This is a genomic window from Roseateles sp., from assembly GCF_039595295.1.
GTDB lineage: Bacteria > Pseudomonadota > Gammaproteobacteria > Burkholderiales > Burkholderiaceae_C > Roseateles.
Genome location: NZ_JBCNLU010000037.1, coordinates 1 through 45,264 on the forward strand (window position 1 = coordinate 1; position 45,264 = coordinate 45,264).

Below are 45,264 nucleotides of genomic sequence, written 5' to 3' on the forward strand. Positions count from 1 at the left end.
CGATTGTCGCTGCTCGCGGCGGCGGGCGCCGTCCCCGACGGCAGCGCCACGGATTCGATCAGCCGCTGGCGCATCCAGCGCTGGGCGCTGCGGTCCTCGTTGCGCAGGTGCCAGAGCACGTCCACATGCACCGGCGAGAGCTGCATCGGCAGCGGCCGGTAGATGAGCGATTCCTGGTAGCCGGTCGCGGTGATGAAGGACTGCGGCAGCACCGTCAGCAGGTCGGTGTGGGCGACCACGCGCCCGGCGGTGAAGAACTGGTTGACCGTCAGCGCGATCCGGCGGCTGCGCTTGAGCGCCGCCAGCGCCTCGTCGACGAAGCCGTAAGGACGGCCGGAGAAGCTCACCAGCAGGTGATGCGCCTGGCAGAAGGCGTCCAGCGTGAGCTCCTGATCCGCCAGCGGATGGCCGCGGCGCATGACGCAGACGTAATAGGAGTCGTACAGCCGCTGCTGATGGATGGAGGCCATGTCGCCCTGCCCCTTCAGCGCGGCGACGGCGGTCGGGAAATAGCCGAGCGCGAAATCCGCCTCCCCCTGCTCCAGCAGCGCGCGCGGATCGCGGGTGGTCAGCGGGAGCACATGCACGTTGGCCAGCGCTCGCATTCTTTCCAACTGCTGCATCAGCGGCGGCAGGATAAGCGCCGCGGTCGCGTCGGCCATGGCCAGGCGGAAGGTGTATTCCTCCGAGGTCGGCAGATAGTCGCCCGGGTCCAGCGCCACCCGCAGCCGCGTCAGCGCCGAGCGCACTTCCGGCCACAGGCCCTCGGCCCGCGAGGTCGGCTTCATCCCGAAGGCTTGGCGTACGAAGAGGTCCTCGCCCAGCGCCTCGCGCAGCCGCTTCAGCGCGTGGCTCACCGCCGGCTGCGTCATCGACAGCCGCTCTGCGGCGCGGGTCATGGAGCGCTCGGCCATGACGGCGTCGAACACCTTGAGCAGGTTCAGATCGAGGTTGCGGAAGCTCATGGCGGGGATTCCGGCTGGCAGTTTTTCACGCGAAAGCGTCGGATCGACATCCGGGAGAGCGCAGCGCCCACTCTCCCGAACACGCTGAATCGACGTCCAAATGCAACAAGGGCGACGATTCACGCGGATCCGGGCTCGCTCACGTGATTCGGATCACGTTCTGGCCGGAATCCGCCCAGAGATATGCACGGCGTTTATACATTGGATGCCCATCTTTCATTGGCGACATGCCTAGGGGAAACCCTATAGTTCGTTCCGTCGGCTCCAGAAGGGCCGCGCAACAAGCCAATCAAAGGAAATCGCCATGAGCGTCGCTACCCAAACCTTCGGTCTTCCCCTGAGCCGCACGGTGCGTCGCGGCGGCACGTTCGCCACGATCGGTGCCCGCGTGTGGGCCCGCACGATCACGAACGTCAAGGCCCGCATCGAGACCGCCAAGATGGCCCGCGCCGAGCGCGAGCTGCTGGCTCTCGCCGCCCAGTACGAAGAGAGCATGCCCTCCTTCGCCGCCGAGCTGCGCGCCGCCAACGCCCGTCGCAACGGCTGAGCCAGCCACTCCCCGCCGGGTGCCGTCTGGCCCGGCAAAAGCAAAGGCCCGCTTTCAGCGGGCTTTGTCTTTTCCGGCTCCCGCGGGAGCCGGCGCCGATCAGGGCATCAGGCCTGGGCCAGTCGGCCTTCGATCTTGGCCTTGGTCGCCGGCAGCTCGGCCGGCAGCTTGTGGGCCAGCTGGACGAAGAGCTCGTCATGCAGCTTCAGCTCGGTCGCCCAGTCCTCGCGAGAGATGTGGGTGACGGTCTGGAACTGCTCCGGCGTGAAAGCCAGGCCTTGCCAGTTCAGGTCCTCATAGCGCGGGCTGGTGCCGAAGGCGTGCTCCGTGCCCTGACCCTGGCCGTCCACGCGCTCCAGCATCCACTTCAGCACGCGCATGTTCTCGCCGTAGCCCGGCCAGACGAACTTGCCGTCGGCGCCCTTGCGGAACCAGTTGACGCAGAAGATCTTGGGCAGCGTGGCGCCGGACTGGCCCAGCTTGGCGCCCAGCGACAGCCAGTGCTGGAAGTACTCCGCCATGTTGTAGCCCATGAAGGGCAGCATCGCGAACGGGTCGCGGCGCACCACGCCCTGCTGGCCGGCGGCGGCGGCGGTGGTCTCGGAGCCCATGGTCGCGGCCATGTAGACACCCTCGACCCAGTCGCGGGCCTCGGTCACCAGCGGCACCGTCGTCGAGCGGCGGCCGCCGAAGATGAAGGCGTCGATCGCCACGCCGGCCGGGTTGTCCCATTCAGCGTCCAGCGCCGGATTGTTGGTCGCGGCGACGGTGAAGCGGGCGTTCGGATGCGCGGCCTTGGCGCCGGTTTCCTTGGCGATGGCCGGCGTCCAGTCCTTGCCTTGCCAGTCGATCAGGTGATCCGGGGCGGCGTCGGTCATGCCTTCCCACCAGACGTCGCCGTCGTCGGTCAGCGCGACGTTGGTGAAGATGACGTCCTTGTCCAGGCTGGCCATGCAGTTCGGGTTGGTCTTGACGTTCGTGCCGGGGGCCACGCCGAAGTAGCCCGCTTCCGGGTTGATCGCGTACAGGCGGCCGTCCTTGCCGGGCTTGATCCAGGCGATGTCGTCGCCGATGGTCGTGACCTTCCAGCCCTCGAAGCCCGCCGGCGGGATCAGCATCGCGAAGTTGGTCTTGCCGCAGGCACTGGGGAAGGCGGCCGCGACGTGGTGCTTCTTGCCTTCGGGCGAGGTCACACCCAGAACCAGCATGTGCTCGGCCAGCCAGCCCTGGTCGCGGCCCATGGTGGAGGCAATGCGCAGCGCGAAGCACTTCTTGCCCAGCAGCGCGTTGCCGCCGTAGCCGGACCCGTAGGACCAGATCTCGCGGGTCTCGGGGTAATGGACGATGTACTTGGTCTTGTTGCAAGGCCACTTGACGTCGGCCTGACCGGCTTCCAGCGGCGCGCCGACGGTGTGGACGCAGGGGACGAACTCGCCATTGTCGCCCAGCGTGTCCAGGACCGCGCGACCCATGCGGGTCATGATGCGCATGTTCACCGCGACGTAGGGGCTGTCGGACAGTTCGACGCCGATGTGCGCGATCGGTGACCCGATCGGGCCCATCGAGAACGGCACCACATACAGCGTGCGGCCGCGCATGGCGCCGCGGAACAGCGCCTTGTCGCCGGTCTGCAGCAGGGCGCGCATCTCGGCGGGCTCCATCCAGTTGTTGGTCGGGCCGGCGTCCGCCTTGTCCTTGCTGCAGATGAAGGTGCGGTCTTCCACGCGGGCGACGTCGCTGGGGTCGCTCCAGGCGAGGTAGCTGCCGGGGCGCTTGGCCGGGTTCAGCTTCTGGAAGGTGCCGGCGTCGACCAGTTGCTGGCAGAGGCGGTCGTACTCGGCCTGGCTGCCGTCGCACCAGTAGACGTCGCGCGCCTCGGTGAGGGCGGCGATCTCGGCGACCCAGGCGACGAGTCGCTGGTGCTTGACGTAGGCGGGCACGTTCAGGCGCAAGCCTTCCATTACGGGCTGGTTCATGGCGAAGTCCAATCTGAGGATATGAAAAGCGGAATTGGGTCAGCTCCGATCCGGAGGCTCCCGCCCTGTGTTTTCAGAGAGGAGTCCGCGGAGCTGACCCAATGCCGCGCGCCATACGGGGTGCCGGGCACCCTCGGTTGTCCAATGTAATCACGCCGTAACTCGTGTGCTCGCCGGGGTTATGCGTTTCTGGAATGGTTTGATGCCTTGCTCCGGCTCCTGTCGAGGCACCCGATGGGCGGCTGGAGTTGCCAGTCCGCACGGGTTGCGAAACGCCTACAAGCGCCACCCTTCCAAGGGCAGACCACCGACGCTGAATCAGCGCGAGTGCGATAATCGCCAGCTGCTTGCTCCCACCCAAGCACCCACCCCTCATGACCAACCGGCATCGACTGATCAACGCGGTTCTGTTCTTCGCGAAGAACACGAAGTACTGCGGCAAGATCAAGCTCTTCAAGCTGCTCTATCTGCTCGACTTTGAGCATTTTCGGCAGACCGGAAAGAGCGTGACCGGCTACGACTATCAAGCTTGGAAGTTCGGCCCCGTGCCCGTCGAGTTGATGGAAGAGTGGGAGCAACTTGATCCTGATCTTGCGCAGGTCGTCCACATCGTGCCGGAACCGGTCATCGACTTCGTGAGGCAGACCGTCAAAGCGAACGAGGGAAGCGAGTTCGACGACACCGAGTTCACCGCGCGCCAGTTGCGCATCATGAATGAGCTGTCCGCCCGATATCGGGACACGAAGTCCGACAAGATGATTGACGTCACCCACGCGCAGAACGGCGCTTGGGACAAGGTCTGGGAAGGCGGCAAGGGCGCTCACAAGCAGATCCCTTACGCACTGGGGATCCCCGACGACGCACCCGACAAGGCGATCCTTCTGGAAGTCGCCAAAGAGCAGGCCATGCGTGACGCGTCACGCGCCTCCGAGCAGTCTTCCTAAGACTCGCCCACCTGATGGCGTTCTTCAAGGCCAACACCTTGTGGTGCGATTCGCGCTACTACCTTGACGACGAGACCGGCGAGTTCAAGCCGAAGTACGTATTGATCCTCGCTGTCGGACTGGGGGCCGAGGATGCGATCTCAGCGGTGCTCACTTCAAGGTCGAACGGACTTCGCGAAGCGCCAGCGTGCGATCCTGGACCGCCGCGTGCGGGCTACTACCTCGGTGTACCTGGCGCCGGACTCGGAAAACCGACCTGGGTGGACTTCAGCAGCGTTTCTGATGAAGACGCCTTCGACTTCAAGAGGAAGATGGCCAGCGGACGCATCACGCAAGAACAGCTCGTATTGCCCACCCAGACGTTCTGTGGCGTCTTGCGGTGCTTAAGCAGATCCGAGGACATCAACAAGCGACAGCACAAGTGGCTTGCAGAGACGCTTGCGACATTGGGGTGTCCGCCCTGATCGCAACGATTGGCAACCCAACGAGATCTCCTCAAGCCGCCATCCGCCACCCATACACCGGCCGCTGCCGGTCATCCAGGATCGCCTGCATCGCGTCCAGATCCCCCTTCGGGGCTAGCCAGGCATCGAGGTGCTCCGGCTTCAGGGGGATGACGCAGCGGTCGTGCCCCGCCGCGGCGATCTCGGGCGGCGGTTCGTCGGTGATGACGGCGAAGGACAGCATCGGCGCCTCGCCCGGCGCTTCCCAGCGCGACCACAGGCAGGCGATCAGCATCTCGTCCATCCCTTCGGGCGAGAACTCCAGCACCGCGTTGGACCCATCCTCCCGGCGCACGTTCTCGAAGAAGGATGAGGCCACCAGCACCCCGTGGCTGACGCCGAACTGCCCTTTCCAGAACCCGCCCAGCGCGTCCCGCCTCGCGTTGTAGGTGCCCGGGTACTTGAGGTCATACGAGGCCGGCTTGCCCGCAGGCCGGCATTGGTAGCGCATGGGCTTGAGGAGCTTCTCCCCCTGCTCCCTCACGATCACCGGCACCTGCCAGCCCGGATAGATGCGCGAGTCCCGCGACTCCGGCTCGGTCCGGCGCAGGTCGGCCAGCCAGGCCAGGCGCTGCGAGGTCTTGTCCTGCGCGATGCGGCGGCTGTCGGCGGCCGTCTTGGTCGGCTTGGCGGCCAGCTTGCGATCCGCCTCCGCGATGCGCTGACGCAGCGTGAAGAGTTCCTGCTCGATCTCCCCGGATCGCTGGGCCTTGTACTCGGCGATGGCCTCGCGGCCGCTGCGCACGAGGTCAGCGCCAGCATCGCCGGCAGCGGCGAGCTCGCCCGCCGCATCGACGCCGTCGAAGAGCGCCTCCAGCGACTTGGGCAGCAACACCCGCTCCCCGCGCGTGCGGGACCAGTAGAGATCGACGTACTCGCTCAGCGGAATGCGCACGCCCAGGCGGCTGCAGAAGGTCTTCCACTCGCGACGGATCTGGGCGCTGTAGCACATCGGGCGATGGTAGGCCCCTCACCTGCTCGCTTCCACCCCCGCACACAAGCGCTTGAGCGCCGGCACCCACAGCTCCTTCGGCGCCGGCTTGGGCAGCATCGCAAGGCCGGCATCGGTCGGCCACTCGCTCGAAGGCACGGACGCGCACATCAGCGTGCGCAGCCGCGGCCAACGCGCCCGCCATGCGTGCCAGTCGTCGATGGACGACAGCGACTCCGGCGAGGTCACGAGCAGCACGCCCGCGCCCAAGTCCAAGCGCTGAGCCGGATCCGCCGCCGTGCTGGAACGCGGCGACGCCCGCCCGACGTCCGTCGCCTTCGTCACGTTCGCCGCCTCCTCCAGCAAGCCCCCCACCTCCTCGACCCGCTCCGCCTCGCTCGCATCGAAGCCGCTCTGCAGCAGGCGCTCCAGCATCACCTCGCGCACCGCTGGGCAGCGGTCCCAGACCACCGCCGACCAGCCCTCGCCCAGCCGTTCCAGGCCGGGTTGCGGCAGCAGCGGCGGCCATTGCACCTCGGCCTCGCCGGCAGCGACCAGCGGCAGCTCCGCGGTGAACCGGCTGCCCCGGCCCGGCACGCTGTGGGCGCCGAGCTCCCCGCCCATCGCCCGCACCGTCTGCCGCGCGATCGCCAAACCCAGTCCCAGCCCCGGCACGCCGCGCCCGGCATGCCCGCGCGTGAACGGATCGAAGATCCGCGCCAGCTCCTCGGCCTCCATGCCCGGCCCCTGGTCGGTCACCGACAGCGCCAGCCAGCCCTCGATCGCGCGCGCGCTGAGTTGGATCTCGCCGGATCGGCTGTACTTCGCCGCGTTGGACAGCAGGTTGAGCAGCACCTGCCGCACCCGGCGCGCATCCAGCTCCACCACCGCCGGCAGCGCCGGATCGACCGTCAGCACCAGGCGATTCGCGCTCGCCAGCATCAGCGCCTGCGACTGCAGCGCCAGCTCGTCCAGCAGCCCGTAGAGATAGACCGGCGCGTTCAGCACCTCGATATCCGCCTCGGCATCGGGCTGACGCGCAAAGCGCTGCAGCTCGTCGATGGTGTCCAGCAGCATCACGCCGCCGTGCTCCAGCGCCAGGCGCGTGGATTCGAATTCCGCCCCCGGCGTCATGCGACGCGTCAGCTGCACCATCGACGCCAGCGGCGCCCGCAGGTCATGCCCGATGTGCCCCAACAACCGCCCCTTGGCCGCGTCGCTGGCCTGCGCGTGCGCGCTGGCCCGGGCCAGTTCGGCGGTGCGCTCCAGCACCGCGGCCTCCAGCGCCTGCGCGTGCTGCAGGCGCTCGCGCTGCAGCATCAGCAGCATGGCCACCAGCACCGCCGCCGCGCCCGCCGTGCCCACCATGGACGGCGCCAGATCCACCCAATCCGCATAGGGCAGGAAGCCCATCAGGCTCAAGTAGCGCGGTGCCATGCCCAGCATCACGCCGACCAGCGCGCACAGCCACACGCCACCCACCGGATCGCCGCGCCGCAGCGCCCGCACGCTGGCGATCAGGCCGATCAGGCTCAGCGACAGATTGGTCGGCCCCGCCATGCGCGTGCCGGTCTGGTAGTCGCCGAAGATGCAGGCCGCCACCGCGACGAAGCTCAGCGCGACCACCACGCCCAGCACGCGATGCAGCACCGGCTGCGTTGAGCGCAGCCGCAGCACCGCCGCCATGGCCAGCAGCTGGAACACCGTCGTCAAGGCGCCCGTCGTGCCCAGCGCGCGCTGCGCCCAGTCGGTCGCGTCCGGCCACAGGCGCTGGAAGGCGGTGCCGCGCATCGCCATCTCGTAGAGCATCGCGCTCGACAGGAAGGCCGCGATCCAGGCGTAGCCGCGGTCCCGCAGCGTCAGCGCCAGGCCGGCCGCCAGCGCAGCCAGCGTCAGCCCGACCGCGGACAGCATGCCGTCGCGCCACACCCGCCACTGCTGCTCCTCGATCAGCGCCTCGGCCACCCACAGCGAGGGCTCCACCGCCAGCGAACTGCGGCTGGCCACGCGCAGACGCAGCTCCCAGACCTCGCCCGGATCGATGCGCATCGGGAAGGCGCTCTCGCGCAGCGCCAGCGCGCGCTGGCCGAAGGGCAGGTCGGTGCCGGCGCGCTCGGCCGTCCAGGGCGTGGCGCTGCCGTCGGGCAGCAGGCGGCGGCGGTAGAGCGCCACCGACTCCGTCCGCGCCGGGTCGACCATCAGGATGTAGCGCGCCGCCGGACCGTCCTGGCGCAGGGTCCAGCGCAGCCAGTAGGCATCGCGGGTGTAGCCCGGCGTCAGCGACGGCCGGTCGGCCGGACGCCAGCCCGGGATCTCGTCCTCGGACGGCGCCGCGCGATCTATCCACAGCTGGCCCTTGTCGACCATCTCGATGCGATTGGTCGACGCGCCATGCAGCGCGATCACCGGGCGCGTCGGCGTGTCGGCCACGACGGCCGGCATGGCGGCGGGGAAGGACAGCGCGGGTGGCTCGCCCGGCGCCGCGTCCGCATCCAAGGCGCAGACCAGCAGGAAGGCCGCCCCGGCCGCCAGCAAGGCGGCCCATCGGCGCAAGCGCGCCATCAGGCGCCCTCGGCGCCGGAGGCCCCGCTGTCCGCGCCTTGGGCGCCCTCCTCGCCCGACTCCTTGTCCCGCGTGCGCGTCGCCGACCGGTAGGCCTGCGGGCTCAGCCCGTGGCGCTCGCGGAAGGCGGTGGCAAAGTTGCCGGCATTGGAATAGCCCACGTGATAGGCCACGTCCGTCACGCTCATGTCGGTGTCGGCCAGCAGTCGTTGACCGGTCCGCACCCGCTCGTCGCTGATGTAACCGGACACCGTCTGCCCCAGCTCCTCGCGGAACAGCGCCAGCAGCCGACGCCCGGTCAGCCCGACCTGCCGACCGATCTGGTTCACCGTCAGCGGCTCGCCCAGGTGGTCACCGATGTAGCGGCGCGCGGCGGCCAGCAGGCGTTGATCTGGGGTGCCGGTGTCCTCGATCGGCTCGGCGGCGCCCTCGTCGTTGGACGCCGCGACCGCGCGCGGCGCGGCCAGCCGCAGGTGCACCCGCACGCGGGCCAGGACTTCCTCCGGATGAAACGGCTTGCTGATGAAGTCCACCGCGCCCTGAGACAGGCCCTCGATCCGCGCGCCGACGTCGCTGTGGGCGCTCAGGAAAAGCAGCGGCATGTCGCGGGTCGCCGGGTCCGACTTGAGCAGCCGGCACAGCGCGAAGCCGTCCATGTCGGGCAGGCCCACGTCCAGCAGGGCCAGGTCAGGTGCCAGGCCTTGCGCCTTCTGCAGGGCCACCCGCCCGCTCTCGGCGAAGGCCAGCCGATACAGCGGATGCAGCAAGGCGGTCAACCAGCGCAGCTCTTCCGGCTGATCGTCCACCAGCAGCAGCAAGGGACGGTGATTCGCAGGGGCGGACGCGGCTCGGGACATGGGCCGGAATTGTCCTTGCCCACCCGCCCGAAGTGGTGCGCGAGCTCAAGTCCGGTGGGCGGGCAGCGTGCAAACCGCCTATCTGAGGGGGAGGATCCCGGGCGGAAAAACTACCGGAATCGGCGATCGGTCCCGGTCCATGTCGCCCGGGTAACGAATCGTCAGAAGTCGGCGGCGATTTGAAAGAACTCCGGATCGCGAGCCCACGGGATAACCGCGGCCTTGCGAAACACAACCGGAGATTGGGAATGAAGTACAGCACGCGGCACACCGCGGCCGGCCTGGGTCTGAGTCTGATGAGCCTGTCGGTGAGCCTGGCCTGGGCGGCCGCGCCCGACGCGGGCCAGCTGCTGAACGAGCAGCGCCGCCTGGCCCCGCCCGCGCAGCGCAGTGACCTGGACGGCCGCCCCGCCGCCAACGCCCCGCTGGCCGACGACGGCCAAGCCGGCCTGCGCGCCCGCATCGACCGCATCCGCTTCACCGGCGCGACCGAGCTGATGCCCGAGGCCGAACTGCAGGCGCTGGTCGCCGACGCCAAGGGCCGCCAGCTCTCCCACAACCAGCTGCAGACCCTGGCCGCCCGCGTCACCGCCGCGCTGCAGAAGCGCGGCTACGTCCTGGCCCGCGCTTACCTGCCCCGGCAAGACCTGACCCTGGGCGAGCTGGAGATCGCCCTGCTCTCCGGCCGTCTGCAGTCGGGTGCCCACCGCGTCACCGTGACCGGCGCCGACGAGCGCCTGGCGCCGCGCCTGAGCGCGATCGCCGACGCCGCCCTGGGCCAGAGCGCCGTGCGCTATGAGCAGCTCGAGCGCGCGCTGCTGCTGATCAACGACGTGCCCGGCGTGCAAGCCCGCGCGACGCTGGAACGCGGCGACCAGCCCGGCACCAGCCGACTGGACGTGCGCACCGACACCGGCCGCGCCTGGGGCCTGGACGCCTCGGCGGACAACTTCAACAACCGCTACACCGGCCAATGGCGCGTGGGCGCGGCGGCCTCGCTGGTCCGCCCGCTCAACCGCGAGGACCTGCTGCAGGCCAGCGTGTCCCGCACCGACGGCAGCCGCCAGGCCGCCCTCGCCTACGGCTTCGGCGTGCATCCCTCGGGCCTGCGCGCGCAGCTCGCGACGACCTGGATGGACTACCGCGTCGGCGAGGACCTCAAGCCGCTGGACCTGCGCGGCAGCGCCCGCACCGTGTCGGCCGGCCTGAGCTATCCGCTGCTGCGCGGCCGCGAGCGCAACCTGTGGGTCTCCACCGAGGCCGAGCAGCGCACCCTGGTCGACGAGGCGCTGGGCCAGACCCTGCGCGATCGCCGCATCAACCGCCTGACGGTCAACGTCTACGGCAACCTGTGGGACTCGACGCTGGGCGGCGCGCAGAACGACTTCGGCCTGTCGGCGACGAACGGCACCGTCACGCTGCGCGAGACCGCGGACCGCATCGCCGACTCGGTGACCGCCCGCACCGCCGGCAGCTACGACAAGCTGACCTGGCGCGTGTCGCGCCTGCAGACCGCCAACGCCCTGCCGGGCTGGGGCCTGTACGTCGGCGGCTACGGCCAGCTGAGCGCACGCAACCTGGACTCGTCCGAGAAGTTCCTGCTGGGCGGCCCCTCGGGCGTGCGCGCCTATCCGGTCGGCGAGGCCGGCGGCGACAACGGCTGGGTCGGCACCGCCGAGCTGCGCCGTGAGCTGCGCATCGGCAACGGCATCGCCGCGCAGCTGATCGGCTTCGTCGATTACGGCCGCGTCGAGCAGCACGAGCGCCTGTGGACCGGCGCGCTGGGCGGCCAGCCGAATTCGTACTCGCTGGGCGGCGCCGGTGTCGGCGCCAACCTGGCCGGCGAGCGCTGGACCCTGCGCGCCAGCTGGGCCCACGCGATCGGCCACAACGACGGCCGCAGCGCCGCGGGCCGCGATGCCGACGGCCGCTCGGACCGTCAGCGCTTCTGGCTGCAGGCCGCTTACCACTATTGATCGGCTCGCGACCGGAGACCTGGCGCGACGCGCCGTCCCGGTCCCTTCTGCCCCTCACCTCAGAGAGAACACATCATGGGATCGTTGAACCACAGCTATCGACTCGTCTGGAACGAGATCTGCGGCGCCTTCGTGGCGGTGCCTGAATTCGCCCGCGGCCGCGGCAAGCGCACCGGCGGCACCGTCCGCCGCGCGATGGCGGCTTCCATCGTCGGCGCCGCCGCGGCGGCCCTGGCCGGCCCGGCCTTCGCGCTGGACCCCGGGGCCTTGCCGACAGGCGCGCAGGTGACAGCCGGTCAGGCGGCGATGTCGCAGCAGGGCTCCCAGCTGCGCATCGACCAGACCACCAACAAGCTGATCGTCAACTGGAACAGCTTCGACATCGGCAGCAATGCCTCGGTGCGCTTCAACCAGACCGGCGCCGACGCCGTGGCGCTGAACCGCGTCACCGGCGGCGCGCCCAGCCAGATCTTCGGCGACCTGTCCGCCAACGGTCAGGTCTGGCTGGTCAACAACAGCGGCGTGGTCTTCGGCAAGGGCGCGACGGTCAACGTCAGCGGCCTGGTGGCCAGCACGCTCAACGTCAGCGACGCCGACTTCCTGGCCGGCCGCGCGCGTTTCACCGGCACCAGCGCGGCACAGGTCCGCAATGAGGGCGCTATCCGCGCCGACGGCGTGGTCGCGCTGCTGGGCGCCTCGGTGGTGAACACCGGCAGCATCAGCGCCGGTCAGGTGGCAATGGCCGCGGGTCAGTCGGTCTCGCTGGACTTCTCCGGCGACGGCCTGTTGCAGGTCCAGGTCGACCAGGCGGCCCTGGATGCCGAGCTGTCGCAGCAAGGCCTGATCCAGGGCGACAAGGTCGTGCTGAGCGCCCCCAGCGCGAGCGCGCTGCGCGCCAGCGTCATCAACATGGACGGCGTGATCGAGGCCAAGGGCCTGAGCGCCCAAGGCGGCCGCATCGTTCTGGACGGCGGCGAGCAGGGCCAGGTCAACATCACCGGCCGGCTGGACGCCACGTCCGCGCAAGGTCAGGGCGGCGACATCCGCGTCACCGGCGGCGACATCACGCTGCGCGGCGCGACCCTGGACGCCAGCGGCGCCACCGGCGGCGGTCAAATCCACGTGGGCGGCGGCTGGCAAGGGAACGACGCCAGCCTGATCAATGCGAAGAGCGTCAGCGTCGACGCCGCGTCCAAGCTCAGCGCCAACGGCACGGTCAATGGGAACGGCGGCGAAGTGGTGGCCTGGTCGGACGGCCAGACCCAGTTCGCCGGGCGCGTCGAGGCGCGCGGCGGCGACCAGGGCGGCAACGGCGGCCGCATGGAAGTCTCCGGCAAGGAGCAGCTGAACTACAGCGGCGTGGCCGACGGCCGTGCGGCCAAGGGCAACACCGGCGACCTGCTGCTGGACCCGGCCACGCTGGAGGTGCGCGGCGGCGGATCCGGCACCGGCGCGATCAACGGCTCGGTGGTCTATGAGAAGGACCTGGAGTCGCAGCTCGCCAACATCATCCTGGAAGCCACCACCGACGTGACCTTCAAGGACCTGAAGGCCACCGGCAGCACCGATGGCATCCTGGATCTGAAGGACGGCGTCAGCCTGACCGTGGTCGCCGGACGCGGCGGTCAACGGGGATCGGACCCGCGCGACAAGATCGGCGTGATCCGCTTCGAGCAGAAGACCGACACCATCCGCGTCAACGGCAATGCGGGCATCCTGCTGATCGCTTCGAACTGGAACTCGAGCGGCTCGGACCTGATCAACGGCGCAAGCGCGTCCGTCATCAACGTGCCCCACCTCGTGGCCACCGGCACGGGCAGCAATCCTTCCGGCGCGCTGCCCACCTACGACCTCACTACCGCCACCCCCGGTGCGGTGCAGCGCGGCACGATCACCGTGTTCGGCGCCAACGGCATCACCATCGGCGGCAGCGTCACCACGCAAGGCGGGTACGTGCGGCTGTGGGCGGACGCGGACTCCGGCACCGGCGGCTCCTTCACGCTGAACGCGCCCATCACGTCCAACGGCGGCAACGTCTATCTGGCGTCCGGCTCCGGCGGCATCACCATGAACGGCGCCATCAACGTGGGCACCGGTCGTCTGTTCTTTGATCGAGAGACCGGCACCTACCCGGGCGGCACCGGCCCGAACGGTCCCAAGACCCTGGCCGGCCAGATCAACGCCACCGGCGACATCGACATCAACACCGCCTTCACCATGAAGGGCGGCGCCAGCATCTACACCGACGGCACGATCCGCTTCGGCGCGGTGAACCTGAACCTGGACACCGGGACCGGTGTGCTGACGCTGCGCGCGGACAAGGTGGACTGGGGCTCGGCCACGCTGAGCAACCTCAGCACCGCCTCGCTGCGCCTGGAGCCGGCCAATGCCGCGACCAACATGGTGCTGGGCGACGCCAACGGCTTCGCGTCGGCGGCCACGCTGGCCAAGCTCCCTGGCATCAAGAACCTGACCATCGGTCGCGCCGACGGCACCGGCACGATCAGCGTGGCCAGCAACTTCTCGTTCAATGCATCGGGCAGCTTCGAGCTGGTCGATCGCAACATCGACATCTCCGCGGGCACGCTGACCAACACCACCGGCAACGTCACGCTGACCGGCGACAACGTCTCGCTGTCCAAGGCGGTCACCGCCAACGGCGGCAACGGCAAGGTCACGATCCGCCAGATGACGGCCGGCAACGAGCTGCACCTGGGCGGCGGGCTGAGCAGCGCCTCGATCGGCCAGGTCAACGCGGCCTCGCTGGAGATTGGCCGCGTCGACGGCGGCGATCTGGTCTTCGACAGCGACATCACCACCAACGCCACGACCGTCCACCTCAAGAGCGGCGGCAAGGTCATCGGCGTGGACGGCGGCGTGGCCGCGGCCAACCTGGCCGTGACCGCCGGCGGCGGCGCGACGCTGACCGACGACACCTTCAACTTCGGCAAGTTGGCACTGGACACCGGCGGCACGACGCTGATCCGCCAACCGGCCGCCGGCGGCTTCGCGACCGGCACGGTCGACTCGCTGAGCGGCCTGACGCTGCGCAACGGCGCGGACGTGACGCTGGACTCGGGCATCGGCGCGCTGATGCTGGGCGGTCCGGTGAACTTCACCGGCACGGCCGCCAAGCTGACGCTGAAGGCCCCGACCTGGATCACCACCGGCAGCCCGGCGAGCAGCAACGGCTCGCTGGCGACGGTGGTGTTCCAGGCCGCCGGCTCGGCCGCGCAGACCACGGTCGGCGGCACCTCGGCCGACATCACGAACAACATGCTGTCCGTCTTCAACGGCGTGAACACGCTTCGCGTGGATGCCTCGGACCGCGCGCTGAACGTGACCGGCACGGTCGCCGTGAACGTCGGTGGCCGACTGGAGCTGCTGGGCAACACCTGGAACCAGGCTGGCAGCATCGGCGTCACCACCGGCGGTCTGCTGGTGCGCGCCGGCGCAGGCGGCATCAACGTCGCTCAGTCGATGACGGCCACCGGCACGGTCTCGCTGGACGACCGTAGCGGCGCGGGCATCAGCGGCAACGCGGCCATCACCGCCAACGCCCTGGCGCTGCGCAGCAGCGGCACTGCGGCGCTGAATGCGAACCAGCACATCAACCAGCTGGCGGCGGACGTGGGCTCGCTGACGCTGGTCGCGGACCGCGCGCTGACCGTCGGCACCGTGGACGGGCTGTCCGGCGTGCATACCGGCGGCACCGTGCAGCTGGCCGCCATCGGCGCGAGCTCCGACCTGACCCTGCAACAAGCCGTCACCGCCGACAACGTCGGCGGCGCGGCGCGCGGTACGGTGCTGGTCGCCGGTCGCAACTTCATCAACCAGGCAGGTGCGACGGCGCTGCAGGTCGGCAACAACGGCGCCTGGCAGGTCTACTCCACCTCGCCGCTGAACGACACCCGCGGCGGTCTGGGCGCTGACTTCAAGCAGTACGACGCGGGCTACGGCAGCGCCGTGCTGGGCACCGGCAACGGCTTCCTGTACACGGTCGCGCCGACCTTGAATCTGACGCTGACGGGTCCGGTGACCAAGGTCTATGACGGCAACGCCACGGCGACGGTGGACACGAGCGCGCTGCAAGCCAGCGGCGCAATCGACGGCGACGTCGTGCACCTGGGCGTCGGCGCGGGCGGCAGCGCAAGCTACGACAACAAAAACGTCGGCACCGGCAAGACGGTGAGCCTCAGCGGCGTGGTGATCAACGACGCAGCCAACGGCGGCACGGCGGTCTACGGCTACCGCCTGGCCTCGACGACCGCGAGCGCAGCAGTCGGCGTGGTCACGCCCAAGACGGTGACGGCGGTCGGCTCGGTGCAGGACAAGGTCTACGACGGCACGACCTCGGCGCAGCTCAACGGCGGCGGCTTCACCGGACTGGTGAGCGGCGACGACGCGGCGCTGTCGGGCTCGGTGCATTTCGTGGACAAGAACGCCGGCACCGCCAAGGCGGTCGATGTGACGGGTCTGTCGCTGACGGGTTCGGACGCGGCCAACTACGTGCTGGACACCGGCGCCGGCGCGACGGCGGCGATCACGCCGAAGGGTCTGGGCATCGGCTCGGTCGTCGTCAGCGACAAGGTCTACGACGGCACGCGTGGCGCGTCGGTCACGACCTCCGGTACCACCGGCATCGTGGCGGGCGACGACCTGGGCGTCTCGGCTTCGGGTCAGTTCGCCGACAAGAATGCCGGCAACGGCAAGTCGGTCGACGTCCAGCTCTCGCTGAGCGGCGCGGATGCGGGCAACTACACGATCGCGAACCCGACCGGCACCACGGCCTCGATCACGCCGAAGGCCCTGGGCATCGGCTCGGTGGTCGTCAGCGACAAGGTCTATGACGGCACGCGCGGCGCGTCGGTCACCACGTCCGGCACCACCGGCATCGTGGCGGGCGACCACCTGGGCGTCTCGGCTTCGGGTCAGTTCGCCGACAAGAATGCCGGCAACGGCAAGTCGGTCGACGTCCAGCTGGCGCTGAGCGGCGCTGACGCAGGCAACTACACGATCGCGAACCCGACGGGTCAGACTGCCTCGATCACGCCGAAGGCCCTGGGCATCGGTTCGGTCACGGTCGGCGACAAGGTCTATGACGGCACGCGCGGCGCGTCGGTCACCACGTCCGGCACCACGGGCATCGTGGCGGGCGACGACCTGGGCGTCTCGGCTTCGGGTCAGTTCGCCGACAAGAATGCCGGCAACGGCAAGTCCGTCGATGTTCAGCTTTCGCTGAGCGGCGCGGACGCAGGCAACTACACGATCGCGAACCCGACGGGTCAGACCGCCTCGATCACGCCGAAGGCCCTGGGCATCGGCTCGGTCACCGTCGGCGACAAGGTCTACGACGGCACGCGCGGCGCGTCGGTCACCACGTCCGGCACCACCGGCATCGTGGCGGGCGACGACCTGGGCGTCTCGGCTTCGGGTCAGTTCGCCGACAAGAATGCCGGCAAGGACAAGGCGGTCGACGTGCAGCTGGCGCTGAAGGGAGCCGACGCGGGCAACTACACGATCGCCAACCCGACCGGCAAGACGGCCTCGATCACGCCGAAGACGGTGGACGTGAACGCGATCACCGTGGCCGGCAAGGTCTATGACGGTACGCGCGACGCATCGGTCACCACGGGCGGCGCCGTCGGCGCCGTCGCGGGCGATGACCTGATCGTGGCGGCCTCGGGCCAGTACAGCGACAAGAACGCCGGCACCGGCAAGGCGGTCGATGTGAAGCTGGGCCTGACCGGCGCGGATGCGGGCAACTATCAGCTGGCCACCGGCTCCAAGCAGTCGACCGGCGACATCACCGCCCGCACGATTCAGGCGCCGACGGTGTCCGTCGTGGGCGCGACCTTCAACGGCGGCACCTCGGCGACCGTCGTCACCGGGGCGCCGCAAGGCGTGCTGGCCGGCGATCAGGTCAGCGTGAAGGGCAGCGGCAACTTCGATTCGCCTTACGTCGGCAACGGCAAGACGGTGAACGTGCAGCTGCAGCTGCAAGGCGCGGACGCGGGCAACTACAAGCTCGACACCACGCAGGTGACGTCGACCGGCGCGGTGACCCCGCTGGTCACGCCGCCGGCGGTCGACGGCCTGGTCAGTCTGCCGGTGGGCGGCAACGGCACCCAAGGCGGTGACGGCAACAGCGGCTCCAAGACCGCCAACGTGCCCACCGGCAACGGCGGCAACGGCGGCGGCGCGGGCAGCACCGTGGCCTCGGTCGCGGCGGGCCCGTCGGGCAACACCGGCGGCACGGTCGCCCTGGGCGACCTGGGCACCGGTTCCGGCAACGGCAACGGCGCGAACGCCGGCACGGGCAGCATCGGTGGCAATGGCACCGGTCTGGCCGGTAACGGCAACGGCACGAGTGGCAACGCGAACGGCACGGGCACGGGCGCTGGCAACGGCGCCAACAGCAGTGGCAGCGGCAATCGCTCCGCTGGCAATGGCTCCCCTGGCAATGGCGTCGGCGGCCTGGACGGCAATGGCTCCGCCAACGGCGCGAGCAACGGGGCCAATGGCGCCAACGGCAGCGGCCCGTCCAACGGATCGGGCAACGGGGGCAACACCGGCGCGAACGGCGGCAATACCGCTGGCAACGGCAATGCCAACACCGCGGGCGGCGACGCCAACGGTGCGGGCAACGGCAACGGCAACGGCAATGGCAATGGCGCCGGCCAAGGCAACACCGGCGTCGCGCTGGCCAGCCTGAGCCTGGAGCAGACGCTGAGCGGCAACGGACAGGTCAGCCTGGCGGTCGACGCCCCGGCCTACGACCAGGCGCGTCAGAGCCAGCTCCCGGTCTACGCCGACAGGGGCGAGCCGGTGCTGCAGCCGCTGGGCATGTTCCGCGTCGACGACCTGGGCGACAGCCTGGCGCTCAAGCCGCTGCAACAGCCGGTCCCGGCCACCGACCGCACGTCCACCGGCGTCACCCGCCAGGTGCGCGCCTCGGTGGCGCTGGACGGCGGCCGCTCGACGACGCTGGACGTCGTGCTGATGGCCGACGGCACGCTGCGGGTGCAAGCCCCTGACGCCGCCGCAGCGCTGAGCGACGACCTGGTCGCCGCGCTCGCCCTGAGCGCGCTCAAGCAGCAGACCGGCGTGGCGCCCACCAGCGTCCGCGCGGTGATGCTGCGTCGCGGCGGCTGATCCCGGCCACGCTCCCGACGATCCCCTGACGGGGATCCCCCGACGCCGCGGCGTGCCCCACGCGCCGCGGCGTCGTCATGTCCGGGATCCGCTCCTCTGTTCAGAGGACGCACCACGCCTCCCCACCGCCTCGGGGATCGGACCGCGTGCGAATTGCGCCTATGCTCGGCCCCTGTGCCCGGGCAAGCCCGCCGGGCTCCGAGTCCGTCCACCTCGCTGCCCGCCCCCCGCCTTCCATGTCCGCTCCGACCGGCCCGTCCATCCGCGTCCGTCTGCTGCTCGTGCTCGGGCTGGTGCTCGCGCTGGTCACCGCGTCGGCCTTGCTGGGCTGGTGGCAGTCGCGCCAGGCCGCGCGCATCGCGCAGTCGCTCTACGACGACCGCCTCGTGCCCGTCGACCAGCTGCGCGAGATTGAGCAGGTCCTCGGCGCGCAGCAGTTGGGCTCGCTGCTGATCTCGATGGCGCAGGAGCCAGACACCGCCCGCATGAGCGACGGTGCCCGACGCGTCATCGACGGCACGCGCCAAGCCTGGAGCCGCTATCTCACCACCCGCATGACGCCGCCGGAACAGGCGCTCATTGCCCGGCTGCAACCGCAGCTCGATCAGATGTGGGCCGCACTGGCCCAGACCGGCGGCCCGACCCCCGATTTGCTGCGCGAGCTCAACCAGCGCCGTCTCACGGTGATGCGCCTGCTCGACGAGCTCATCGCCTTCCAGCTCAGCCAGGCCCGCATCGACACCGAGCGCGCGCAGGAGACCACCACCGACGCGGCACGCCTGGGCCTGCTGCTGGTGCTGCTGTCCGCCGTCGTGTGCGGCGTGCTGATCTGTCTGGTCTGGTCCCGCTACGACGAGGAACGCCGCGCCGGCGACGCCTCGCGGCTGCGGCTGCAGCAGCTCTACATCGCGCTGTCCAAGACGAATCAGCTGATCATCCGGCGTGAGGCACAGGCGCTGACCGACGCCCGGGCCGAGCAGCACCTGTTCGAGGACATCTGCCGCATCTGCGTGGAGACCGGCCATGCGCGCTTCGCGTCCATCGTGCTGGTGGACGGCGACGAGTTCGAACGGGTCGCGGAATCCGGCGCCGCCGACCGATTGATCCCCGGCGCGCCGCGGCGCTGGCCGCGCGAGTCGCCGTTCGCGCGGGCCTCGATGGCGACGCGCGCCGTCATCGGCGGGGTGCATCAGGTCAGCAACCGCGCGCCGCAGGATCCGACGCTGGTCGTCCCCGGCGCGCCGGTGATTCCACCGGGCGTGGAATCGATGGCGGCCTTCCCGCTGCGCCGTTGCGGCGAGATCGTCGGCGCGCTCAGCGTGCTGGCGGGCGAGCCGGATTTCTTCGATCCGCAGGTGCTGGGGCTGATGGACGAGATGGCGGGCGACCTGTCCTTCGCGCTGGAGACGCTGCAGCGCGAGCGCGATCAGGCCATCGCGCTGGCCGACGCGCGCGAGGCGCTGCGGCATTACCGGAGCGATTCGCAGATCACCGCGCCGGCGAGCTTCCGCTCGACTGCGGGAGAATCGCCCGATGCAAGTCCTGAGCCTTAACACCGCCCGCGCCGAGCCGATGCTGATCGGCGGCCGCGAAGTCCTGACCGGCATCCGCAAGCGTCCCGCTTCGGGCGCGCTGGCCGTCAAGCCGCTCGGCATCGAGGGCGACGAGCAAGCGGACCTGAGCGTGCACGGCGGGCTGTCCAAGGCGGTCTACGCCTATCCCAGCGAGCATTACGAGTTCTGGCGCACGGTGCGCGCGCAGGCGCAGGTGGCGGGCTGGGAGGAGCCGCTGGCCTGGGGCGCGATGGGCGAGAACCTCAGCCTGAGCGGGTTGCTGGAGGGCGACGCCTACATCGGCGACGTGCTGGTCTTCCCCGACTGCGAGCTCGCGATCAGCGAGCCGCGCTACCCGTGCTTCAAGTTCAACGGGGCGATGGGCTTCAACAAGGCGGTGAAGATGATGTCGCAGAGCGGCTGGTGCGGGTTCTATCTGGCGGTGAGGCAGCCCGGCAGCATCGCCGCCGGGCAGTCCTTCACCGTGCGACCCGGGCCGCGCGAGGTCTCCGTGGCGGAGATCTTCCGCTCGAAGATGAAGGGCAAGGACTGACCCTGGCGGCGGCCATCGGCGGTCGCGTACTGCCACGCTCCCACCCTCTCCCCCGCCCTCTCCCGCCCTGCGGGAGAGGGAGCGAACAAGGACCGCGCGCCGCGATTGACAGCGCACTGTGCGGCTCCCTCGCCCGCTTGCGGGAGAGGGCTGGGGAGAGGGTCTTCGACGCGCTCAGTCCGCCAGCGCCGGATAGTCCGTGTATCCCTCGGCGCCGCCGCCATACATCGTGGCCGAATGGGCCTTCTGCAGCGGCGCATTGAGCTTGAGCCGGCGCACCAGATCCGGATTCGAGATGAAGCTGCGCCCAAAGGCCACCGCATCCGCATGGCCCTTGGCGACGGCGTCGATCGCCATCTCGCGGGTGTAGCCGTTGTTGGCGATGTACACGCCCTTGAAGCGCTCGCGCAGCGCGTCATAGTCGAAGGGCGCGATGTCGCGCGGACCGCCGGTCTGGCCTTCGATGACATGCAGGAAGGCCAGCTGCAGCGGCGCCAGCTGCTCGACGACGTAGTTGAACAGCGCTTGCGCATCGCTGTCCTGCCCGGCGTCGTTCACCGGCGTGACCGGCGACAGGCGCAGGCCGGTGCGGTCCGCGCCGATGCCGTCGGCGATGGCCTTCATCACTTCCAGCAGCAAACGCGCGCGGTTCTGGATGGAGCCGCCATAGGCGTCCTTGCGATCGTTGATGCTGTCGCGCAGGAACTGGTCCAGCAGATAGCCGTTGGCGCCGTGCACCTCGACCGCGTCGAAGCCCGCCGCCATCGCTGACTTCGCCGCGTGCACGTAGGACTGGACGATGCCGGGCAGCTCTTCGAGCGTCAGCGCGCGCGGCGCGGCCACGTCGACAAAGCCGGCCTGGGTGAAGGTCTTGCTGTTGGCTTGCCGGTCGGTGGACGACAGCGGCTTGCCGCCGTCGGGCTGGAAGTCCGCATGCGAGATGCGGCCCACATGCCACAGCTGCACCGCGATCTTGCCGCCGGCTTCATGGACCGCGTCGGTGACCTGCTTCCAGGCGGCGGTCTGCTCGGGCGAGTAGATCCCCGGGGTGTCGAGGTAGCCCTGACCCTCGGGGGCGATCTGGGCGCCTTCGCTGATGATGAGACCGGCGCTGGCGCGCTGGCGGTAGTACTCGACGGCCAGCGGGCCGGGCACGAGACCGACGGAGCGGTTGCGCGTCAGCGGAGCCATCACGATGCGGTTGGCCAGCGACACGGCGCCGACTTGCAAGGGGTCGAAGAGACTGGGCATGTTTGGTTCAGGAATGCGGTGTTGAGGGGAGGCGCCGGCCCGCGCGGGCGGACCGGGCCGGAAGTCATGGCGCGCAGCTTAGCGAGATGCCCCGCCCGCCGCTGCGCGTAGGCGACAGCCCGGACGCCGGCTGGGGCCTTGGCCGGGCGTCACCGGCGCGACCGGCCGCATGGCTACACTCGCCCGGCCCCGCGCTCAGCGACTTCCCGGGAGTTTTCAGATGTCCGGTACCGTGCCCGATCGGGTCCTCCCCTCGCCTCATGACGACCCGGCATCACGCCGACGCCGTCTGCTGCTCGCCGGCGCCGGGCTCTCTCTGACGCCCTGGATGCCGGCGGCGCTCGCGCAAGGCGGGTCCAGGCCCGTGCTGAAGGTCGGCCGGGACCATCCGGTGAAGACGCTGGCCGCCGCCGCCGCGCAGGCCAAGCCCGGCATGACCCTCGAGATCCAGGCCGGCGAGTACCCGGGCGATGTCGCCGTCTGGACCCAGGACGACCTGACGTTGAAGGCCGTCGGCGGCCGGGTGCGCATCCCCGCCAACGGCGCGCATGCGCAGGGCAAGGGCATCTTCGTCACCAGCGGCAAGCGCATGACCATCGAAGGTCTGGACTTCATCGGCGCCAAGGTGCCCGACCGCAACGGCGCGGGTGTGCGGCTGGAGCGGGGCTCTCTGACGCTGCGCGACTGCCGCTTCCAGGACAACGAGAACGGCCTGCTGGCCGCCAACGACGGCAGCATCGAGCTGCTCATCGAGTCCTGCGATTTCGGCGCGATCGCGCCGGGCGACGGCCACACGCACAACTGCTACGTCGGCGCGATCGCGAAGTTGACCGTGCTGGGCAGCTACTTCCACCACGGCTCCAGCGGCCACCTGCTGAAGACGCGGGCGGCGGTGAACCACATCTTCTACAACCGCCTCACCGACGAGACCGGCCGCGCGAGCTTCGAGCTGGAGTTCCCCATCGGCGGTCTGGCGCTGGTGATGGGCAACGTGATCCAGCAGAGCCCGACGACGGAGAACTTCCATCTGATCGGCTACGCGGGCGAGGGGCTCTCGCATCCGCGCAACGAGCTGCACCTGATCAACAACACGCTGGTGGACCGGCGGCCGCAGGGCGGCGTCTATCTGCGCATGGGGCGTCCGGCGCAGGCGCTGCGGCTGATCAACAACCTGCTGCACGGGAAGCAGGAGCTGCCGGCCGGTCCCGACCGCGAGCAGCACCACAACTACTTCGTCGGACTGGACGCCTTCGTCGACGCGGACCGCTACGACTTCCGGCTGCGACCGGGCTCGCCGCTGATCGGCCGGGCGGTGGATCCGGGCGCGGTGGACGGGCAGTCGCTGCGGCCGGCGATGCAGTACCAACACCCCTGCGGGCTCAAGGAAGTGCCGGCGGGGACGGCGTACTCGCCGGGCGCGTTTCAGGTGTGAGCGGCCTTGGGCAGGTACAGTCCCGCCCATGCTCGCTTACCGACACGCTTTCCACGCCGGCAACCACGCCGACGTGCTCAAACACCTGGTGCTGGCCGAGGTCCTCCGCTACATGGGCGAGAAGGACAAGGCCTACACCGTGGTGGACACCCATGCCGGCGCTGGCGGCTACGCCCTGGACGGCCGCTACGCCCAGAAGAACGCCGAGCACGCCGGCGGCATCGCCTCGCTCTACGGCCGCACCGACCTGCCCGAGCCGCTCCAGCAATACGTCCAGCTGGTGCACGACTTCAACCCGGGCAAGAAGCTCGAGCAATACCCCGGCTCCCCCGCCATCGCGCGCTTCCTGATGCGCGACCAGGACCGCCTGCGCTGCTACGAGCTGCACCCCACCGACCATCGCATCCTCGCCAGCTATCTGGAGGACCGGCCCCAGACGCAGGTGCTGATGCAGGACGGCTTCGCCTCGCTCAAGGCCGAGCTGCCGCCGCCCTCGCGCCGCGGCGTGGTGCTGATCGACCCGCCCTATGAGATCAAGGCCGACTACGGCAAGGTCGTCGCCGCGCTGCGCGAAGGCCTGCAACGCTTCGCCGACGGCACGATCGCGATCTGGTATCCGCAGCTGCAGACGGTGGAATCGGCCCAGCTGGTGCAGCGGCTCAAGTCCGCTTCGGAGCCCGTCGCCAAGAAGGGCTGGCTGCATGTGCGGCTGACCGTGGCGCAGGCCGATGAGCGCGGCTTCGGGATGATGGGCAGCGGCATGTTCGTCGTGAACCCGCCCTTCACGCTGCACGACAAGCTGGCCGAGTGCCTGCCCACGCTGGTCGACGCCCTGGGCCAGTACGACGACGCCAACTACCTGCTGGAACAGCAGAGCGCTTGAGCCAAGCCGGCCGCCGATCCATCAATAGCCGACCGTGAAACGGCGGCGGATGTGCTGCGGGCGTTCCAGCTCGTCGACGATGGCGACGGCCAGGTCGGCGGTCGACACATGGGCCGGGCCGTTGGCATCCATCACCGGCGTGTCCAGGCTGACGCGGTAGCTGCCGCGGCGCTCGCCCGGCTCCAGGTGCACGGCCGGCGACAGGAAGGTCCAGTCCAGCGAGCTCTCCAGGCGGATCAGGTTCAGCGCCTCGCGCGCGGCCAGCGCGCCCTGCTTCCATTGCTCCGGGAATTCCGGCGTGTCGACGATCTGCAGGCCGGGCGCGGCGTACAGGCTGCCGGCGCCGCCGACCACCAGCAGGCGCTTCACCTCGGCGCGCTTCACGCCGTCATAGATGGCGCGGGTGCCGTCCAGGAACTCGGTGTGGATGTCCGCCACCGACCAGCCCGGGTTGTAGGCGCTGACCACGGCGTCCGTGCCCTTCACCGCGGCGGCGACCTGGTCCGCCTGCTTGGCATCGGCCTTCACCACGGTCAGGCCGGCGCGGGCTTCCAGCTTGGACGGATCGCGCGCCAGGGCGACGACCTCATGACCGCGGGACAGCAGTTCCTTCAGCACGGCGCTGCCGACGAATCCGGTGGGGCCGATCAGGGCGACTTTCATGAGAGTTCCTTTCAAGGAGAGATGAGGAGGAGACGGGTTCAACAATGGGGTGAACTGTAGAAACTTCACAATCTCCGCAGAAGTCCTCAGAATCGGCTTTCATTCTTTAGCTGATCTACACAATCAAGCGATGCTGGACCAATTGCGGCGGATGGCGGTGCTGGCGACCGTCGTGGAACAGGGCAGCCTGGTGGCGGCGGCGCGGCAGCTGCAGACGACGACCTCGGCGGTGAGCCAGCAGCTGCGGGCGCTGGAGCGCGACATGGGCGTGACGCTGCTGCACCGCTCGACGCGCCGCATCAGCCTGACGCCGGCGGGCGAGCGCTTCGTCCAGGGCTGCCAAGCGATGCTGGCCGCGGCGCGCGAGGCGCAAACCCAGCTCCACCACCTGCGCGACGCACCCGAGGGGGAGCTGCGCATCAGCGCGCCGGTGGGCTCGGCGCGGCAGATCGGGCCAGCGCTGGCGCCGCTGCTGTCGGCCCATCCCGCGATGAGCCTGCATCTGGAGGTCGACGACGGCTTCACCGACCTGGTGGCCAAGCGCATCGACCTGGCGGTGCGATTCGGCCGGCTGCCCGACAGCAGCTGGGTCGCGCAGCGCATCGGCGTCAAGTCCGTCGGCCTGTATGCGGCGCCCGCTTACCTAGCGCGGCGCGGCGTGCCGACGTCAATGGAGGAGCTGACCCGGCACGACTGGCTGGCTTTGCGCTCGGACGCCAACGCGCCCAAGCCGCTGCCGCTGCGCGGCCCCGACGGCCGCGAGGAGCTGCTGCGGGTGACGCCGCGCGCCAGCAGCAACAACCAGCTCAGCCTGCAGCAGCTGTGCGAGGCGGGCATGGGGCTGGCGATGCTCAGCCCGGAGGACGTGGACGAGGCGCAGGGCCAAGGGCGGCTGCTGCCGCTGCTGCCGGGCTGGTCGCTGCCGGTGCTCCCCGTGCACGTCATGACGCCGCAGCGCGACGCGCAGCCGGCCAAGGTCCGTCATGCGATCGACGCGCTGCGCCACGCGTTCGCGGACAAGGTTCCGACAAATCGCGCCGAGGGTCAGGCCTTGTCCGCATGATCGATTCACGGGCCGCCGGTACATTCGCCGGATGCCGTTGAGTCAAGCCGCCTGGGCCCGCATCGTCCCGTTCGCCCTCTTCATGCTGCTGCTCGCGCTGCGGGGCGCGGTGCCGGAGCCCAACGACTGGGGCGTGGACGCGCGCTGGCTCTACGGGCTGAATCTGGTGGTGGTCGGCGGCGCGCTGGCTTGGTACTGGCGCGGTTACGGGGAGCTCGCCCGGCAGAACCACCCGAGCTTGGGCGAGGCGGGTCTGAGCGTCGTCGTGGGGCTGGTGGTCTTTGGCTTGTGGATCTCGCTGGACGCGCCCTGGATGCAGCTGGGCGAGCCCACCGCCGCCTTCGTTCCGATGACCGCGGACGGCCGCCCGGACTGGGCGCTGATCGTGATCCGCTGGCTGGGCGCGGCGCTGCTGGTGCCGGTGATGGAGGAGCTGTTCTGGCGCAGCTTCCTGATGCGCTGGATCGCGAGCCCGCAGTTCGAGACGGTCGACCCGCGCGCGGCGGGCCTGCGGGCGCTGGTGATCTCGACCTTCGTCTTCATGCTCGCGCACACGCTGTGGCTGGCGGCCATCGTGGCCGGCGCGGCCTACGCGTATCTCTACCAGCGCACCGGCAAGCTGTGGACGGCCGTCATCGCGCATGCGGTGACGAACGGGGCGCTGGGGATCTGGGTGGTCTATTCGGGTCGGTGGGAGTTCTGGTGACCAAAAAGTAGGTCAGAGACTCGAAGGCGACCATGGCCGATGCTGCTTCCTTTCATGCCAGGAGCAAGACGTGAGCAGAGATTCCGAGATCGTGGAGGCTGAATGGTTTCGCCTTGCCGAAGAGCGGGAAGACAGGCTTGCAGCTGGCCTAGCTCACGAAGTTCCAGTCTCCGACGTGGTCCAACGGCTACTTGAGCAACTCATCGCCTTATCGCCTTCACCACCCCCGACGGCCGCTGCAAGTGCTTGAACCGCTCGAACAGCCAGCAGCGCATGCCCATGACCAGCGTGAACTGACGCTTCTCCTCATCCGGCAGCCGCTGATCCAGCAGATGCTGGCGCGCGAAGTCCTCGGCGACACGTTGCAATCGGTCGCGCAGCTCGCGCGCCATGCCGGGGCTGAGCTGGCCGTGGACCAGCATCAGCAGCTCCCCGTCCCCGTCGAAGCCGCCGCCGAAGAAGTCCTGCATCACGTGGTCGCGGAAGAAGCTCATCACCGGGCCCTGCGGCCGCCAGCGGAAGGTCTTGGCGACCTGCAGGCGATAGCGATTGAGCGGCCTTAGCTCGATGATGCCCAGCCGGTCCAGCTGCGCCAGCGCCCGCGTCGCATCGGCCTCGCTCATGCGGTAGGTCGAGACGATCTGCTCGAAGCTCCATTGGCTCAGACAGCAGATCGCCGTCAGCAGCAGCTTCTCGTCGGCGACCACCTCGCGCTCCTGCTGCAGCGTGAGCTCGCTGCGCAGCGGCTGAGATTGCGTCAGGCGCTGCGAGAGCTCCGCGAAATCCGTCTTGAGCACCCGGCAGATCTCGTCGATGCGCGACAGCGGCATCTCGCCGCCCGAGGCGAACATGCGCTTCACGCTGGACTCGGACAGGTCCAGCGCCTTCGCCAGCTGCGCGTAGCTGACGCCGGATTGCTTGAGTTCCGACTTGATGAGGTCGATCAGGGATTGGGTGCTGGCCATGGGGCGGCACCTTAGCGCAACTCGCCGCGCCGGTAGCGTCAAACGATACCGCCCGGTCCTCCTCGCGATACCGCGCGGGTCGCTTGGCCGCACGCGGCGACGCGCTCACGAGGATCGCGCCGTCCCCACTCTCCCGCCGACGGCCATGCTCCGACGACGTCATCTCCTGTGCTGCGGCGCCGCCGCAGCGGCCGGTCTCTTCAGCGCGCTCACGGCCGGCGCGCTCGCCGCCGACGCCAGCCCCTGGCGCAATCCCTGCGGCCACCCCACGCCGCCGATTCCCGGCGTCGATCCCGACTGGCTCGCCCGCATCTGGGACGGCCTGGACCCGACCCAGCTCTGGGACGTGCACGCCCATCTGATCGGCACGGGCGACTCGGGCTCGGGCTGCTGGATCGCGCCCTCGCTGTCGCAGTGGTGGCATCCGATGGAGCTCGCCCGCAAGCACGCGATCCTCAACGGCGCGTGCGTCGGCGGGCCGGACATCGCCGCCGCCGACATCGACCGCGCCTACGTGCGCCGGCTCACCGCGCTGGCCGATGCCTTCCCGACCGGCGCGCGCTGGCTGCTCTTCGCCTTCGACGAGGCGGTCGACGACACCGGACGTCGCCGCCCCGACTGGACCACCTTCCACGTCCCCGACGCCTATGCCCGCGCCGTCGCCGCGCAGCGCCCCGACCGCTTCGGCTGGGTCGCGAGCATCCACCCCCATCGCGAGGACGCGCTCCAGCGCCTGGACCGCGCCATCGCCGGGGGCGCCCTGGCGCTGAAGTGGCTCCCCAGCAGCATGGCCATCGACCTGCGCGACCCGCGCCTGCGTCCCTTCTACGACCGGCTGGCCGCCGCGCGCCTGCCGCTGATCGTCCATTGCGGCGAGGAGCACGCCGTCCCCGGCGCCGATCGCCAGGACCTGGGCAACCCGCTGCTGCTGCGCGAGCCGCTGCGCCACGGCGTGCGGGTGATCGCGGCCCACTGCGCCTCGCTGGGGCTGGCCATGGACCTGGACCAGCCGCGCCCTCGCCCCGCCCAGGCCTTCGAGCTGTTCGCGCGGCTGATGGACGAGCCCGCCTGGACCGGTCTGCTGCTGGGCGACGTCTCGGCGATGTTCCAGTTCAACCGGCGGCCCGAGGTCTGGCGCACCGTGCTGCGCCGCCAGGACTGGCACGAGCGCCTGCTGCACGGCTCCGACTACCCGCTGCCGGGGGTGGTGCCGCTGGTCCGGCTGTCGCAACTCGTCCGGGCGGGGGTGCTGGACGAAGGTCATCTCGCCCCTTTGGAGGCCTTGCGGGGCCACCACCCCTTGATGTTTGATCTCGCCCTCAAGCGATCGGTCCGCTGGCAGGGGCATGCATTGGGTGCTCCCGTGTATGCGACCGCGCGGCACTTCGCCGCCGGTGGCATCGGTGCCGCCGGAGCGCTCGCCGAGACCCGCCGCACCCCGGGGTAGCAGGGATCGATACCGCCCCTGTCGCCCGGCGATACTCGCCGCGAAAAGAACGGGCCGGGCAAGGGGTCGCGGCGACAGTCACGCCATCGCTTCCGGCAAGAACAACCCGGGGCGATGAACCCCGGCAACCCGCCGGTCGACCGACCGGCCCTCAGGAGGAACAGCATCATGACCACCCACCCCGCCCGCATCCAGCGCGACACCAAAGCCTGGCGCCTCCAGGTGTGGATCTCCTTCGGCATCAGCGTCGCGCTGTGCGCCATCGGCCTGGCCTGGCTGCCCGGCGCCTACCTGGATCGCGCCTTCATGGTCATGGGCTACGTCTTCTGCCTGTCCGCCGCCTTCGCCCTGTCCAAGTACATCCGCGACAACCAGGCCACCCGCAGCGACACCCCGATGTGGGGCCTGGTCGTGTGGGCCGGCTTCGGCCTGGCGATGGCGCTGACCGCCTGGGGCCTGTGGCGCATGGAGATCCAGCCGGTCTGGAAGTCCTACCTGCTGGTGTGCTGGCTCTACCTGATCTCCAACGTGTTCACCCTGGCCAAGATGCTGCGCGACGCCCATGAGGCCGACCTCGCCGACGCCCGCCTGCAGGGCCGCCGCGAGGCCCACCGCGACGCCGCCGCCCTGGCCGCCGCCGAATGAGCGCCGACAGCGCCGTCCGCCCGAGTTTCCGTCCCCTTTCTGATCCGACCTCGAGTCCGACACCTGAGCCGATCGAATCGATCCCAAGGAGTACCGCCATGCGACCCCGTGCCTCTGTCCTCAGCCTGCTGACCGCCGCCGCCCTGGCCTTCGGCGCGAGTGCCCCGGCCCTGGCCCACGGCGGCCCGAGCGACGCCAGCGCCGCGCTGTCGGCGGTGCCGGTCGCGATCTCGGTGGTGGCGCCGTCCGCGGTGCTGGTCGGCGGCGCGGCCTTCGTCGTCGTCGCCGTCGAGAGCACCGCCCGCGGCACCGTCTGGGTGCTGGAGCGCGCCTCCGACGGCGTGCGCCTCAGCGTCGAGTTCTCCGGCAAGGTGCTCTCCGGCGCCGCGGCCTCGGTCGGCACGGCCATCGTCGTGACCGCGATCAGCACCGGCTACGTGCTGTCCGCCGCGAGCGAGGCCGTCGCCTTCATCCCGAACGAGATCGGCGCCTCGTTGCTCTACAACGAGCGGGTCACCGAGAAGGACCGGGTCCTGCGATGAGCGCCGCGCGCGTCATGCGGATCCCGCCGCGGGTTCAGGGTCGGACCCGAAACCGGAGCCAGCTCGCGGCGGCGGCGCTGATCGTCTCGTTCGCGTTGCTGGCCACGACGCCCGCCCACGCCGGCCGTCCCTGCGAGGACAAGAAGCCGACGCTGGCCCAGATCCGCCAAGGGATGAACCTCGCGCAGGCCACTGCCGAGGCGCTGGACCGCAGCGGCGCCCAGGTCGTGCTGCTGGCACGCGCCGGCCAGGACCTGAGCGAGTACGGCCTGCGCTGGTCGCATGTGGGCTTCGTCTATCGAGACACCCTGGGCGGCGATCAGGGCGGCAGCTCCGAGGCCAAGCCGGTCTGGCGCGTGATGCACAAGCTCAACCAGTGCGGCACCGCGGTGGCCGACCTCTACCGCCAGGGGCTGGGCGAGTTCTTCATGGACAACCCGGTCCGCTACGAGGCCGCGTATGCGGTGCTCAAGCCCGAGTTGCAGGAAGCGCTGCTGCCGATGCTGCGCGAGAACGCCCGCGCCGCCGCGCTGCACACCAGCCCCTACAACATGGTGGCCTACCCCTGGTCGACCGAGTACCAGCAGAGCAATCAGTGGGCGCTGGAAACGCTGGCCGCCGCGGCCGCGCCGCGCGAGGTCTTCAACCGGCCGCAGGCGCAGGCCTGGCTGCGCCGCCAGGGTTACACGCCCACCGACCTGCGGCTGTCCACCGCGAAGCGCTTGGGCGCGCGCATCGGCATGGCCAATGTCGCCTTCGACGACCACCCCTCGGCGCGCCGCTTCGCCGGCCACATCGACACGACCACCGCCGATTCCATCTTCAGCTGGTTGGTCCGCAGCGGCCAGGGCCAGGCCGCGCAGACGGTCAAGGCCCCCTGAACGCCCTCCACGAGCCCATCACCAGTTCCTCACGAGCCCATCAAGAGCCCTCCATGAGCGACCCCTCCCACACCAGCCAGTTCGCCCTGCTCGGGCAGCGCCGATTCGCGCCCTTCTTCTGGACGCAGTTCCTCGGCGCGGGCAACGACAACCTGTTCAAGTTCGCCTTCACCGTGCTGGTGACCTACCAGCTCAACCTGAGCTGGCTGCCGCCCAAGCAGGCGGGACTGGCGATCGGCGCGCTGTTCATCCTGCCGTTCGTGCTGTTCTCGGCCACCAGCGGCCAGCTCGCCGACAAGTACGACAAGGCGCGGCTGATGCGGCTGGTCAAGAGCCTGGAGATCGTCATCATGGCGCTCGCCGCCTTCGGCTTCTACGCGGTCAACGTGCCGGTGCTGCTGAGCTGCGTGTTCCTGATGGGGCTGCACTCGACGCTGTTCGGACCGGTGAAGTACGCCTATCTGCCCCAGCACCTGGACGATCGCGAGATCACCGGCGGCAACGGCATGGTGGAGATGGGCACCTTCGTCTCCATCCTGCTGGGCAACCTGGCCGGCGGCCTGCTGGTGGCCACGCCCATCGTCGGCCCCCAGCACGTGGCCATCGCCTGCGTGGTGGTCGCGGTGCTGGGCCGGCTGACGGCGCAGGCCATCCCGGCCAGCCCGTCCACCGATCCCAATCTGGCCATCAACTGGAACCCGATCACCGAGACCTGGCGCAACCTGAAGCTGGCCCACGGTCAGCTGGCGGTGTTCCGCTCGCTGCTGGGCATCTCGTGGATGTGGTTCTTCGGCGCGGTGTTCCTGGCCAACTTCCCGTCCTTCGCCAAGGAAGTGCTGCATGGCGACGAGCACGTCGCTTCGCTGCTGCTGATGGTGTTCTCGGTGGGCATCGGCGTGGGCTCGCTGCTGTGCGAGGTGCTGTCGCGCCGCCATGTCGAGATCGGCCTGGTGCCGCTGGGCGCGATCGGCATGAGCATCTTCGCCATCGACCTGTACTTCGCCTCGCGCGGCCTGCCGCCCGCGAACACGCTGGGCGTCGGCCAGTTCCTGGCGCAGCACGCCCACTGGCGCGTGCTGGCGGATCTGGCGCTGCTGGCGCTCTTCGCCGGCCTGTACAGCGTGCCGATGTACGCGCTGATCCAGATGCGCGCGCAGCCCTCGCACCGCGCTCGCATCATCGCGGCCAACAACATCCTCAACGCGCTGTTCATGATCGCGAGCTCGATCCTGGCGGGGGCGCTGCTGGGGGCGGGTTTCTCCATCCCGGAGCTGTTCCTGACGGTGGGCGTGGCCAACGCGGTGGTGGCGTTCTACATCTTCCTGGTCGTGCCCGAGTACCTGCTGCGCTTCATCGCCTTCATCGTCTCGCGCCTGGTCTACCGCTTCCGCCTGAGCGGCGACCATCACATCCCGACGCAGGGCGCGGCGGTGCTGGTCTGCAACCACGTGAGCTTCGTCGACGCGGTGCTGCTGATGGCCGCGAGCCCGCGTCCGATCCGCTTCCTGATGGACCATCGGATCTTCCGCCTCCCGGTGCTGGGCTGGATGTTCAAGCTGGCCAAGGCCATCCCGATCGCGCCCCAGAAGGAAGACCCGGCGACCTACGAGGCCGCCTTCGCCGCCGCGCGCGCGGTGCTGGACGACGACGAGATCGTCTGCATCTTCCCCGAGGGCGGCATCACCCGCGACGGCACGCTGCAGCCTTTCAAGGGCGGCGTCATGAAGCTGGTGGAGAACCACCCCGACATGCCGGTCGTGCCGATGGCGCTGCAGAACCTGTGGGGCTCGTACTTCTCGCGCGTGGAGCAGGGGCAGGCGATGGTGCGGCCGTTCCGGCGCGGGATGTTCTCGCGCGTCGGTCTGGTGGCGGGCGCGCCGATCCCAGCGAAGGACGTGACGCCGGAGCTGCTGAGGGAGCGGGTGGCGGCGTTGCTGGGAACGGCGGATGGGGTGACCGCGCAACCCGCCAAGGCATAAGCCGCGAAGGCACAAGCCGTGAACGCATGAGCAGCGAAGGCCTCCGCAAGGAGGTCTTCCGCTTGCTGGGGTCAGGCGTTGCTTCCAGCCGTCATCGTGCGCCGCCGCGCACGCCCCGCCGCAACGCGCGCTTGATCCTGAGCTTGATCGTCCGCGCGGTGCGCCACGCCGCGCTGCCGCGGACCCAGGCGAGCAGCCCTTGCTTCCACACCGTCCAGCGCGCATAGAGCCGCGCGAACCAGGGCAGCGTCATCAACGCCGGATGCGTGAGCGCGAAGATCCGCGCCACCACCGCCGTGCCGACCAGCTTGGCCAGCACGATCACCGCCAGGCCCATGCCCGGCTTGCCGATCCCGATCAGCCACACCGCCGCCAGCTTGATCGGCAGCAGCAGCAGCCCGGGCAGGAAGAAGACGATCAGCGCGAGATACGGGGGAAGCCGCCTCACGACGGCCTCGATGTGCCGGAACACCGGCAGCCGGCCGATGGCGGCCATCGCGCGCTGCAACGGCTCCCAGCCCCATTCCTCGAAGAGGATGACGACGGCAAGGATGACGCGGATCAGCCAGCGAAACGGCGCGATGAGCAGCTTCAGCATCGCGCCATCTTCACACGCGTCGGCTTAGAGGCCCATGAAGCCCGCGCCGGGAAAGCCGGCATCGCGTCGGCGCTAAAGCCGGTTGCGGGCCGTCTTGAACGAGGGCCCGCGCGACCTCAGATCCCGCGCGCGCGATCCGCGAGGAAGCGCTGCCGGAAGCCCTCGAAGTCGCCGGCGTCCAGCGACTCGCGGACCTCTTTCATGAGGTTGAGGTAGTAATGCAGGTTGTGCACGCTGGTCAGCATCGGGCCGAGCATCTCGCCGCAGCGGTCCAGGTGATGCAGATAGGCGCGGCTGAAGTTGGCGCAGCAGTAGCAGCTGCACGTCTCGTCGACCGGCTTTTCATCGGCCTTGTAGCGCGCGTTGCGCAGGCGCAGGTCGCCGAAGCGGGTGAACAGATGGCCGTTGCGCGCATTGCGCGTGGGCATGACGCAGTCGAACATGTCCACGCCCTGACGCACGCCCTCGACCAGATCCTCCGGCGTGCCGACGCCCATCAGGTAGCGCGGCTTGTTGTCCGGCAGCTGATGCGCGATGTGATCCAGCACCCGCAGCATGTCGGCCTTGGGCTCGCCCACCGACAGGCCGCCGATCGCGTAGCCCGGCAGGTCCAGCTCCTTGAGCCCCGCCAGCGACACGTCGCGCAGGTTCTCGAACATGCCGCCCTGGACGATGCCGAACAGCGCGTTCGGGTTCTCGAGTCGCGCAAACTCGTCCTGGCAGCGCTTGGCCCAGCGCAGGCTCATCTCCATCGACAGCCGGGCTTCTTTCTCGGTGGTCAGGACGCCCTTGCTCTCATACGGCGTGCACTCGTCGAATTGCATGACGATGTCGCTGTTGAGGATGGTCTGGATCTGCATGGAGATCTCCGGCGTCAGGAACAGCTTGTCCCCGTTCACCGGCGAGGCGAACTTGACGCCCTCCTCGCTGATCTTGCGCATCTCGCCCAGCGACCAGACCTGGAAGCCGCCCGAGTCGGTGAGGATGGGCTTGTCCCAGCTCTCGAACCGATGCAGGCCGCCGAACTGCTTCATGATGTCCAGGCCCGGCCGCATCCACAGGTGGAAGGTGTTGCCCAGGATGATCTGCGCGCCCATCTCCTCGAGCGAGCGCGGCATCACGCCCTTGACCGTGCCGTAGGTGCCCACCGGCATGAAGATGGGCGTCTGCACGACCCCATGATTGAGCGTCATGACGCCGCGACGGGCGCGGCCCTCGGTCTTGAGCAGTTCGAACTTCAGCATGGGCGGGATTATCTCAGCCCCCTTGCTCTCGGGGTGCTCCGGCCCGGAACACCGGGCGTATGCTCATCCGCCAGAGGGGGCTCCGACCTCCGGGGGAGAGATCGTTGAGGACCTGGATCGCCGCCATCGCGCTGGCCGTGGGCGTGGCTGCAGCACCAGCCGCGTCGGCCTGCGGGCCGTACTCGGTCGGCCTGTACGAGTACAGCTCGCTCTACTACCGCGACGCGCGCGGCCAGTGGGCCGGCATCGACAAGGACGTGGTGGACGAGCTCATCCGCCGCACCGGCTGCCGGCTGCAGCCGCGCACCGAATCGCGTGTGCGGATCTGGGCGCAGATCGCTTCGGGGCAGATCGACATGACGGTCTCCGCACTGCCGACGAAGGAGCGCGCGCTGCTGGTCGAGTTCATCCCCTACATCGAGTCGCGCCAGTACGTGCTGATGAAGCCCGCGCTGGCCGCGGCGCTGACGACACCGGCGGCATTCCTGGCCGACCGCGCGCGGCGCGTGATCGTGGTGCGGGGCTACGTCTTCACCCCCACGGTGGAGGACTGGATCACCCGCATGCGAGTGCAGGGTCGCGTCGTCGAGGCGCCCGATCAGCCGACCGCGTTGCGCGTGTTCAAGGCCGGCCGCGCGGATGCGCTGGTGCTGGGCGCGCACAGCCTGGCGACGGCGCGCCGCGCTGATCCGGCATTCGGCGAGTTCACGGCGCTTTCATACGCGCCGCAAGAGCGCAGCATCGGCGCGCTGGCGCTGTCGCGGCAGCGGATCGCGCAGGAGGACCGTGATCGCATGCATCACGCGATCGACGAGATGCAGCGCGACGGCACGCTGGAGGCGATCAAGAAGCGCCACTTGGGCGATCTGTCCGAGACGCCCTGACCCCCGGCGCGGGCATCGACAATCGCGCCCATGCCCTCGAGTCTCGCTGCCCCGGTCCACGCCGAACTGATCGTCAAGAAGAGCCGTTTCATCGGATGCGTGGAGTCGGTGCCCGATCGCGCGGCGGCGCTGGCCCGCGTCGAGCAGCTGCGGGCGGCGCATCCCGGCGCGGCGCACGTGTGCTGGGCGCTGATGGCAGGCGGGCAGTCCGCCGCCAACGACGACGGCGAGCCCGGCGGCACCGCCGGCCGGCCGATGCTGGAGGTGCTTCGTCATCAGGACCTGGACGGGGTGCTGGCCACGGTGGTGCGCTACTTCGGCGGCGTGAAGCTGGGGGCGGGCGGGCTGGTGCGGGCCTACACGGACGCGGTGGCGCAGGCGCTGCTCCAGGCGGAGAAGGTGCCGATGGTGCGCCTGAGGACGCTGCGCTGCACCCTGCCCTATGCGCAGGAAGGCCTGCTGCGCCGCGAGGCGGAGAAGGCCGGGGCCGAGCTGGTCGAGGTCGCGCACGGAGCGCTGGTGGACATCACGCTGCGGCTGCCGGAGACGGCGGCCGATGCCTTCGTCGCCGGCTTGAATGAATCGGGGCAGGGGCGGATCGGGTGGCTGAAGCCGGACGCGGATTGACGCGCACCATAACGGTCCTTTTAAGGGCCACTATCCCTCGGATGGCGACTTTCTGGCCGTTATAAGGGCCGTTATCCGGTGGTCCACGCCACACCCGCCTACCCCTGCATCGCCCATCCGCGAAGCCTCCCCGGCGGCCGGCACCCAGGCCCGGCCTAGAATCACGGGCTGCATTTCCCCCACCCTCTTACTGCGCGAGACGTCCCGTGGCCGCAACCATCCTCCAAAAGATCCCCTCTGGCGAACGCGTCGGCATCGCCTTCTCCGGCGGCCTGGACACCAGCGCCGCGGTGCACTGGATGCGCGCCAAGGGCGCCATCCCCTGCGCCTACACCGCCAACCTGGGCCAGCCCGACGAGTCCGACTACGACGAGATCCCCCGCAAGGCCAAGGCCTACGGCGCCGAGATCGCCCGCCTGATCGACTGCCGCGCGCAGCTCGTGGCCGAAGGCATCGCCGCGATCCAGTGCGGCGCTTTCCACATCAAGAGCGGCGGCGCCACCTACTTCAACACCACCCCGCTGGGCCGCGCCGTGACCGGCACCGCCCTGGTGGTGGCGATGCGCGACGACGGCGTCAACATCTGGGGCGACGGCTCCACGTTCAAGGGCAACGACATCGAGCGCTTCTACCGCTACGGTCTGCTCGCCAACCCGTCGCTCAAGATCTACAAGCCCTGGCTGGACCAGGCCTTCATCGACGAGCTCGGCGGCCGCAAGGAGATGAGCGAGTACCTCATCGCCAACGGCTTCGACTACAAGATGAGCGTGGAGAAGGCCTACTCGACCGACTCCAACATGCTGGGCGCGACCCACGAGGCCAAGGACCTGGAGTTCCTGAACAAGGGCATGAACATCGTCAACCCGATCATGGGCGTGGCCTTCTGGAAGGACGACGTCGCGATCAAGGCCGAGACGGTGACGGTGCGCTTCGAGGAAGGCGTCCCGGTCGCGCTAAACGGCCAGAGCTTCCCGAACGCGGTCGAGCTGTTCATGGAAGCCAACCGCATCGGCGGCCGCCACGGCCTGGGCATGTGCGACCAGATCGAGAACCGCATCATCGAAGCCAAGTCCCGCGGCATCTACGAGGCCCCCGGGATGGCGCTGCTGCACATCGCCTACGAGCGCCTGGTCACCGGCATCCACAACGAGGACACCATCGAGCAGTACCGCATGAACGGCATGAAGCTGGGCCGTCTGCTGTACCAGGGCCGCTGGTTCGACCCGCAATGCCTGATGCTGCGCGAAACCGCCCAGCGTTGGGTCGCACGCGCCATCACCGGCGAGGTGACGCTGGAGCTGCGCCGCGGCAACGACTACTCGATCATGGACACCGTCAGCGCCAACCTGACCTACGCGCCGGAGCGCCTGTCCATGGAGAAGGTCGAGGACGCGGCGTTCTCGCCGGCCGACCGCATCGGCCAGCTGACCATGCGCAACCTGGACATCGCCGACACGCGCGAGAAGCTGGGCGTGTACACGCGCTCGGGCTTGCTGGGCAAGAATTCGGAAGGCTCGATTCCGCTGCTGACCGGCGGCGACGAGTAAACCCGCCGGTTCCGCACCAAAGCCGCCGCTTCGCCGGCGGCTTTTTGCATTGGGACGGGACGACCGGGCCTCGGTCGAGCGGTACTGACCGGGCTTCCCTGTTCAATCGAGGAGCCCTTCGATGTCCCATCCCGTTCCCCTGATCTTGGCGATCGCGCTGGCCGCCGGCAGTGCCGCCGCGCGGGCCGCCGCCGACACCGCGTCGTGGTGGACCACGCCCCCGAAAGATCGAGGCGGGGTCGTGTCGCCGACCACCACTGAGGCCACACCCTGGCGCAGCTGGGGCGGCACCTGGATCCGTCTGGAGGCGGACGGCAACCTCAGCTGCTTCAGCTTCGACGGCAAGCAATGCGAGTGGGAGAACGCCATCCAGGATCCAGACGAACATCCGCAGTGGAAGGTGCAGCCGCTGGTTTGCGGTGTGAAGCATCATCTTGAATGGGGCATCAACGGCTACAACGACGACGACGACCGCCACGGCACCGAGCACTGGTGCCGTTCCGCCTATGCCGAGGTCTATGCCACCTGGCACGATTACTCGGTGCTCGGCTTCGACATGCTGTTGTCCGAGACGCCGGCGGGCGACGCCATGTGTCTCTCCGCGAATGGCCGCACGTGCGCCAGCACCACGGAGATCAACGCTTGGCCCATGCAAGCGCAGCCGTTGAAGCCGCTGGTCTGCGGCGCCCATCACCGCCGCATGCTCGGCTTCACCGGCTATGACCGGCAGGAACATTGGTGCCGCAGCCCCAAGATCACCCATCGCGAACAAAACGTCTACATCGGACGCGAGTTCTATTCCACGCCCGTCACTGCTTGGCGCACGGGACAGGAGCTCGCCGTGATCGTGCGCGCGGACCTTTCCGACGACCTCTCGATGTCTCTGGGGGCGACGGTTCACGTCCGGGAGCCCGGGTATGAGGGGTATGAACGCGCAATAGGTTTCGGCCTCGGCGCCAAGCAATCGGTCTTCATCGGAGATAACCAATTCGAGTCGCCGTGGCAGGGCAAGGCCTCGACGGGCCTGACCACCGCCGCGCTCGCGACGACATCGGCGGGCAAGCTGTGCTTCTTCGGAAGCCAGACGCCGATGGACCCGACCGGGAAGTCCTTCTTCCAAGTCGCGCCCTTGCGAGACGGCTTATCCAGCGTGATCGCGAAAGCGAAGATGCCTGTCTTCAACGTCATCAGAAGTCCGTCTAAGACGATGCGCCCGGAGGTCACGATCAAGCCCTCCGAGGAGAACCTCCGCGATCTCGTCGCCAAGGACCTCCTCATCACGCGCGCCCGCGAGGTGCCCGTCGAAGGCGATCTGACCGGCAAACGGCAGCGCATCCTCCACATCAAGGATTGCGGCACCCGCTGAGGCGCCGAAACGAAAATGCCGCTGATCGCTCAGCGGCATTTTCATTGGAACGGGGGACGACTGGATCTCGGTCGAGCGGTACTGACCGGGCTTCCCTGTTCAATCGAGGAGCCCTTCGATGTCCCATCCCATTCCCCTGATCTTGGCGATCGCGCTGACCGCCGGCAGTGCCGCCGCGCGGGCCGCCGCCGACACCTCGTCGTGGTGGACCACGCCCCCGAAAGATCGAGGCGGGGTCGTGTCGCCGACCACCACTGAGGCCACACCCTGGCGCAGATGGGGCGGCACTTGGATCCGCCTGGAGGCGGACGGCAACCTCAGCTGCTTCAGCTTCAACGGCAAGCACTGCGAGTGGAAGAACGCCATCAAGAATCCATACGACCATCCGCAGTGGGAGGTGCAGCCGCTGGTTTGCGGTGTGAAGCATCATCTTCAATGGGGCGTCAACGGCTACAACGACGACGCTGATTACGGCTACGGCACCGAGCACTGGTGCCGTTCCGCCTATGCCGAGGTCTATGCCACCTGGCACGATTACTCGGTGCTCGGCTTCGATATGCTGTTGTCCGAGACGCCGGCGGGCGACGCCATGTGTCTCTCCGCGAATGGCCGCACGTGCGCCAGCACCACGGAGATCAACGCTTGGCCCATGCAAGCGCAGCCGTTGAAGCCGCTGGTCTGCGGCGCCCATCACCGCCGCATGCTCGGCTTCACCGGCTATGACCAGCCGGAACATTGGTGCCGCAGCCCCAAGATCACCCATCGCAAAAAGAACGTCGACATCGGACGCGAGATCTATTACTTGCCCGTCACTGATTGGCTCGCGGAACAGGAGCCCGCCATGATCGTGCGCGCGGACCTTTCCGACGATCTCTCGATGTCTCTGGGGGCGACGGTTCGCATCCAGGAGCCTTGGCTTAAGGGTATGGGCAAGGAAGGCCAAGTAGGTTTCGGCCTCGGCGCCAAGCAAGCGGTCATCATCGAACAGTACATCTTCGCGTCGCCGTGGAAGGGCAAGGCCTCGACGGGCCTGACCACCGCCGCGCTCGCGACGACATCGGCGGGCAGGCTGTGCTTCTTCGGAAGCCAGACGCCGATGGACCCGACCGGGAAGTCCTTCTTCCAAGTCGCGCCGCTGCGAGGCAACTCATCCAGCGTGATGGCGAAAGCGAAGCAGCCTGACTTCAAGGTCGTCAGAAGTCCGTATAAGTTGATGCCCCCGCAGGTCGCGATCAAGCCCTCCGAGGAGAACCTCCGCGATCTCGTCGTCAGTGACTTCCTCATCACGCTCGCCCGCGAGGTGCCCGTCGAGGGCGATCTGACCGGCAAACGGGAGCGCATCTCCTACATCAAGGATTGCGGCAACCCCTGACGCTCCCCCTGAGGCGCCGAAACGAAAAAGCCGCTGATCGCTCAGCGGCACTTTTCCGGGGACGCCGTGCCCGTCGGCGCTCAGTTCAGCTCAAGCCTTGCCGCGACGACGAGTAAGTCCCCCGGTTCCGCACCAAAAGCCGCCGCTTCGCCGGCGGCTTTCTCTTTGGGGGGCGCAAGTGCTGCGGCGACTCACCGGGCTTCCGCATCTCTCGAAGGAGCTCTCATGTACCGCCCCCTGGTTCTGGCACTTGCACTCGGCACGCTGCCACTCGTCGAGGCCAACGCAACGTCGCCCAACCTCTCCCAGCCCACCGAGTGGCCGTTCGACAGGCCTGCACCCTATCCTGGCAAATGGACGCGCGCGGCCGGGTTCCGTTCTCCCATCTGGGCGCGACTGGAAAACAACGGCCACATGAGCTGCCTGAGCAACGACGGCGAGACGTGTCTGCCGCTGGACTTCACCGCGGATGCCCCTAGCGGCGCGCAGCTCCTGGTCTGCACCAGCTATGGCGCGAACGACTGCGGCTCGGCGTTTGCGTCGACATTCGCCCGATGGCAGGACTACTCCGTGCTCGGGGTGCCGTACGCGCTATCCGAAACGCCCAACAGCGACGTCATGTGCTTCTCCACCGATGGGAGGAACTGCACGCCGATCTCCACGCTGAAGATGAGCGACCGCGATTGGCTGCGGGGCGCGAAACCAGTGGTATGCGGCAACGCGCTTCTCTCCGTCGAAGGGCGCACCGGCTACGACGACGACAATCATTGGTGCGCGACACCGAAGATCGTCGCCGGCGTCTCGGGCGAGACCATCGCCCAGCAGCCTGGACGGCTCTCGTCCATGGTGGTCCGCGACTGGTCGGCTGCCGATGAACCGGCAGTCGTCGTTCGCGCTCGTTTGCCGCCGGGTCAGACTTTGACGCTGGTGACGGACACTCTCACGGAAGACCTGAAAAGACGGCCGGCCGGCTTCGAGATCGGCGCCTCTCACACGATCAGGCTCGAAAACAAGAGCATTGTGCCGCCTTGGGTCATGGCCCAGGAATCCGATCAACCGGTGCATGCGGCCTTCAAAGTGACAAGAAGCGGAACGATGTGCTTCTTTGATCCGGCCAGGGACAAGACGCAACGACGCGTCTTCTCGGCGCTTTCCCGGTTGGGCGTATCCACACAGGTCGCCGGCCTGGAGAGGCATTCCAAGATTCTCAGCAGCCCGCCGGCAGGCCCACTCGAAGCGTCCAGCTTGTCTCCGAACCGCGTCAACAAGGTCACCTGGTGGCTTGACGGCCAACCTGCGGCAGACACTCGCTTCACGCCACCCCCAAGGATCGAATCGCTGGTGACCGTGGTCGCCAGGAAAGTCCCGGACGGCCAAGGCGGCCAACGGACCTTGTCCTATGCAAGGAGCTGCGACGAATGATCGCTTCGATCGCGCGTGCCGCTCAAGCCTTGCCGCGACGACGCCGCGCCACGACGCCCAGCGCGCCCAGCCCTGCCAGCATCAGCGCGTAGCTGTGCGGCTCCGGCACGGCGGAGGCCAGGGACACGTTGGAGCTCAGGAACTCGGCGCGCAGGCCGGTGTAGTTGCCGCCTTCGGTGGCGATGTTGTTCACGATGAATTCCAGCGTGTTCTTGCCGGCGACGAAGCCGCTGCTGGCCGAGAAGCTGGTCCAGTCCAGGAAGCCCGCCGCGTTGGTCAGCGTCGAGATGACGTGGCCGTTCAGCAGCACCGTGCCGTTGTTGTCCGCCGCCCAGCGGCCGGTGAACGAGGCGCTCTTCGCGTCGTAGCCGGTCAGGTCGAAGCTCAACGTCCACTTGAACACGCCGGAGGCGGCGCCGGTGTCGTAGACGTCGCTCTGCGTGGCGCTGGGGATCAGCCAGGAGGAGGTCGACGTGTTGGGCATCCAGACCGGGAAAGGCATGGCATCGCTGGCGGCCACGTAGCCGGGGCCGGACAGGCCGGTGGAGTCACCCGCGATCACCGCGAAGCTGTAGTTGCCGTCGGCGCTGCCCGACTTGCCGTTGGTACCGGCGCCGGTGTTGGTCAGGCCGCCGATCGAGGCGGCAGCAACCAACCCGCTGAAGAGCGTGGCGGCCACGGCGATCGAAGTGCGAGCGAACAGCGTCATGCCTTTTCCCGAGAGCTGATGGATCTTGTGCGGTCGATTGTCCTTAAACCTAGGGAGCGACGGTCCCCCGTGGGCGCGGGGGACCGTGGCGTCCAAACGCCGTCGTCCGGCCCCGCTCGCCCTCAATCCGGCCGAAGCGGATCCATCACGACCACGCCCGGGCGGAGATCGCCCGCCGGCGGGAGCGGCTCGATGGCCGCCAGGTGGCGCAGCTTGTCGGGATTGCGCTGCACGTAGATGGCGCTGATGCGGCCGGGCTCCTGGGCCGGCCGCAGCGCCACGGTCTGTATCGGCGCGCCGTCCGGCCCGTAGACGATGTAGCCCGGCAGGCCGTTGATCCGCACTTGCCGCACCCGCCAAGCCCTGCTGGACGGCATCCGCGCGAATCCGACGAAGGCCCGCGCCACCAGTGCCCCGCCCTCCAGCGCCTTGGGCACCGCCGTGACCTTGCCCCCGCCGTCGGCCAGCAGCACCGCGTCCTCGGTCAGCACCTTGGCCAGCGCGTCGACGTCGAAGGAGGTCAGCGCGTCCATGAAGGCGCCGAACAGGCGCTGGCGCTCCTCGTCCTCGACCTCGTGGCGGGCGTAGTCCGCCTTCACGTGCTGACGGGCGCGGCTGACCAGTTGCCGGCAGGCGGCCTCGCTGCGCCCCAGGCGCCGGGCGACTTCGTCGAAATCCAGCTCGAAGACCTCGCGCAGCAGAAAGGCGGCGCGCTCCAGCGGGGAGAGCCGCTCCAGCGTCAGCATGAAGGCCACCGAGACGTCCTGTGCGAACTCGGCCTGCGCCTGCGGATCGGGCGACCAGTCCCCCGCCTCGTCGACCAGCGGCTCCGGCAACCAGACGCCGACGTACTGCTCGCGCCGGACCGCCGCGGACTGCAGCCGATCCAGGCACAGGTTGGTCACCAGCCGGGACAGGAAGGCGCCGGTGTGGTGGACCGTGGCTTCGTCGACCTCGGCCCAGCGCAGCCAAGCCTCCTGGACCATGTCCTCGGCCTCGGCCCGCGAGCCCAGCATCCGGTAGGCCAAGGCCCGCAGCGAGCGCGCGTGTTCATGGTCAAAGCGCAGCGCGCGGGCGGCGGCGGGGTCCGGCAGCGGATCGGAGGCGTCGTGGGGGCTTGGCATCGCGGGGGTCATGAGCTTGTCCTGTGGACAAGACGATGCAGCCTACCCGCTTGTGACATCAATCGCCGCGGCGCTCCAGCAGCATCGCGTCGCCATAGCTGAAGAAGCGGTAGCGCTGCGCGATCGCATGGCGGTAGAGCGCCATCACGGACTCGTAGCCGGCGAAGGCCGAGACCAGCATCATCAGCGTGCTCTTGGGCAGGTGAAAGTTGGTCACCAGCCGATCCACGACCTGGAACTCGAAGCCGGGCGTGATGAAGATGTCGGTCTCGCGCGCGCCCGCGGTCAGCGTGCCGCCGCGCGCGGCCGATTCCAGCGCCCGCAGCGTCGTCGTGCCGACCGCGGTGATCTTGCCGCCCGCGGCCCGGCAGCGCTCGATCGCGGCGACGGTCTCGGGCGTGACCTGGAACCACTCGCTGTGCATCTTGTGATCAGCCAGCGACTCGACCCGCACCGGTTGGAAGGTCCCCGCGCCGACGTGCAGCGTCACATGCGCCGTGCCGACGCCGCGCTCGGCCAGGCGCGCGAGCAGCGCCTCATCGAAATGCAGCGCGGCGGTCGGTGCGGCGACGGCGCCCGGCTCGCGCGCGAAGACGGTCTGGTAGCGGCGCACGTCGTCGGCCGAGTCGTCATGCGCGATGTAGGGCGGCAGCGGCACATGGCCGTGACGCTCCAGCAGCTCGAAGGGGTCGCCGGACAGGCGCAGGTGGAACAGCCCGTCATCCGGGCCGCAGCGGCCCAGCACCTCGGCGTCGAAGGCCTCGGCGAAACGCACCACCGCGCCGGGCTTGGGGCTCTTGCTGGCGCGCATGTGAGCCCAGACCTCGCGAGTGCCGGGCAGCACGCGCTCGACCAGAGCCTCGACCGCGCCGCCGCTGGACTTCTGGCCATACAGCCGCGCCTTGATGACCTTGGTGTCGTTGAACACCAGCAGATCGCCAGGGTTGAGCAGGTCGGGCAGCTCGCGGAACACGCGATCCACTGGGGGATCGGCACGGCCGTCGAGCAGGCGCGAGGCGCTGCGCTCGGCGGCGGGATGTTGGGCGATGAGGTCGTCGGGCAGAGCGAAGTCGAAATCGCTCACCAGGAAGGTTCGGGACATGGGACGCGATTTTCCCATGCCGCAGCAGCGTGTTTCCGTTGAGGGCGGGCGTGGCGACGCCTTCACTGAACGCCCTCCTCCACTTGATCAGGAATCTCCCGTGCGATCTCCTCTGCGAGCTCAAGGGCTTGTCGCCATCTCGATGGCTCTGCTCCCCCTGCTGGTTTCGCCACTCCTGCGAGCGGAAACCGACCCGGTCCCCATCCCCGTCCACCCCCCCCTCCCCGAGCACGGCGTCGACAGCTCCCTTTTGGAATGGCAACGTGGCTGGAGGCCCTTCGAAGGCAAAT

Annotated in this window: 35 protein-coding genes; 22 read left to right on the forward strand and 13 right to left on the reverse strand. The window is 69.1% G+C overall.

What is annotated here, in order from left to right:
• A partial coding sequence (locus tag ABDW59_RS20195) for a LysR family transcriptional regulator (RefSeq protein ID WP_343632449.1) occupies positions 1-965 on the reverse strand: 965 nt, incomplete at its 3' end.
• 304 nt (positions 966-1,269) lie between these two features.
• Here ABDW59_RS20195 and ABDW59_RS20200 point away from each other — a divergent pair.
• Positions 1,270-1,512, forward strand: a complete 243-nt coding sequence (locus tag ABDW59_RS20200) for a hypothetical protein (RefSeq protein WP_343632451.1) — start codon at positions 1,270-1,272, stop codon at positions 1,510-1,512.
• A gap of 107 nt (positions 1,513-1,619) precedes the next feature.
• Here the strand turns inward: ABDW59_RS20200 and ABDW59_RS20205 are convergent, their stop codons facing one another.
• Complete coding sequence (locus ABDW59_RS20205; RefSeq protein ID WP_343632453.1) at positions 1,620-3,488, reverse strand: phosphoenolpyruvate carboxykinase (GTP); 1,869 nt, start codon at positions 3,486-3,488, stop codon at positions 1,620-1,622.
• A gap of 374 nt (positions 3,489-3,862) precedes the next feature.
• Here ABDW59_RS20205 and ABDW59_RS20210 point away from each other — a divergent pair, with 374 nt between their 5' ends.
• Complete coding sequence (locus ABDW59_RS20210) at positions 3,863-4,432, forward strand: Panacea domain-containing protein (RefSeq protein ID WP_343632455.1); 570 nt, start codon at positions 3,863-3,865, stop codon at positions 4,430-4,432.
• 14 nt (positions 4,433-4,446) lie between these two features.
• Positions 4,447-4,896 (forward strand): hypothetical protein, encoded by a 450-nt coding sequence (locus ABDW59_RS20215; RefSeq protein WP_343632457.1) that lies wholly within the window; start codon positions 4,447-4,449, stop codon positions 4,894-4,896.
• 31 nt (positions 4,897-4,927) lie between these two features.
• Here the strand turns inward: ABDW59_RS20215 and ABDW59_RS20220 are convergent, their stop codons facing one another.
• Genes ABDW59_RS20220 through ABDW59_RS20230 form a run of 3 tightly spaced genes read right to left on the reverse strand, consistent with a single transcriptional unit; the run spans position 4,928 to position 9,285 of the window.
• On the reverse strand, positions 4,928-5,887 hold the full coding sequence (locus tag ABDW59_RS20220; protein ID WP_343632459.1) for an SOS response-associated peptidase family protein: 960 nt from the start codon (positions 5,885-5,887) through the stop codon (positions 4,928-4,930).
• Positions 5,888-5,905: 18 nt separating this feature from the next.
• Positions 5,906-8,428, reverse strand: coding sequence for a sensor histidine kinase (locus ABDW59_RS20225; RefSeq protein ID WP_343632460.1), 2,523 nt, complete (start codon positions 8,426-8,428; stop codon positions 5,906-5,908).
• Positions 8,428-9,285 carry a DNA-binding response regulator gene (locus ABDW59_RS20230; protein ID WP_343632462.1) on the reverse strand — a complete coding sequence of 286 codons (858 nt, stop codon included), beginning with the start codon at positions 9,283-9,285 and terminating at the stop codon, positions 8,428-8,430. The genes ABDW59_RS20225 and ABDW59_RS20230 overlap by 1 nt, the downstream gene beginning before the upstream one ends.
• A gap of 248 nt (positions 9,286-9,533) precedes the next feature.
• Here ABDW59_RS20230 and ABDW59_RS20235 point away from each other — a divergent pair, with 248 nt between their 5' ends.
• From ABDW59_RS20235 to ABDW59_RS20250, 4 genes are all read left to right on the forward strand, one after another.
• Positions 9,534-11,261, forward strand: a complete 1,728-nt coding sequence (locus ABDW59_RS20235; RefSeq protein WP_343632464.1) for a ShlB/FhaC/HecB family hemolysin secretion/activation protein — start codon at positions 9,534-9,536, stop codon at positions 11,259-11,261.
• A gap of 75 nt (positions 11,262-11,336) precedes the next feature.
• On the forward strand, positions 11,337-18,416 hold the full coding sequence (locus ABDW59_RS20240; protein WP_343632466.1) for a YDG domain-containing protein: 7,080 nt from the start codon (positions 11,337-11,339) through the stop codon (positions 18,414-18,416).
• Between the two features lie 236 nt (positions 18,417-18,652).
• Positions 18,653-19,969: a GAF domain-containing protein gene (locus ABDW59_RS20245; protein WP_343632469.1), complete on the forward strand. Its 1,317-nt coding sequence runs from the start codon at positions 18,653-18,655 to the stop codon at positions 19,967-19,969.
• On the forward strand, positions 19,950-20,522 hold the full coding sequence (locus tag ABDW59_RS20250) for an MOSC domain-containing protein (protein WP_343632471.1): 573 nt from the start codon (positions 19,950-19,952) through the stop codon (positions 20,520-20,522). Before ABDW59_RS20245 ends, ABDW59_RS20250 begins: the two co-directional genes overlap by 20 nt.
• Positions 20,523-20,696: 174 nt before the next feature.
• Here the strand turns inward: ABDW59_RS20250 and ABDW59_RS20255 are convergent, their stop codons facing one another.
• On the reverse strand, positions 20,697-21,773 hold the full coding sequence (locus ABDW59_RS20255) for an alkene reductase (RefSeq protein ID WP_343632473.1): 1,077 nt from the start codon (positions 21,771-21,773) through the stop codon (positions 20,697-20,699).
• Positions 21,774-21,993: 220 nt separating this feature from the next.
• On the opposite strand from ABDW59_RS20255, the gene ABDW59_RS20260 reads away from it, so the two are divergent.
• Together ABDW59_RS20260 and rlmJ are read left to right on the forward strand one after the other, a co-directional pair.
• Complete coding sequence (locus ABDW59_RS20260; protein WP_343632475.1) at positions 21,994-23,205, forward strand: right-handed parallel beta-helix repeat-containing protein; 1,212 nt, start codon at positions 21,994-21,996, stop codon at positions 23,203-23,205.
• 28 nt (positions 23,206-23,233) lie between these two features.
• Positions 23,234-24,088 carry a 23S rRNA (adenine(2030)-N(6))-methyltransferase RlmJ gene (gene rlmJ / locus ABDW59_RS20265; RefSeq protein WP_343632477.1) on the forward strand — a complete coding sequence of 285 codons (855 nt, stop codon included), beginning with the start codon at positions 23,234-23,236 and terminating at the stop codon, positions 24,086-24,088.
• A gap of 21 nt (positions 24,089-24,109) precedes the next feature.
• Here the strand turns inward: rlmJ and ABDW59_RS20270 are convergent, their stop codons facing one another.
• Positions 24,110-24,751, reverse strand: a complete 642-nt coding sequence (locus ABDW59_RS20270) for an NAD(P)-dependent oxidoreductase (protein WP_343632479.1) — start codon at positions 24,749-24,751, stop codon at positions 24,110-24,112.
• Positions 24,752-24,881: 130 nt separating this feature from the next.
• Here ABDW59_RS20270 and ABDW59_RS20275 point away from each other — a divergent pair, with 130 nt between their 5' ends.
• Entirely contained in the window at positions 24,882-25,814 is a 933-nt protein-coding gene (locus tag ABDW59_RS20275) for a LysR family transcriptional regulator (RefSeq protein ID WP_343632481.1), read from the forward strand.
• A 31-nt stretch (positions 25,815-25,845) separates the two neighbouring features.
• The gene (locus ABDW59_RS20280; RefSeq protein ID WP_343632482.1) at positions 25,846-26,520 is read left to right on the forward strand and encodes a CAAX prenyl protease-related protein; all 675 of its coding nucleotides are present in this window, start codon (positions 25,846-25,848) and stop codon (positions 26,518-26,520) included.
• A 200-nt stretch (positions 26,521-26,720) separates the two neighbouring features.
• On the opposite strand, the gene ABDW59_RS20285 is transcribed toward ABDW59_RS20280, so the two are convergent.
• Complete coding sequence (locus tag ABDW59_RS20285) at positions 26,721-27,485, reverse strand: helix-turn-helix transcriptional regulator (protein ID WP_343632484.1); 765 nt, start codon at positions 27,483-27,485, stop codon at positions 26,721-26,723.
• A gap of 145 nt (positions 27,486-27,630) precedes the next feature.
• On the opposite strand from ABDW59_RS20285, the gene ABDW59_RS20290 reads away from it, so the two are divergent.
• The 5 genes from ABDW59_RS20290 to ABDW59_RS20310 all read left to right on the forward strand — a co-directional run bounded on the left by ABDW59_RS20290 (position 27,631) and on the right by ABDW59_RS20310 (position 32,979).
• Positions 27,631-28,932: an amidohydrolase family protein gene (locus ABDW59_RS20290; protein ID WP_343632486.1), complete on the forward strand. Its 1,302-nt coding sequence runs from the start codon at positions 27,631-27,633 to the stop codon at positions 28,930-28,932.
• 168 nt (positions 28,933-29,100) lie between these two features.
• Positions 29,101-29,577, forward strand: a complete 477-nt coding sequence (locus ABDW59_RS20295) for a YiaA/YiaB family inner membrane protein (protein WP_343632488.1) — start codon at positions 29,101-29,103, stop codon at positions 29,575-29,577.
• A gap of 98 nt (positions 29,578-29,675) precedes the next feature.
• Positions 29,676-30,119, forward strand: coding sequence for a hypothetical protein (locus ABDW59_RS20300; protein WP_343632490.1), 444 nt, complete (start codon positions 29,676-29,678; stop codon positions 30,117-30,119).
• Complete coding sequence (locus ABDW59_RS20305) at positions 30,116-31,000, forward strand: DUF2145 domain-containing protein (RefSeq protein WP_343632492.1); 885 nt, start codon at positions 30,116-30,118, stop codon at positions 30,998-31,000. The genes ABDW59_RS20300 and ABDW59_RS20305 overlap by 4 nt, the downstream gene beginning before the upstream one ends.
• Before the next feature lie 53 nt (positions 31,001-31,053).
• Positions 31,054-32,979, forward strand: coding sequence for an MFS transporter (locus tag ABDW59_RS20310; RefSeq protein WP_343632494.1), 1,926 nt, complete (start codon positions 31,054-31,056; stop codon positions 32,977-32,979).
• A gap of 91 nt (positions 32,980-33,070) precedes the next feature.
• Here the strand turns inward: ABDW59_RS20310 and ABDW59_RS20315 are convergent, their stop codons facing one another.
• Both ABDW59_RS20315 and tgt read right to left on the reverse strand, forming a co-directional pair.
• The gene (locus tag ABDW59_RS20315; protein ID WP_343632496.1) at positions 33,071-33,577 is read right to left on the reverse strand and encodes a hypothetical protein; all 507 of its coding nucleotides are present in this window, start codon (positions 33,575-33,577) and stop codon (positions 33,071-33,073) included.
• Positions 33,578-33,693: 116 nt separating this feature from the next.
• On the reverse strand, positions 33,694-34,821 hold the full coding sequence (gene tgt / locus ABDW59_RS20320) for a tRNA guanosine(34) transglycosylase Tgt (protein ID WP_343632498.1): 1,128 nt from the start codon (positions 34,819-34,821) through the stop codon (positions 33,694-33,696).
• 104 nt (positions 34,822-34,925) lie between these two features.
• On the opposite strand from tgt, the gene ABDW59_RS20325 reads away from it, so the two are divergent.
• The 6 genes from ABDW59_RS20325 to ABDW59_RS20350 all read left to right on the forward strand — a co-directional run bounded on the left by ABDW59_RS20325 (position 34,926) and on the right by ABDW59_RS20350 (position 42,039).
• Complete coding sequence (locus tag ABDW59_RS20325; RefSeq protein WP_343632500.1) at positions 34,926-35,705, forward strand: transporter substrate-binding domain-containing protein; 780 nt, start codon at positions 34,926-34,928, stop codon at positions 35,703-35,705.
• 30 nt (positions 35,706-35,735) lie between these two features.
• Positions 35,736-36,332 (forward strand): YigZ family protein, encoded by a 597-nt coding sequence (locus ABDW59_RS20330; protein ID WP_343632502.1) that lies wholly within the window; start codon positions 35,736-35,738, stop codon positions 36,330-36,332.
• Positions 36,333-36,538: 206 nt separating this feature from the next.
• Positions 36,539-37,879: an argininosuccinate synthase gene (gene argG / locus ABDW59_RS20335; protein WP_343632504.1), complete on the forward strand. Its 1,341-nt coding sequence runs from the start codon at positions 36,539-36,541 to the stop codon at positions 37,877-37,879.
• Between the two features lie 121 nt (positions 37,880-38,000).
• Positions 38,001-39,245 carry a hypothetical protein gene (locus ABDW59_RS20340; RefSeq protein ID WP_343632506.1) on the forward strand — a complete coding sequence of 415 codons (1,245 nt, stop codon included), beginning with the start codon at positions 38,001-38,003 and terminating at the stop codon, positions 39,243-39,245.
• 118 nt (positions 39,246-39,363) lie between these two features.
• Positions 39,364-40,617, forward strand: coding sequence for a hypothetical protein (locus ABDW59_RS20345; protein ID WP_343632508.1), 1,254 nt, complete (start codon positions 39,364-39,366; stop codon positions 40,615-40,617).
• A gap of 225 nt (positions 40,618-40,842) precedes the next feature.
• Positions 40,843-42,039, forward strand: coding sequence for a hypothetical protein (locus ABDW59_RS20350; protein ID WP_343632510.1), 1,197 nt, complete (start codon positions 40,843-40,845; stop codon positions 42,037-42,039).
• Between the two features lie 22 nt (positions 42,040-42,061).
• Here ABDW59_RS20350 and ABDW59_RS20355 read toward each other — a convergent pair whose 3' ends face one another.
• The 3 genes from ABDW59_RS20355 to queA all read right to left on the reverse strand — a co-directional run bounded on the left by ABDW59_RS20355 (position 42,062) and on the right by queA (position 44,974).
• Entirely contained in the window at positions 42,062-42,748 is a 687-nt protein-coding gene (locus ABDW59_RS20355; protein ID WP_343632512.1) for a PEP-CTERM sorting domain-containing protein, read from the reverse strand.
• Between the two features lie 122 nt (positions 42,749-42,870).
• Entirely contained in the window at positions 42,871-43,872 is a 1,002-nt protein-coding gene (gene sigJ, locus ABDW59_RS20360) for an RNA polymerase sigma factor SigJ (RefSeq protein ID WP_343632514.1), read from the reverse strand.
• A gap of 58 nt (positions 43,873-43,930) precedes the next feature.
• Complete coding sequence (gene queA / locus ABDW59_RS20365) at positions 43,931-44,974, reverse strand: tRNA preQ1(34) S-adenosylmethionine ribosyltransferase-isomerase QueA (RefSeq protein ID WP_343632516.1); 1,044 nt, start codon at positions 44,972-44,974, stop codon at positions 43,931-43,933.
• Positions 44,975-45,264: the final 290 nt, after the last annotated feature.

Coding starts and splice junctions, on each gene's coding strand:
- ABDW59_RS20350 (WP_343632510.1), top strand. CDS start 40,843: ATGTACCGCCCCCTGGTTCTGGCACTTGCACTCGGCACGCTGCCACTC.
- queA (WP_343632516.1), bottom strand. CDS start 44,974: ATGTCCCGAACCTTCCTGGTGAGCGATTTCGACTTCGCTCTGCCCGAC.
- ABDW59_RS20340 (WP_343632506.1), top strand. CDS start 38,001: ATGTCCCATCCCGTTCCCCTGATCTTGGCGATCGCGCTGGCCGCCGGC.
- ABDW59_RS20220 (WP_343632459.1), bottom strand. CDS start 5,887: ATGTGCTACAGCGCCCAGATCCGTCGCGAGTGGAAGACCTTCTGCAGC.
- ABDW59_RS20210 (WP_343632455.1), top strand. CDS start 3,863: ATGACCAACCGGCATCGACTGATCAACGCGGTTCTGTTCTTCGCGAAG.
- ABDW59_RS20280 (WP_343632482.1), top strand. CDS start 25,846: ATGCCGTTGAGTCAAGCCGCCTGGGCCCGCATCGTCCCGTTCGCCCTC.
- ABDW59_RS20290 (WP_343632486.1), top strand. CDS start 27,631: ATGCTCCGACGACGTCATCTCCTGTGCTGCGGCGCCGCCGCAGCGGCC.
- ABDW59_RS20230 (WP_343632462.1), bottom strand. CDS start 9,285: ATGTCCCGAGCCGCGTCCGCCCCTGCGAATCACCGTCCCTTGCTGCTG.
- ABDW59_RS20345 (WP_343632508.1), top strand. CDS start 39,364: ATGTCCCATCCCATTCCCCTGATCTTGGCGATCGCGCTGACCGCCGGC.
- ABDW59_RS20310 (WP_343632494.1), top strand. CDS start 31,054: ATGAGCGACCCCTCCCACACCAGCCAGTTCGCCCTGCTCGGGCAGCGC.
- ABDW59_RS20200 (WP_343632451.1), top strand. CDS start 1,270: ATGAGCGTCGCTACCCAAACCTTCGGTCTTCCCCTGAGCCGCACGGTG.
- ABDW59_RS20240 (WP_343632466.1), top strand. CDS start 11,337: ATGGGATCGTTGAACCACAGCTATCGACTCGTCTGGAACGAGATCTGC.
- sigJ (WP_343632514.1), bottom strand. CDS start 43,872: ATGCCAAGCCCCCACGACGCCTCCGATCCGCTGCCGGACCCCGCCGCC.
- ABDW59_RS20235 (WP_343632464.1), top strand. CDS start 9,534: ATGAAGTACAGCACGCGGCACACCGCGGCCGGCCTGGGTCTGAGTCTG.
- ABDW59_RS20255 (WP_343632473.1), bottom strand. CDS start 21,773: ATGCCCAGTCTCTTCGACCCCTTGCAAGTCGGCGCCGTGTCGCTGGCC.
- ABDW59_RS20205 (WP_343632453.1), bottom strand. CDS start 3,488: ATGAACCAGCCCGTAATGGAAGGCTTGCGCCTGAACGTGCCCGCCTAC.
- ABDW59_RS20250 (WP_343632471.1), top strand. CDS start 19,950: ATGCAAGTCCTGAGCCTTAACACCGCCCGCGCCGAGCCGATGCTGATC.
- ABDW59_RS20305 (WP_343632492.1), top strand. CDS start 30,116: ATGAGCGCCGCGCGCGTCATGCGGATCCCGCCGCGGGTTCAGGGTCGG.
- ABDW59_RS20295 (WP_343632488.1), top strand. CDS start 29,101: ATGACCACCCACCCCGCCCGCATCCAGCGCGACACCAAAGCCTGGCGC.
- ABDW59_RS20215 (WP_343632457.1), top strand. CDS start 4,447: ATGGCGTTCTTCAAGGCCAACACCTTGTGGTGCGATTCGCGCTACTAC.
- ABDW59_RS20330 (WP_343632502.1), top strand. CDS start 35,736: ATGCCCTCGAGTCTCGCTGCCCCGGTCCACGCCGAACTGATCGTCAAG.
- ABDW59_RS20315 (WP_343632496.1), bottom strand. CDS start 33,577: ATGCTGAAGCTGCTCATCGCGCCGTTTCGCTGGCTGATCCGCGTCATC.
- rlmJ (WP_343632477.1), top strand. CDS start 23,234: ATGCTCGCTTACCGACACGCTTTCCACGCCGGCAACCACGCCGACGTG.
- ABDW59_RS20260 (WP_343632475.1), top strand. CDS start 21,994: ATGTCCGGTACCGTGCCCGATCGGGTCCTCCCCTCGCCTCATGACGAC.
- ABDW59_RS20300 (WP_343632490.1), top strand. CDS start 29,676: ATGCGACCCCGTGCCTCTGTCCTCAGCCTGCTGACCGCCGCCGCCCTG.
- ABDW59_RS20285 (WP_343632484.1), bottom strand. CDS start 27,485: ATGGCCAGCACCCAATCCCTGATCGACCTCATCAAGTCGGAACTCAAG.
- ABDW59_RS20225 (WP_343632460.1), bottom strand. CDS start 8,428: ATGGCGCGCTTGCGCCGATGGGCCGCCTTGCTGGCGGCCGGGGCGGCC.
- ABDW59_RS20355 (WP_343632512.1), bottom strand. CDS start 42,748: ATGACGCTGTTCGCTCGCACTTCGATCGCCGTGGCCGCCACGCTCTTC.
- ABDW59_RS20245 (WP_343632469.1), top strand. CDS start 18,653: ATGTCCGCTCCGACCGGCCCGTCCATCCGCGTCCGTCTGCTGCTCGTG.
- ABDW59_RS20270 (WP_343632479.1), bottom strand. CDS start 24,751: ATGAAAGTCGCCCTGATCGGCCCCACCGGATTCGTCGGCAGCGCCGTG.
- ABDW59_RS20275 (WP_343632481.1), top strand. CDS start 24,882: ATGCTGGACCAATTGCGGCGGATGGCGGTGCTGGCGACCGTCGTGGAA.
- tgt (WP_343632498.1), bottom strand. CDS start 34,821: ATGCTGAAGTTCGAACTGCTCAAGACCGAGGGCCGCGCCCGTCGCGGC.